The following is a 55985-nucleotide window of genomic DNA, read 5'->3' as shown; positions in this document are numbered from 1 at the left end:
GTGCGGGCCCGCGGGCAGCACGTGCTCGGCACCGCCGGCCTGGACGGTCATCGCCGTCAGATCATGCGTGATCACGTCGTGCAGCTCCAGCGCCATCCTCGTGCGCGCGGCCCCGCGTCCCAGCTCGGTGCGGGCCGTCGCGGCGCGGCCCGCCAGCTCGGCCAGCTCCGCCCGCCGGGCCCGCGCCCACCACCCCCAGGCCCAGCAGAGCAGGAAGGGCAGCGAGTACAGCGCGGCGATGCTCACCCGGTCCCAGGCCGAGAACCGGTCGAGCTCGCCGTCGGCGACTCCCCGCCACACGGCCAGCGGTCCGACGGACAGCGCGCTCGCCAACGTGGCCAGGGCCAGCCGAGGAGAGCCGGAGCAGGCGCCCCAGCGGGCCAGTACGAGATAGCCGACGATCAGGATGCCCGCCTGGGCCCCTCCCAGCAGTTGCCCGCCGCCCAGCGCGACCGCGACCAGGACGGCGGTGTCCGGATGGGCGCGACGCAGCAGCATCAGGCCCGCGAACAGCACCCCGACGGCCAGGCGGCCGACGTGCTGCCAACCGACCGGCCCCGGCAGCGTGGCCGCCGACCACCCGCCCAGCACGAGCAGGCACAGCGCCCAGCTGCCGTCGTCGACGGCGGGGCGGCCGAGGAACCACGCGTGAAGTCGGTGCATGCTGCCAACGTAGACAGCCGGTGACTGACACGGAGTCAGCCGCCGAGACGATCCGCCCTCCTCCCCGGGAGGTACCCGGCGGCCGGGGACGTCGAGTGGCCGGCGCACGTCGGCCGATCGGACGAAGTGCCGGAGCCGTTCGGGCGGTGGCCGCCGTGCGGGGGCGTGCGTCACCGGCCCCGGCCGGGTAGCAGTGGGGCCGTCCGGATTCCCCGCAATGCACAGCGCCCGCCCGCCCGGAGGCCACCCATGCGCATCCGCACCACCCTGGGAGCGCTCGCCGGCGCGCTCGTGCTGCTCACCTCGGCTCCGGCTGCCCACGCCGCCGCCGCCGCCGCCGGCAGCATCGGCTACGTCGACCGCGAGGGCCACCCGCAGACCATCAAGCACCCGAAGCCCGGCTGCATCAACCTCCCCACGTACGCGCAGGAGGTCACCAACGACACCGACGAGTCGATCACGCTCTTCCACGACACGGACTGTCAGGGCCTCGACGGCTTCGAGACGGAGGTCAAGCCGGAAGAGACCGGGACCGGGGACTTCTGGTACAGCATCTACGTCAGGTAGTGGGGGCGCTTCAGGCGGGGAACTCGTCGGCGCGGATCCCGGCTACGAAGGACTGCCAGGCGGCGGAGGTGAAGACGAGCGCCGGACCGTCCGGGTCCTTGGAGTCACGCACCGGGACGAGGCCGGGGAACCCGGGGGCCACCTCGATGCAGTCGCCGCCGTTGCTGCCGCTGTAGCTGCTCTTGCGCCAAGCCGCCGCGCTGAGATCGTCGTGGTTCGTCATACGCGTTGCACCTCTCCATCTCGCCGGTGATCAAGGCAGCAGATTCGCGGACCGAGAGCACGTCCGCCCGTAGCACATCATAGGCTCGCGCGTGTTGAGCGATCACTGACGGATCGTTGTTGAAGTGACCTCGCTCCAGACTCTCGGAGTAGATCCACTGCTCGCCGTCGGGCAGCGTGACCAGGGTCAGGGAGGTGTCAGGCATCGTCGGAGCATCCAAGTCGAAGGGCGCAACCTGGAGAATGACGTTGGAGCGCTCGGCAACCTCCAGTAGGTAAGCCAACTGCTCCCGCATCACGGACAGTCCGCCCACCGGACGGCGGATCGCGCTCTCGTCCAGCACCACCACCAGGAGCGGCCCGTCCGCAGCAAGGAAGCGACTCTGCCGACTCAGTCGTGCTGCCACCAGCTCTTCGATGTCCGTACTCTCCGAAACCCTACGTCCGAAGAGTGCACGAGCGTAGTTCTCGGTCTGCAAGAGGCCGGGGATCATCTGGACCTGGAACTTCCGCAGCGCCACTGCCCTGGACTCCATCGCGGCGAACCGCTTGAACCAGTCGGGATGTTCGACCTCCGCGTACCAGTCGACCTTCTCCCACATCCGGAACAGCCGTCCGGCCGCGTTCAGCACCTCGTCGCAGCGCCGTACGAAGTCGTCCTGCGGCACCCGTGAGCCGTTCTCGACGTGCGTGACCAGCGTCCGATCGCAGTGCAGCTGCTTCGCCAGCTGCGCCTGGGAGAGGCCCACGAGTTCGCGTTCGTGCCGGAGCTCCGAGCCGAACAGTTCGGCCGAACTCGCCGTCGAACCACCCTTCCCGGACTTGCGACGCCCCATCTCCCCAACCCCCAAGTGACATTAGGCCGACGACACTCGCCGATCACTCGTCACGCTAGTCCCACCCACCGATGATTGGTGGCAGAACGAAGTTGCATGCTCGCTTTCCGTGAGCACGATGGGCCTCGCGCGCCCCCTCTTCGGTCTCACGCATCCATTCGAACGTTTGGCCCGGAGGTGGCCTCCCCCATGCCCGAAACACTCGACAGACCACCCGCCGTAGCCAGCGAAGAGGCTTGCTGGCTTCCGCGTCACCGCAGGTCGGCGAGCTCGGCCCGGCACCTGCTGCGCGCCTTCCTCGCGGGCCGCCGGGGCGGCCAACGATTCAGCGAGATCGGCGAGTTGCTGCTGAGCGAGCTGGTGACCAACGCGATCGAGCACGCCCGGGTACCGGCCGGCCGGCTGATCGAGGTCCGCTTCGAGCTTCGGGAGGACCACCTCCGGATCGAGGTGCACGATGCGAGCGGCGAGCAGCCGACCGTTCGCCCCGGGGCGGCGGGGGACGACGAGTCGGGGCGCGGGCTGCTGCTGGTAAGGGAGTTGTCGACCGCATGGGGCTGCTGCCCGCGCCCGGGCGGGATCGGGAAGTACGTGTGGGCGCTGCTCGCGGCCGCCGACCCGGAGGTGGCGGCGTGACGGGCGGCGCCACCAGCGGCGCCCCGACGCCGGACCCACTGCCGCGTCGGCCGCGCCCACACCCGCGTCCGGCCGAGCGGTGGCCGAGGATCGCCTTCGAGCTGGGACGCGACCGACTGGCCGAGGCGTGGTGGCTGAGCGACCTGGCGTACGGCAGCGGCGTACCGCTCGCGGAGCTGAAACCGGACGAACTGCTGGCCGCCGCCGAACGTGCCGTCCGGGACGGCGCCGAACTGGTCGCCCTCCTGGAGGCCCTCGACCACGCCCTTCCGGACCCCCGCCCGCAGACCCTCGCCGAGGTGCTGGCACCCGTCCGCGCCTACCTGCTCTGGGCATTGGACGCCGACGTCACCTTCGAGGGCGCGTCGGTGTTCGCCGGTGAGATCGGCCGGGCCGGCCGGGCCCCGGTCCGCGTCCGGGTCGAGCTCCAGGCCGGTGAACCGGACCTCGGCCGGTTCTGAACCCTCACCGTCCTCCTGGCAACTATCCTGATAGTACGGGCAGTTGATGGAGGGGTAGCGATGCAGGCGTACTCGTGGGCCACCCATGCATGCCAGGACTGCGGGCACCTCCGGCATCAGCATCAGAACTACCGGCGGCACTGCGCGAACGGCTGCCCGTGCGCGCGGTTCTGGCCGGAGAAGGAGTCGGTGGCGCTCGGACCGGAGCCCTGCGCGCTGTGCGGCCACGTGCGCCACCTCCACCGAGACGAGGGATGCCCGGACTGCCGGTGCGGCGAGAAGGAGGAGGATCGACCCCCCTGGGAGCGCCCGGAAGCCAGGGGGGACTGGTTCTGATGGCAGCCGTGCCGATCTTGGCCATCGGGGCCGTCGTGATGGTGATCCTGCTGACCCTCGTCTACCTCCGCAGCGCTCCGGCCGAGGCGTGCCGGGAGTGCCGGCACCGGCCCGCCGCCCACAGGGACGGGGTCGGGCGGTGCAAGGGCGACGACTTCGACCGCCGTGCACCGAAGCCCAACGGACGGACGTGCAGCTGCCTTTGGTACCGCTAGGGCCGGCCACCGGGCCGGGACGCACCGCCGTGCACCTGCACCACCTCGCTGCCCGCTGCCGACCCCCGCGGGTGGCGATTCCGCGCCACTGCTTCAAGCGGTTGATGCATCGTTCGGCCGTGTTGCGCTGCTTGTAGGCCGCGCAGTGGCCTGGATCTCGTGTCAGAGCACGCGGTTGCGGTGTGTTCGGCCAGGTCCTCTTCTCGGGCGGGCGTCGGCAGAGGCGGCCACTGGGGCGTCGGTTGCCATCTGGCGGCTACTGCATCAGCTCGATGTGGGGATGCTCCGGCGCCGCCGGGCAGAAGTAGATCTGCTGTTTGTGGCCGCTGCCGATCTGGATCGCGGTCGGTTGCATCAGGTCGCGGTAGCGGGGGTCAGTCGAGGACGCGGCGGCTTGGTCTTCGTACGGGATCCAGCTGCGGTTGCTGCTGTCCCATTCGAACGTGTCGATGCTCAGCAGCGGGTCCATCGGGGTGTCGCACGCGGGGCAGGGCCGGGGAGCGGGGTCGGTGTAGCCCCACATGGGCCAGCCGCCGACCTTCCAGCCGGGGGCGACGGACAGGTGGCTCCCATAGAACGAATCCGGGTAGGGGGCGTAGGAGCTGTCCACACCGGCGTCGGCTGCCTGCCAAATGCTCCAATCCCCGATCTGCTCTCGCAGTTCCCTACTCAACTCCATGGGGCTGGGGTACTCGGTGACCTGCTCCGGCGCGAGCACGCACGGCTCCGGCACGTATTCCTCGACCACCAGGGGCGGCTCCGGGGGTGAGGTGAGGATCTCGGTGACAGCGGCCGCGGACCGCCAGACCAGCACGGTCCTGGGCATGTACTTCTCCGGAGGGTGGTCGAAGGGACACCACAGCACCTGGAGCAGATCCGCCCCGGCCTGCGCGGGCGGGCGCAACAGGGGGATGTCACGCACGTAGAGCTGGGCCAGGGGCAGCAGGGCGACCGGGCCCTCAAGCCACGTGCTGTCGTGCCACGTTTCGTCGGAGTTGAGCCGGTCCAAGACCGCTTGCTCCTCAGGCGTGTACTGGGGAACATGGGGATCGCCGTCCGGGTGCATCGCCTCGCTCGCCCGGATGCGCTGCCGCAGGCGCAGCTCAGCCAGCGCGTGGTCCCCACCCTCGTGCGGGGCGTCGCAGTGCGGCCACGGGTCGTCGGCGGGCCACAGCAGTGGCCCGCCGATCGAACTGTCGTGCGCCGAAGGAGCTCCACGGCGGGGATGCAACCGGGTCGCCGTGCGTGCCAGCGGGGCCAGTTGGGGGAAGACCGCGGTGACGTCGAGCGGTCGCGGCGGGGTACGGACGACATTCATAGCGACGATGCTGCCAGCGCCCTCTGACACTGGGAGTACCGATCCACGACAGCTGACACCAAGCAGCTCACTGGGTGGACCAGAGAAGATGCCTGCGGTATGGAGCCCGGCCAGATGCGGCATGGTTCGATCCGCGCCCTCTACGCGTCGGTGATCTAAACGAAACGGCCTAGTCCTGGGCCTTCGGCTGGGTGAAGCGGATGCGGTTCCCGAAGGGGTCGCGCAGGCCGCAGTCGGTCCCGTACGGACGCTCGGTCGGCTCCTCGGTGAACTCGACGCCCTTGGCCAGCAGCGTCTCGTACGTCTTGCGGCAGTCGTCCGTGTTGAAGATGAGCCAGCCGCCCATCGCGCCCTTGGTGACCAGCTCGCGGACCTGCTCCGCCGTCTCCTCGGACATCGCGGGCGCGCCCGGCTTCTCCAGCAGGATCTGGCGCTCCGGGTGGCCGGGGATGCTGACGGTCAGCCAGCGCATGAAGCCCAGCTCGACGTCGGCGCTGACCTCCAGGCCGAGCTTGCCGACGTAGAAGTCGAGGGCCTCGTCCTGGTCGAGGACGTAGATCTGTGATTGCGTGATGGCGTTGAACATGTGCACCACGCTAGTCGCGGGGCCGGCCGGATACTTCTCCGAAACTGCTCTGTCTGCCGGCGATGCAGCTGGTGAAGGCTGGTGCGCGCGGGGCGGCGGCCGGTCAGGCGCTCGGGCGGGTCCACGCCATCGTGAAGCAGGTCGGTACGCGCGCCGCCACCGCTTCCTTGCGGTACGCGCGCGGCGACCGGCCGACGATCTCGCTGAACGTCCGGCTGAAGGTACCCGGGCTGCCGAAGCCGACCTCGAAACAGATGTCCGTCACGCTGCGGTCGGTCTCCCGCAGCAGGAACATCGCGCGCTCGACCCGGCGTCGTTGCAGGTAGCGGTGCGGGGTCTCGCCGAACGTGGCCCGGAAGGTGCGTATGAAGTGCGCCGGGGACACCAGGGCGATCCGGGCCAGCGCCGGAACGTCCAGCGGCTGCGCGTAGGCGCGGTCCATCGCGTCCCGGGCGCGCAGCATGCGGCGGTTCGTCTCTTCCACGGCGCGGCTCACGGCGCCATCACACCACGGTGCGGTGGGCCTGACCAGTCGCGTCCGAGTCGGCGCCCGCATCCGCGTCCGCGTCCGGGGAGTAGTCGTACTCGTCGACGTCCAGGAACGCGCCGGTGGCGGCGAGGAACGCCGGCACGTCACGGTTCAGGTGCCGGCCGAGCACCACGCGGCGGAGTGTCCTGCCTCGGGCGTGCGCCGCGACGCCGCCGCACTGGTGCGTGAGACGTCGGCCCGGCTCCTGCGGCCGGCATCGACCCGGGCTCGTCGCACCCCGGCCCGCCGGCCTTCTGCTCCGGGGACGGCGGGGTGGGTCAGCCGGTGAGGTGGCGGGTGAGGGCTGTGACGGTGACGGCGATGGCCACCACCAGGAGGAAGGGGGCGCGGCGCCAGACGGCCAGGCCGGCTGCCGCCATGCCGGCGGCGCGGGCGTCGAGGGTGAGGCCGCCGACGTCGCCGAAGGTCTGGAGGGCGGTGAGCGCGGCGAGCAGGGCCACCGGGATGAGGGCCGCGTACCGGCGGACGGTGGGGCGTTCGAGCAGGTGGGCGGGGATGCTCAGGCCGAGCAGCTTGAGCAGGTAGCAGCCGAGGGCGGTGGCGGCGACGGCGATCCAGGTGGTCGTCCAGGTGCTCATGCCGCACCGCCCCTGCGGCCGGTGGCGGCCAGCACGATCGGCACGGCGGCGATCGAGAGCAGCACCGGCACGCCGGTCGGCAGCACCGTCGTGGCGGCCAGGGCCAGTACCGCGCCGAGCAGTGCGACCCGCAGTTCGGTCGCGCCCTCGCGCAGCCGGGGTGCCAGCAGCGCGAGGAAGACGGCGGGGCCGGCCGCGTCGAGCCCGTACACGTTCGGGTCGCCGAGGGCGTCGGCGCCGAGGGCACCGGCCAGGGTGCAGATGTTCCAGGTGGCGAAGAGGGTGAGGCCGGTGACCGTGAAGCCCAGCCGGGCGCCGCGGCGGTCGGCGCGGACCAGGGCGACGGCGGCGGTCTCGTCGATCATCAGATGCGCGGCGAACGGCCGCTCAAGCCGGGAGAAGCCCAGCCGCGCGCCGAGCCGCAGGCCGTAGAAGGCGTTGCGGGCGCCGAGGAAGAGCGCCCCGATCACGGCCGCCGGCAGGGCGGCCCCGGCCGCCAACGAGGCGACCAGGGCGAACTGCGAGGCCCCGGTGAACACCAGCAGGCTGAGCGCGCAGGTCTGCCAGGTGGTGAGGTGCGCGGCCGTCCCGGCGACCCCGCAGGCGAGCCCGGACACCCCGACGGTGAGCCCGATGCCCAGTGAGTCACGGACGATGGCTCTGGTTGGCTCGGCGGGGGCGGCCGGAGCCTCGGGTTCTACGCTCATCCAGGCATCCTGCGTGCGTCCGCCCGGGGTGTCCAGCGCGGGTGGGGTGTCTGCCCGCGCGCGGCGCCGGCGGCGCAGGGCGAAGGCCAGGCGCCGCGGTGACCTGCGGCTACGCCGGGCCGCCGGCTACACCGGGCCGTCGGCGCCGCCCTCCCGGCCGCGGAAAGTGCGGCGGTACTCGCGGGGCGCGACGCCCACCCGCCGTACGAAGGCCGGGCGCAGCGAGACCGCCGAGCCGAAGCCGCAGCGGACGGCGATCTCGTCGACCGGCAGGTCGCTCTCCTCCAGCAGCCGCTGGGCGGCCAGCACCCGCTGTTCGAGCAGCCAGCGCAGCGGGGTGGTGCCGGTGGCGTCGACGAACCGGCGGGCGAAGGAGCGCTCGGACATCAGGGCCAGGCCGGCCATCCGGCGGACCGTCCAGGCGGTGTCGAGGGCGCCGAGCACCTCGGCGCGGACCCGGGCGAGCGGGTCCGCCCGGCCGCTCTCCTCGGGGACGGGGGACGGTATGAACTGGGCCTGGCCGCCGGAACGGAACGGCGCGGTGACCATGGCGCGGGCGATCGCGGCGGCGGCCTGCTGGCCGTGTGCGGCTCGCACCAGGTGCAGGCAGAGGTCGATCCCGGCGGCCACCCCGGCGGAGGTCCAGACCGAGCCGTCGCCGGTGAACAGCACCTCGGGCCGGACGTCCACGGCCGGGTGGCGCTCGGCGAGCCTGGACGCGAGCCACCAGTGGGTGGTGGCGGTGCGGCCGTCCAGCAGTCCGGCTTCGGCGAGCACGAACGCCCCGGCGCAGAGCGAGGCGAGCGGGATGCCCCGGCGGTGGACGGCGCGCAGCGCGTCCAGCACGGCGGGGGCGGTGGGGGCCACCGGGTCCTCGATGCCGGGCACGATCACCAGCTCGCAGTCGAGCAGGGCGTCCAGGCCGTGGTCGGGGCGGCGCTCCAGGCCGCCGCTGAGCCGCACCGGGCCGCCGTCGGGGCCGCCGGGGCCGCAGACCCGCAGGTCGTAGGTGGGCAGGCCGGGACGGGAGGCCCGGTTGGACCACACCTCACCGATCACGGCGTAGTCGAAGGCGCGGACGCCGTCGAAGATCAGGCAACCGACTTCACGCATGGCAGGAATGTATCGATCGGTGGCACCGGCGCCCCTCACGGGTCCGGCAGGGCGCGCAGCACGATGGACACATGACGAACACCAGTGCCTTCGACGCCCCGCTCACCCTCGCCCCCGACGCCGTCCTGATCGTGATCGACGTCCAACAGGGCTTCGAGGACCACGAGTTCTGGGGCACGCGCGACAACCCGGACGCCGAGAAGCGGATGACCGCCGTGATCGACGCCTGGCAGAGCACCGGCCGGCCGATCGTGACGGTGCAGCACGCCTCGACGGGCGGGCCGCTGGCGCCGGGCACGCCCGGGTACGAGCTCAAGCCGGAGGTGGCCGGGGTCCGGGCCGACCTGCACATCACCAAGACCGTCAACTCCGCCTTCTACGGCACCCCGGACCTGCACGAGTGGCTTCAGCAGCGGGGCGCCGAGCAGTTGGTCGTGATCGGGATCATGACCAACGTCTGCAACGAGACCACGGCGCGGATGGGCGGCAACCTCGGGTACGACGTGGTCTTCCCGATCGACGCCATGCACACCTTCGGCATGGCCGGCCCGGACGGGGAGACCATCCCGGCCGCCGAGCTGGCGCGTGCCACGGCGGCGACGCTGCACCACATGCGGTTCGCGAAGGTGGTCACCACCGAGGCCGTCCTGGCGGCGGCGGGCAACTGACGGACGACCGGCAACGGCCCCTCGCGCGGGCGGCGTCCCACGAGCGCCGCCCGCAGCCGCGTCCCTCGCAGCCCCGTGCGCCGCAGCCCCGCGCACCCCAGCTCCGTGCGCCGCAGCCCCGCGGACCCGGGGTCGGCCGGCCCGGTCGATTCGCCGGGCCGCGTATCGAACTGGTGAACATTTGGACAGCTGGGCGCTATGCCCGGGTTTGGCCGTTGAGGGCGACCCACGCACCTCACTACGCTCGCCCGGCCCCACCCGCCCTGTCGCGGGAGGGTCCCAACCACACAGGGGAGCACGCCGGATGGCGATCCGTAAGTCCACCATGCAGGAGCAGGTCGCCCAGGCGATCGCTGCCATCGAGCCGACCGACCGGCCGATAGTCACCTTCCACACCATCACCGGGCCGAGCCCTTGGCTGATGAACGCACTCGGCCTGATCGGCCAGCTCTTCGTGAAGTACTACTTCGTCACGCTCACCGAGCGGGTCGTCGTCGTGCACCGCGCCTCGCGGATGAGCAACCGCCCGCAGGAGCTGCTCTACGTGGTGCCGCTGGAGCAGGCCCGCGTGGTGGTCTCGGACATCAAGCGCAACCCGCTGTGGAGCTCGCTGCGCTTCCACTTCCCCAACGAGGAGAAGCCCACCCGCCTGAACGTCGCCCGCTACTGGCGCTCGGAGCTGGACGTCTTCGTGCCGGCTCTGACCGGGCAGCGGATCGCGGGCTGAAGCCGGCCGCCCGCCCCTGGACGGCGCCCCCATGTGGGGGCGCCGTCCGGTCGCTCCTGCGGCCCGTGTGCCGCGCGGCTACGGCTGCGGCTGTGCACCCGGGCGCTCCGGCGGACGGTCGGCATCTGCGTCAGCCCGACCGGCCGGCCCCCGAACTCACAGCCCGTGGCTGCGGGCCCAGTCGGCAAGGTGGCGTGCGCAGTCGTCGACGGACGCACGCCAGGTACGGTCCGCGCCCGCGCCGGCCTCGTCGCTGACGTGCTTCACCAGCCGCACGGGCACCCCGGCGCGCTGGGCTACCGTCGCCACCGCGTAGCCCTCCATGTCGACCAGGTCGGCGGTCAGCGCGAGCCGCTCGCGGGCCTCCGGGTCGGAGACGAACAGGTCGCCGGTGGCCAGCACGGGTCCGGCGACGTCGCTGACGCTGATCGGGGCGCCGTACGTACGGCCGGTGAGGGCATACAGCCCGGGGGTGTCGATGTCGTGCTGGAGCACCTCGGCGACCTGGTGGGTGCCCGCCCAGCCGGGGCGCAGCGCACCGGCCGTACCCAGGTTGACGATCTCGCTGGGCCGCTCGGCCCGGGCCAGGACGGTGGCGACCGCCGAGGCCGCGTTGATCTTCCCTATGCCGGTGAGCAGCACCGGCAGGCCGTCGCCGAGGTACACGGCCTCCTCCTTGACGGCGACGACGAGGAGCGGACGGTCGGCTGAGATCGTTCCAAGCAGGCGCATGGCGTCCATCGTACGGAGCGGGGGCGGCCCGTCGGGCGGGATCCCGGCCCGGGGCCACCCGGGGGAACCGCATAGGGTGCATCCCGCGTCGCCCTGATCGCGGCCCGCCCTCCACGGGCGAGCCGGCCCCGTGGGTGAAAGCTCAAGATCGGCGCAAGTGCGGTGTGGCTGTCCGAGTGGCGGGCCATACTGCTGAGGCGGGCCGGGCCCCGAGCACGGGGCGGTCACTGGGGAAGGTGGGGCGGGTGGCTACACCAGAACGCACGGAGGAGCAGGGCCCAAGACCGGGCACCACGGCCGCACCGGCCGTGACAGCACCGGCCACGCCATCGAACGCGACGTCGAACGCACCGGCAAAGGCCGCACCGGCCGCCGCACCACCGGCGGGGGCGTCGAGGCTCAGCCCGGCAGCCGTCCGCGCGCGACTGCGCCGCGCGGCCGCCCACGCCCCCGGCCGGCTCAGACTGGCCGGCGCCCTGCTGGCCGCGCTGACCCTGGCGTTCGGAGTCCTGACGGCCTGGCAGACCCACTCGCGGGCACAGGCCGCGGACCGGGTGGTCTCCTACAGTGAGCCGCTCAGCCAGGCCGCCGCCGACATCCACCGCTCGCTCGCCGACGCGGACACCACCGCGGCCACCGGCTTCCTGCTGGCGGGCAGCGAGCCCAAGCCGGTACGCCAGCGCTACGAGGACGACATCGCCACCGCGTCCCGGCTGATCGCCGAGGCCGCCGCGCGGACCACCGCCTCCTCCCCCGCCCAGCAGTGGCTCTCCGCCCTCAACCAGCAACTGCCCGTCTACGCGGGCCTGGTGGAGAGCGCCCGGGCCAACAACCGGCAGGGCTACCCGCTCGGCGGCGCCTACCTGCGGTACGCCTCCGAGCAGATGCGCGGCACCCTGCTGCCGGCCGCCGAGAAGCTCGCCGCCGCGGAGAACCAGCAGCTGGAGCGGGACTACGCGGACGCCCGCGCGGTGCCGTGGGCGTCCTGGGCCCTGGGGCTGCTGGCGCTGGCGGCGCTGGTGCTGGTGCAGCAGGTGCTCTACCGCCGCACCAACCGGGTCTTCAACCTCGGCCTGCTCGGCGCCACCGCCTCGATGCTGGCCGCGCTGCTCTGGCTGGGCGCCGGCGGCCTGGTCGTGGACGGCCGGCTGGCCGACGGCGAACGCCTCGGCTCGACGCCGCTGCGCGCGCTGAACACCGCCCGGGTCGACGTGCTGACCGCCCGGCTGGCGGAGAACCTGCACTTCGTCGCCCGCGGTTCGAGTACCAAGTACGCGGAGCTCTGGGGGAAGACCACCGAGGGGCTGGCGGGCCGGCCCGGCCCGGACGGCAGCCGCGACGCCCGCGCCGGCACGCTCGCCCAGGCGGAGCAGCTCGCGCCCCGGGACGCCGCGGACGCCGTACGCCGGGCCCGCGAGCAGTTCACCGTCTGGGACGAACGGCACAACGGCGCCGTGAAGGCCGAGAGCGTGGACGGCAACTACCAGGCCGCCGTGGACGCCACCATCACCACCGGGGAAGCCGACATCCCCAAGACCTCGGACGCCGCGTTCGCCGCCGCCGACCGGGATCTGGCCCAGGCCGCGACGGTGGAACAGGCGAGCTTCCTGGCCTCCGCCCGGGGCACCGGCGGGCTGCTGAACACGATGTCCGTCGGCGCGGGCGTGCTCGCGCTGCTGGCGGCCGTCTGCGCACTGCGCGGCCTCGGCCGCCGACTGGCCGAGTACCGGTAGAGGGGGCGGGGAGATGACGATGCGCAGAACACCGCGGCTGAGCCCGATCACCAGGGGCGCCCTGGCGGCGGCCACCCTGCTGGCCGTCGGGTTCGCGGCGGCCGGCCAGGACGGCACCGGGGGCTCCGCCCCGTACGGCTACGGCCCCGCGCCGGCGCAGCTTCGGCCGGCCGGTGCCGCCGTCCGGCTCGACCAGGCGGCCGACGACTGCGACGTGACCAGGAGCGTGCCGGCCAGCAGCGAGGACGGCCCCGCCGTCAAAGCGATCAAGGACCGGAAGACCCTGGTCATCGGCGTCGACCAGAACAGCTACCGCTGGGGCGCGCGCAACCCCTCGACCGGCGAGATCGAGGGCTTCGACATCGACCTCGCCAGGGCGATCGGCACCGCCATCATGGGCTCCCCCGACAAGGTCACCCTCAAGACCGTGCCGACGGCCGAGCGGATCAGGTTCATCCAGGAGGGCAAGGTCGACCTGATCGTCCGCACCATGACGATCACCTGCGACCGGCTCAAGGACGTCGCCTTCTCCAAGCCGTACTTCAGGACCGGCCAGCGCGTCCTGGTGCCCAAGTCCCTGGGTGCCCGGACCATCGACGAGGCGCTGAAGGGCCGGACGGCCTGCGCGGCGAGCAAGTCCTCGGCCGAGGAGGAGCTGCGTCAGAACCCGCGCGGCTCCACCCTCGTCACGGTGGAGAACCAGCTGGACTGCCTGGTCCTGATGCAGCTCGGCAAGGTCGACGCGACGATGACCGACGACGGCCTGGCGGCCGGCCAGGCCGCCCAGGACCAGACCGTCACCGTGCTGGACCAACCGCTGCGCCCGGCCGTCATGGGCGTCGCGGCGAAGAAGGAGAACACCGACCTGGTCGCCCGGGTCAACCAGGTGCTGAACGGCTACCTCGCCGACGGCTGGGAGCAGAGCTTCGACAGGTGGCTCAAGCCGACCATGCACGAGGACTCCGCCAGGTTCCGGCCGTGACCGCCGGTAGCACCGGCGGCAGGGGCCGCACCGGCAGCACGGGCAGCCCCGGCAGCACGGACGGAGCCGTGACGCCCGGCCGGTGACCCCGGAGCAGTACCTCCTGGCAGTACCCCCGAGCCGCACCCCGCGGCCGTGACCCGCGTGACCCGAAGTGGAGAGGAAGGACCAGGCGTTGGCAGGATCTGCTGGCCCGGCGATGAGCCGGGAGGAGGTGGACCGCGTTCTGGCACGTCTCGGCGCGGAGCGCGACGCCGTCGAGACGGCGCTGCTCGCGCTCCAGGACCACCCCGGCCGCCGGCTGCTGGAAGGCGCCGCGCTGACCGGGCGCACCGAGGAGCGCTGGTCCGTCGCCGGGCAGGGGCTGCCGCTGCTCTGGTCGCTCTTCGACCGCTACTCCGAGGCGCTCGCCTCGGCCCGGGCGGTGCGCGCCCGACGGGCCAAGCCCGGCGCGGCCGAACTGGCCGAGCTGAACGAACTGCTCAGCGGCCCCGCCGTGACCGTCCCCGGCGGCAGCCTGCCGGACGGGCCGCAGCTGCTCGGCGCGCCGGCCAGGCTGGTGGAACAGGTCAGCCTGGCCGAGCTGATGGACCGGATGAACGCCTGGTACGCCACCGTGCTGGAGGTGGTCAACGCCGCCGACGCCGTGTGGTCCGCCCTGCCCGCCAGGATCGACCTGCTGCTCGCCGAGCTGCGCCGGGTGCAGACGCTCGGCGCCTCACTCGGGGTGCGCCCCGGTACACACCCGCTCGGTGACGACCTGATCGTGCTGGAGCACGAGCTGACGGAGCTTCGCGCCGAGGTGCTGAGCGACCCGCTGGCGCTCTGGCGGCCCAGCCGGGTGCCCGCGCAGCGCGGCACGGTGCCAGAGGGGAGCGCGATGGCCGCGCCGTCCGGCGTGGTGGACACCACGCGCTTCGACCGGGCCGGGCGCGCGCTGGACGGCATCCGACTGGAGCTGGAGGGCCTGCTGCGGCTGCGCGACGACGCCGAGGAGCGCCTCCAGGGCGTGGGCGACCTGCTGCAACGGGCCGACGCCACCCTCGCCGAGGCCCGCCGGGCCCGCGGCGAGGTGCTGGCGAAGATAGCCGCCACCGAGGTGCCGGCCGTGCCCGGCCCCGCCTCGGCGCTGCGCGAGCGGGTGGTGCTGGCGCTGGAGTTGCGCCAGAGCGGCCAGTGGCACCGTCTCGCGCCACTGCTGGACGCCCTGGAGGACGCCGCCGCCAAGGAGTTGGGGCGGGCCAGGCAGGCACTCACCGAGGTGACCCAGCCGCTGGCCGTACGGGCCGAGCTGCGCGGACGGCTGGACGCGTACCGGGCGATGGCCGCCCGGCTGCGGGTCGCCGAGGACCCGGAGGTCATCGAGCGCTACGAGAAGGCCCGCTGGCTGCTCTGGAGCGCGCCGTGCGACCTTCGGGCGGCGGCGGGCGCGGTGGCCCGCTTCCAGCACGCCCTGCGGCCCGTCGACGGCGGTGCGGGGCGGGGCCGACGACCGGCGGAAGAGGGGCCGGCGGGCGAACGACCCGCGGGCGAGGGGCCGGCGGGCGGCGGCCCGGCCGGCCAGGGACAGATCGGCGACGGACAGATCGGCGACGGACAGCACCACGGACAGGGGGCCTGAGTTCGATGAGCGAGGCGTGTGCGCGGCCGGACTGCACCGGCACCGGGGTCATCGACCCCGACGGGTACTGCACCGAGTGCGGGCTGGCCCCGGCGGCGGCCCCGGGGAGCCCGGCGGCCGCACCGGCGGCACCGGCAGCGCCTGCCGCTTCTGGCGCTTCTGGCGCCTCTGCCGGCGGCGGGCCCGGCTCGCCCTGCGGCCAACCCGACTGCCCGGGGACGATCGACCCGGACGGCTACTGCGACGAGTGCGGCCTGAGCTCGCCCGCCGCCGGCGGTGACACCGGGCGCACCGCGCCCTACCTGCCCTCCGCCCGTGTCTCCCCGGACTCGGCCCGTTCCTCCCGTACCGGCTCGGTCCGCTCGATGTCCGGCCGCTCCCGGTCGCACCGCTCGACCCGGACCGGCAGCGGCCGTTCGGTGTCCGTACGCAGCAGCCGCAGCGGGGCCAGCGCGGGCACCCGCCACCGGCTGGGCGCGGGCCTGGTGACCGTCCCGACGGTGCCCAAGGCCGACCCGGCGAAGGCCGTGCTGGCCAACCCCGAGGTGCCCGAGCGCAAGCGGTTCTGCAGCAGGTGCGACACCCCCGTGGGCCGGGAGAAGAACGGCCGCCCGGGCCGCCCGGACGGCTTCTGCACCAAGTGCGGTACGCCGTACTCCTTCACCCCCAAGCTGCGCCTGGGCGACCTGGTCGGCGGGCAGTACGAGGTGCTGGGCTGCCTGGCGCACGGCGGGCTCGGCTGGATCTACCTGGCGGTGGACCGGCGGGTCAGCGACCGCTGGGTGGTGCTCAAGGGCCTGCTGGACACCGGGGACGAGGACGCGCTCGCGGTGGCCATCGCCGAGCGGCGCTTCCTCGCCGAGGTGGACCACCCGAACATCGTGCGCATCATCAACTTCGTCGAGCACCCGGATCTGCGCACCGGCTCGGCCGACGGCTACATCGTGATGGAGTACGTCGGCGGCAAGTCGCTCAAGGACATCGCCAACGACCGCCGCACCCCGGACGGCCGGCGTGAGCCGCTGCCGGTGGAGCAGGCGATCGCGTACGCGCTGGAGGCGCTGCCCGCGCTCGGCTACCTGCACAGCCGGGGCCTGGTGTACTGCGACTTCAAGATCGACAACGTGATCCAGAGCGAGGACTCGCTCAAGATCATCGACATGGGCGCCGTCCGCCGCTTCGACGACGACGGGCCGATCTACGGCACCATCGGCTACCAGGCCCCGGAGATCGCCACCGACGGCCCGTCCCCGGCCTCCGACCTCTACACCGTGGCCCGCACGCTCGCCGTGCTGACCTTCGACTTCCAGGGCTACAACAGCACCTACCGCGAGGAGCTGCCGGGCCCGGAGACCGTCCCCGTCTTCGCCGAGTACGAGTCGTACTACCGCTTCCTGGTGCGCGCCACCGACCCGGATCCGGCCCGGCGGTTCTCCTCCGCCGAGGAGATGGCGGATCAGCTGACCGGCGTGCTGCGCGAGATCCTCGCCCTGCGCGACTCCCGGCCCAGGCCCGCACTGTCCACCCTGTTCGGCCCGGAACTGCGGGTGGTGGACACCGAGCTGGTCGACGACGAGGTGAGCGGCACCCGGTCGAACGGCGGCCAGGCGAACGGCGGCGAGGCCGTTGGCGGCGGGCGCGGAGTGCGGGTCAGCGCGCTGGACCCGGCCGCCGCCGCGCTCGCCCTGCCGGTGCCCCGGGTCGACCCCGCCGACCCCAACGCGGGCTTCCTCGCGGCCCTGGTCGCCACCGCGCCCGACGAGGCGCTGGCCGCCCTCGCCACCGCACCCGCCGCCTCGGTCGAGCGGCAGCTGCGCGAGCTGCGGGCCCACCTCGAACTCGGCGACCTGACGGCGGCCCAGGAGGCGCTGACCGCCCTGGAGAGCGACCACCCGGGCGACTGGCGGGTGGTCTGGTACCGCGGCCTCGCCGCCCTGACCGCCGCGGCAGGCGAAGGCGACAAGCAGGCCCAGGAGCAGCTCCAGGCCGCCGCCGAGGCCTTCGACGCGCTCTACGACGCCTTCCCCGGCGAGAGCGCCCCGAAGCTGGCGCTGGCGCTCTGCGCCGAACTGCTCGGCAACGACGAGGACGCCGCCGAGTTCTATCGACTGGTCTGGACCACCGACCACGCATACGTCAGCGCGGCGTTCGGGCTGGCCAGGGTACGACTGGCCGGCGGCGACCGCACCGGCGCCGTCCGGTCACTGGAGTCCGTGCCGGCCACCTCCAGCCACTTCACCGCCGCCCGGATCGGCGCCGTCCGCGCCCGGCTGCGCGAACGCCCGGCCACCGACCCGATGGGCCCCGACCTCGGCGCCAGCTCCGAACAGCTCACCCGGCTCGGCCTGGACGACCGGCGGCGCGAGGAACTGTCCGTCGAGGTGCTGGGCGCCGCCCTCGACTGGGTGGTCGCCGGAGCGGTCGGCGCCACCGGATCCCCCCGCGAGCTCACCCTGCTGGGACAACCCGCCGCCGAGCGGGAACTGCGCTTCGCCCTGGAACACTCCTACCGGGTACTCGCCCGGTTGGCCGACCGGGCCGAGACCAGGATCGAGATGGTGGAGCGGGCCAACCGCACCCGCCCCAGAACATGGGTGTAGCCAATGCCGCAGCAGACCGTATGCCCGAGCTGTGCCGAGCCGCTGGACCCGGAGGACGTCTTCTGCGGGTCCTGCGGCGCGAGCCGGCACGAACCGCCCGCCGCCATGGGCACGATGCCGGCCGGCTGGGTCGCCGACCGGCCGGCCGCTGCGGGCCCACCGGCCGCTCCCCGGGGCCCGGTCCGCTCCCCCGGGCTCGCCTGCGTGCGCTGCGGGGCCGAGCAGATCACCGGCGACGGCTACTGCGAGGCCTGCGGCCAGGCCCAGCCGCGGCCCCGGGACCACATGGAGAAGGCGCTCGCGGGCGTCGCCGGCGTCAGTGACCGGGGCGTGCGCCACCACCGCAACGAGGACTCCTTCACCGTCGCCGCCACCTCGCTGCCCGGCGGCCGGCCCGCCGTGGTCGCCGTGGTCTGCGACGGCGTCTCCTCCTCCGACCGGCCCGACGAGGCGTCCGAGACCGCCGTCGACAGCGCCTCCGAGGCACTGCTGACCGCGCTGGAGCAGGGCCAGGACCCGACCCTGGCGATGCGCGGCGCGATCGCCGAGGCCGCCCGCGCCGTCGCCGCGCTGGCCGCTGACGGGCACTCACCCGCCCGCCCCGACGTCAACGCGCCCGCCTGCACGTACGTCAGCGCGATAGCCACCGCCGGCCGGGTGACCATCGGCTGGGTCGGCGACACCCGGGCGTACTGGATCCCGGACGACCGGGACTGCGCCGAGCCGTTCCGGCTCACCCAGGACGACTCCTGGGCCGCGCGGATGGTCGAGGCCGGGCTGATGGAGGAGGCCGAGGCGTACGCCGACCCCCGGGCGCACGCGATCACCGGCTGGCTCGGCGCGGACGCCGAGGAGGTGATCCCGCACACCCTGGACTTCACCCCGCACGTCCCCGGCGTGCTGCTGATCTGCACCGACGGCCTGTGGAACTACGCCGAAGCCGCCACCGACCTGGCGTACCGGGTCCGCACGGACGCCCGGACCGAGCCGCTGGCGGCCGCCCAGGAGCTGGTGCGCTTCGCCGTCGCGGCCGGCGGCCACGACAACATCACCGTCGCGGTGCTGCCGATCGTGCCGGCCACCGACCTGGCCGGCACGGCCGAACCCGCTGCGACGCAGCGGGCCGAGGCGGTGACGCCGCACGACGACACCCTGCCCGACCTGCCGGTGATCGGCTCACCCCGCGCACCGCTGCCGCCCGCGACTCCCGTACCTTCCGCCCCGGCTGTACCGGCTGTACCGGCTGCGGCACCGGCCGCGACGCAGCGGGCCGAGGCGGTGGCGCCGCACGACGACACCCTGCCCGACCTGCCGGTGATCGGCTCACCCGGCGCACCGCTGCCGCCCGCACCACCACAGCCCCCGACCGTACCTGCGCCGCCGGACCACCCGCCGGCGCCGGCGCCGGCCCCGCGCGGCTGAGTCCCGAGTACCGCCCCACAGCCCCAACCGCACCGCCCGACCGTTCCCACCATCCTGACCATCCGACAGGAGCCCTCGGCCATGGCAAGTCTGGCGAAGTCGAATCTGCCCCGGTTCGACGTGGACATCTTCCAGAACGAGTACCTCGCGGACGGAGCCCGCGAGGTCAACGCGATCGTCACCGTCACCTCGACCGGCGGCGGCACCTCGGGCGGCCGCCCGCTGCCGGGCGGAAGCCCGCAGGACGACCAGGGGGTGGAGTCCTCGGCCGTGGTGATCATGGTCGACTGCTCCGGCTCGATGGACTACCCCGCCAGCAAGATGCGCGGCGCGCGGGAGGCCACCGCCGTGGCCATCGACGCCGTCCGCGACGGCGTCGCCTTCGCCGTGGTGGCCGGCACCCACGAGGCCAAGGACATCTACCCGGGCGACGGCACCCTCGCGGTCGCCGGGGACGCCACCCGGCAGGCCGCCAAGGAGGCGCTGCGCCGCCTCCAGGCCAACGGCGGCACCGCCATGGGCACCTGGCTGGCCAAGGCCGACCGGCTCTTCCTCAGCCGGCGGGACGCCACCATCCGGCACGCCATCCTGCTCACCGACGGCAAGAACGAGCACGAGTCGGCCGCCGATCTGGACAAGGCGATCGAGCAGGTCACCGGCCACTTCACCGCCGACTGCCGGGGGGTGGGCACCGACTGGCAGGTGGAGGAGCTGCGCAAGATCTCCTCCGCACTGCTCGGCAGCGTGGACATCGTCGCGGAGCCGTCGGGCCTGGCCGAGGACTTCCGCGCCATGATGGAGAACGCGATGGGCAAGCAGGTCGCCGACGTCGCGCTGCGGGTCTGGACGCCCGCCAACGCGGTGGTGAGGTTCGTCAAGCAGGTCGCCCCGACCGTCGAGGACCTCACCGGCCGCCGCGCCGAGGCCGGCCCCCGCGCAGGGGACTACCCCACCGGCTCCTGGGGCGACGAGAGCCGCGACTACCACGTCTGCGTCGAGGTCCCGGCCGCCGCCGTGGGCAACGAGATGCTCGCCGCGCGGATCAGCCTGATCCTGCCGCAGCCCGGGGGGACGGCGGAGGTGCTCTCGCAGGGTCTGGTGAAGGCCGTCTGGACGGACGACCTGGCCTCCTCCACCCGGATCAGCCCGCAGGTGGCCCACTACACCGGGCAGGCCGAGCTGGCCTCCTCCATCCAGGAGGGCCTGGAGGCGCACCGCGCCGGGGACCTCGACCGAGCGACGGCCAAGCTCGGCGCGGCCGTCCGGATCGCCCACGCCACCGGCAACGACGGCACGTTCAAGTTGCTGCAGAAGGTGGTCGACGTGGTGGATCCCAAGGAGGGTACGGTTCGGTTCCGTAAGAACGTGAGCGAGGCCGACTCGATGACCCTTGAGACCCGGTCGACCAAAACCGTACGTGTGAAGAAGTGACCGGGCGGCTGCCCGGCCGGACGCTGCCCCTGCCGGGCTGAATTGAGGGGGGACCTTATGCCGATCTGCCCTAGGGGCCACGAGTCGCAGGCCGAGGACTGGTGCGACTTCTGCGGCTTCCCGATGAAACCGCCGACCGGGCCGGTGGCCCCCGGACCGCTGGGCGCCGGGGTCGTGCCGGGCCCGGTGCCGCCCGCGCCCGCGCCCGCCGGGCCGCCGCCGGGCGCATCCGGGGCGCCGCGCTACCCCGACGTCACCGAGGGCCTGGTGCTCTGCCCGATCTGCCGGAGCCCGCAGACCGGGCGGTACTGCGAGGAGTGCGGGTACGACTACGACCTCTCGGCACCCTCGAACCAGCACCACCAGCACCAGGCGCACCAGCACCAGGCCCAGCACCAGGCGCCGGCCGCACCGGGACCGCTCGCCCCGCCGCCGCCCCTGCCGCCGCTGAACTTCCCGTCCGCGTACGGCGGCAGCGAGCCCGCGCCCGCGCAACAGGGTGCACCGGGCGGCTACGGCTACCCGCCGCCCGCACCCGGCGGGTACCAGCAGCCGGCCCAGCACGAGCAGCCGGCCGCGCCACAGCGACCAGCACCCCACCAGCCCGCGCCCCACCAGCCCGCGCAGCACCAGGAGCCGCAGGCGGCCCAGGAGCCGGGCCCGTACCAGCAGACCGAGCAGCCGTACCAGCCGACCGGCCCGGTGTACGCCCAGCCCGGCCCGGCCGCGCGCGGGGAGGAGTTCCGCACCTCCTTCAACCTGGCCCCGCCGGTCGTCCAGCAGCAGGCCGAGCAGCCGCCGGCCCAGCCGGTGCGCACCACCTGGATCGCGGTGGTCTCGGCCGACCGGGACTACTTCACCGACATGATGGCGCGCAGCGGCCCCGAGGCCGCCGGGCTCTTCTTCCCGCCGTACTGCCCCGAGCGGCGGATCCCGCTGACCGGGCGCGGGCAGCTGCGGATCGGCCGGCGCAGCCAGCACCGGGGCACGGTGCCGGAGATCGACCTGTCCGTGCCGCCGGAGGACCCGGGCGCCTCGCACCAGCACGCCCTGCTGGCCGAACAGTCGGACGGCAGCTGGGTGCTGGTCGACCAGGACTCCACCAACGGCACCACGGTCAACGGCGGCGCCGAGCCGGTCGCCCCGCACACCGCCGTGCCGCTGAACGACGGCGACCGGGTGCACATCGGCGCCTGGACGACCATCACCCTGCACCGCGCCTGAGCCGGCGTCACGGCCACCGGCGCCGTGGCGGGGCCGCGGCACCGGGCCGCCGGGAACACGTCGAGGTCGGCGTGTTCCCGGCGGCCCACCGCCGTCGGTAAAGAGCTCTCCAAAGTTCGCACACCGGATCTGTACCAAGATCACCCAAGCCCGTAGGGTCAGGGCCCATGACTGCAGCTATCACCGCCGACGGCATACGTCAGCGGTACGGGGACGTCCAGGCCGTCGACGGGGTGTCACTCACCGTCGAGACTGGCGAGTTCTACGGAATCCTGGGGCCCAACGGGGCCGGCAAGACCACCACTCTGGAGATCCTGGAGGGTATCCGCAAGCCCGACGAGGGGCGCGTCGCGCTGCTGGGGCTGGCACCCTGGCCGCGCAACCCGAAGCTGCTGCCGCGGATCGGCGTGCAGTTCCAGGGCTCCGCGTTCTTCAACAAGCAGACGGCGCGCGAGACCATCCGCACCTTCGCCTCGTTCTACGGCGTCGGCCCCCGGCGCGCCGACCTGATGCTGGAGCGGGTCGGTCTGACCGAGTCCGCCTCGGTGATGACCGACAAGATGTCCGGCGGCCAGGCCCAGCGGCTCTCCATCGCCTGCGCGCTGGCCCACGACCCGGAGCTCGTCTTCCTCGACGAGCCGACCACCGGCCTGGACCCGCAGGCCCGCCGCAACCTCTGGGACCTGTTGCGGGACATCAACGCCGAGGGCCGCACGGTCGTCCTGACCACCCACTACCTCGACGAGGCCGAGGTGCTCTGCGACCGCGTCTCGGTGATGGACCACGGCAAGGTGCTGAAGACCGGCGCCCCCGCCGCGCTGGTCCGCGAGATCGACGACACCGTACGGGTCACCGTCGAGTCGGGCCTGGTGACCGTCGAGTCGGTCCGGGAGCTGCTCGCGCAGGCCGGCGCCGAGACGGCCTCGATCGAGGACGACGGCGTCTCGCTCGCCATCGCGACCCGCCTGCCGGGCCCGGTGCTCTCCGTGCTCGCCGAGCAGAACGCCCTGCGCGGCCTCGAAGTCCGCGGCGCCACCCTGGAGGACGTCTTCCTCCAGCTGACCGGACGGGAGTACCGCGCATGAGCGCCGAGCGTACGGAAACCGCCGCCGCCGAGCAGGGCGCCGCCGACCAGCGGGCCGTCCCCGCGCAGCGCGCCGGCCGGCCGGCCGGCGGCCCGGCCACCGAGGGCGGCAAGGAGCGGGCCAGCGCGTTCGTCAGCCTCTCCCGGGTGATGATCGTGGCCTTCCTCCGGGACAAGGCCGCCGTCTTCTTCGTGCTCCTCTTCCCGCTGATGTTCCTGCTGCTCTTCGGCACCCTGCTCAAGGGCGCCAGCAGCCCGCACGCCAAGGTCGCCCAGGTCGGCCCGGTGCGGATGCTGGACGCCGTCCAGGGCGAGGCGCGCAGCCAGCTGGAGCAGGTCCTCACCATCAGCCGGACGGACGACGAGGCCGCCGCGCGGCAGAAGGTGAAGAAGGGCGAGCTGGACGCGCTGATCGAGGAGGGCGCGGGCGGCAAGCTGGTGCTGCGCTTCAGCGCCGCCGACCAGGTCCGGGCCGGCAGCGTACAGGGCATCCTCAACTCGGTGGTGCAGCAGGCCAACCAGGCCGCCACCGGGCAGCCGCCCGCCTTCACCCTGGACGCGAGCCGGGTCGAGGACGACTCGCTGAAGCCGATCCAGTTCCTCACCCCCGGCCTGCTCGGCTGGGCGATCGCCACCGGCGCGGTGTTCGGGGCCTCCCTGACGCTGGTCTCCTGGCGCAAGAAGCAGGTGCTGCGGCGGCTTCGGCTGGCTCCGGTGAGCGCGGGCGCGATCGTCGCCTCGCGGGTCGCGGTGAGCGTGCTGACCGCACTCGTCCAGACCGCGGTCTTCCTCGTGGTGGCGACCACGCCGTACTTCGGGCTCAAGCTCACCGGCGACTGGTGGCTGATCCTGCCGCTGGTGGTCTGCGCGACGATCGCCTTCATGTCGATCGGCCTGCTGGCCGGCTCGCTGGCCAAGACCGAGGAGGCGTCCAACGGCATCTCGCAGATCATCGTGCTGCCGATGTCGTTCCTGTCCGGGTCGTTCTTCCCGATGGACGGCGCCCCCGACTGGCTGAGGACGCTCTCCAACGTCTTCCCGCTCAAGCACCTGGTGACCTCCGCCCAGTCGGTGCTCACCCGGGGCGGCGGCGTGATGGACGCGCTGCCCACGATGGGCGGCCTGCTGCTCTTCGCCGCCGTGCTGACCGCCATCTCCTGGAAGTTCTTCCGCTGGGAGGACGCGTAACCGAAGCCCGGGGGCGACCCCGGCGGCCGCGGGGGTCGTACGCCGGAGGTCCCGGTGTACGGCCCCTGCGGTGTCTGCGACCATGGTCGGGTGAACGAGATCCGGCGTGGCACGCTCAGCGAGGAGACCTTCTTCGAGGCGATCGGCGGCGAGCCGACCTTCCGGCGGCTGGTGCACCGCTTCTATCAGGGCGTCGCCGGGGACGAGCTGCTGCGGCCGATGTACCCGGAGGAGGACCTCGGCCCGGCCGAGGAGCGCCTCGCCCTGTTCCTGATGCAGTACTGGGGCGGCCCGCGCACCTACAGCGAGCAGCGCGGACACCCGCGGCTGCGGATGCGGCACGTGCCGTTCAAGGTCGACCGCGCCGCGCACGACGCCTGGCTGAAGCACATGCGGGTGGCCGTGGAGGAGCTGAAGCTGCCGGCCGAGGCCGAACAGCAGCTCTGGGACTACCTCACGTACGCCGCGGCCTCGATGATCAACGCCGCCGGCTGAGGTCAGGGGCGGGCCTCCCCCGGCCCAGCTCGCCCCGGCGAGCGCGGGGCGGCCTCGCCGTCGGACAGCACCGGCAGGGCGGGCCTGCGGCCCGTCCTGCCGGCGTGGGCCGCCGTGACCGGCTGGCAGGCGGCGCCGCGCCGTCGGCGCTCCGAGGCCGCGACGAACCTGGGGGAGGACGCCTGAACGCCGGGCCACCGAACCCTCGGCGACCGGCTGGTACGGGTCTGGCCGGAATGCGGGCGGGCCGGGGCCGAACCGGCCGGCCGTCAGCCCAGCAGCGGGCTGAGACCCAGCCCGGCGCCGGGCGCGGCCTGGGCGCGGACCGCGATCGAGCCCGCCGGGGCAGTCAGCCGCAGCCAGCCACCGGCCCGGTGCACGGTCAGCGGAACGGCGGGCTTCAGGAAGCCGATCACGTACGAGGCGTGGGCCGCCCGCAGCGGCAGGTCGGGCACGGCGCTCAGTGGGCGGGACCAGATCTCGTCCGCCAGCGCGTCCAGCACCGGGCGGGTGCGGTGGTGCTCCGGGACGGCCTCGCTGCGCTCCTTGAACTCCCGTACCGCAGCCATCAGTTCGGGGAAGACCTCGAAGGCCGGCGGTTCGGCCAGCAGGCGCCAGCCGGTGCGCGGCGGCAGCAGACCGGCCCAGGCGGGGCCGGTGACGGGGTCTGCGAGGGTGACGGTGTTGGCCTTCTCGTCGATGCCGTCCAGCAGCCGGCCGGCCGAGACCGTGACGTCCACCGGTTCGCCCGGCCCGGCCAGGCGCGCGGTGCGGACGGCGAGCGCACCGGACCCGCCGAGCGGCAGCCGTCCGAAGACCGCGAGCACGCCCTGCCCCTCGACGCCCCGCCCCTCGACGCCCTCCCCTTCACCGGCCGGCCCCGCGCCCCGCGCCACGGCCTGCAGCCGGACGGCCGCCGCGCGGTCGAAGCGCAGCAGACGCACCAGGAAGGCGGCGAGATCGGCGGCTTCCCCGGCGTCGGCGAGGGGGAGAGGGGTGCTGGTCAAGGGGTGGCTCACTCCGGGTCGGTGGTGCGGCACGTACGCCGGGCGGGCCCTGGCACGCCGTGGCGGTCGGGTCAGGCGACGGCGGCGGCGACGGCCGCGGGCTCCTGCTCGTCCATGAACCGGCTGAGGAACCGGCGCTCCACCTCACTGATCCGGCGCGGCCGGCCCTGCGCCAGGTCGTAGGGGACGACCACGGTGGAGGCACGGACGTAGACCGTCTCGGTGCCGTCCTCAGCGGTGTCCTTGACCTCGTAGCCGACGGTCAGCGACGCGGCGCCGATCCTGGTCACCCAGGTCTCGACCGTCACCGGCGTGGGCCGGTGGACGAGCGGCAGCTTGTAGTCGATCTCGTGGCGGGCCACCACCGAGCCACCCGCGAACTCCCCGGCGCCGGCCTCGGCGGCCTGGGTGAACATGAAGTCGATCCGGGCCTCCTCCAGGTAGCGCAGGAAGACCACGTTGTTGACATGCCCGAAGGCGTCCATGTCGGACCACCGCAGGGGGCAGGCGTAGATGTGGCGTGCCACGAACGTTCTCCTCAAACTTGGTCACCCGCCGGACGATGCGGCGGGCGGCGGCCCGGCCGGCCTCCCCTCGCGGGGCAGCCTGCCGGGCCGGTGTTGCGGCCGTGGGGGGGGGGGGGGGGGGCCGCGCCCCCCCGCCCCCCCCCCCCCCCGGGCCGCGCGGGGGGGGGGGGGCCGGGCGGGCGGGGGGGGGGGGCGCCCCCCCCCCCCCCACGGCCGCCGTCAGCCCCGGGTCAGCTTCTTGTAGGTGGCCCGGTGCGGGCGGGCGGCGTCGGCGCCCAGCCGCTCGATCTTGTTCTTCTCGTACGAGTCGAAGTTGCCCTCGAACCAGAACCACTTGCTCTCGCCCTCGTAGGCGAGGATGTGGGTGGCCACCCGGTCCAGGAACCAGCGGTCGTGGGAGATGACCACGGCGCAGCCGGGGAACTCCAGCAGGGCGTTCTCCAGCGAGGAGAGCGTCTCGACGTCGAGGTCGTTGGTCGGCTCGTCGAGGAGCAGCAGGTTGCCGCCCTGCTTGAGGGTGAGAGCCAGGTTCAGACGGTTACGCTCACCGCCGGAGAGGATACCGGCCGGCTTCTGCTGGTCCGGGCCCTTGAAGCCGAACGCCGAGACGTACGCGCGGGAGGGCATCTCGACGTTGCCGACGTTGATCCAGTCCAGCTCGTCGGAGACGACGGCCCAGAGGGTCTTCTTCGGGTCGATGTTGGCGCGGCCCTGGTCGACGTAGCTGACCTTGACCGTCTCGCCGACCTTGACGCTGCCGTCGTCCGGGGTCTCCTCGCCGAGCAGCATCTTGAACAGCGTGGTCTTGCCGGCCCCGTTGGGGCCGATCACGCCGACGATGCCGTTGCGCGGCAGGGTGAAGCTCAGGTCGTCGATCAGGACCTTCTCACCGAAGGCCTTGGAGAGGTTGTTGACCTCGACGACGATGTTGCCCAGGCGCGGGCCCGGCGGGATCTGGATCTCCTCGAAGTCCAGCTTCCGCATCTTGTCGGCCTCGGCCGCCATCTCCTCGTACCGGGCGAGGCGGGCCTTGGACTTGGCCTGACGGCCCTTGGCGTTGGAGCGGACCCACTCAAGCTCTTCCTTGAGGCGCTTGGCGCGCTTCTGGTCCTTCTGGCCCTCGACCTTGAGACGGGACTGCTTGGTCTCCAGGTACTTGGAGTAGTTGCCCTCGTAGCCGTGCGCGCGGCCGCGGTCGAGCTCCAGGATCCAGCCGGCCACGTTGTCCAGGAAGTACCGGTCGTGGGTGACCGCCACGACGGTGCCGGCGTACTTGGCCAGGTGCTGCTCCAGCCAGTTCACCGACTCGGCGTCGAGGTGGTTGGTGGGCTCGTCGAGGAGCAGCAGGTCGGGCGCCTCCAGCAGCAGCTTGCAGAGCGCCACGCGGCGGCGCTCACCACCGGAGAGCTTGGTGACGGCCCAGTCGCCGGGCGGGCAGCCCAGGGCGTCCATGGCCTGCTCCAGCTGCGCCTCCAGGTCCCAGGCGTTGGCGTGGTCCAGCTCCTCCTGGAGCTTGCCCATCTCGTCGAGCAGCGCGTCGGAGTAGTCCGTCGCCATCAGCTCGGCGATCTCGTTGAACCGGTCGAGCTTGCCCTTGATCTCCTTGACACCGTCCTCGACGTTCTCCAGGACGGTCTTGGTCTCGTCGAGCGGGGGCTCCTGGAGGAGCATGCCGACGGTGTAGCCGGGCGACAGGTAGGCCTCGCCGTTGGAGGGGTGCTCCAGTCCGGCCATCATCTTGAGCACCGTGGACTTACCGGCGCCGTTGGGGCCCACGACGCCGATCTTCGCCCCGGGGAGGAAGTTGAGCGTCACGTCGTCAAGGATGACCTTGTCGCCGTGGGCCTTGCGCAGCTTGCGCATGGTGTAGATGAATTCCGCCACGTGAGATCGCTCCGGCGTCGTCGGGAGTATTCGGCTTGCAGCCTTCCATTGTGCCGCACCGGGCACGGAGTACCGAACGCCCGTGGTAGTCGCCCCGCTGCACCGGGCAAGGGGCCGCCCAGCCGTACGGACCGGATGCGTCCGATCCGGGGCGCAAGGGCACGGGCGGGAACGAGCGACGGCCCGGCCCCCGCGTGATGCGGGGGCCGGGCCGTCGCCGTTGCTCACCGGTGCCGGCGCTCAGGCCGGACCGGTGGGCTCAGCCTGCTGTCAGGCCGCGTTGCCGTGGCGGCCACGGCGGCGCAGGACGAAGACCGCGGCGCCACCGGCGACCACGAGGGCGCCCGCGATACCGGCGATCACCGGGGTGGAGTCGTTACCACCGGTGGCGGCCAGGCCGCCGCCCGTGGTGGTGCCACCGGTCGTCACCGCGGCGGGGGTGGTGGAGGCACCGGCCGACGGGGTGGCGGACCCGGTCACGCTGGGCGTGGCGGTCGGCGTGGCCGGCTTGCTCGGGGTGGAGCTACCGGTGGCGGTCGGGGTCGGCACCGGGGTGCTGCCGCTGGTCACCTTGCAGTCCAGGACGCCCTGGAACTCCTTGGTGAAGCCGTTCGGGCCGGTCACCGTGATCTTGTAGGAGGCATCCTCGGCGACCGGGACGACGACCTTCTCGGTCTTGCCGGGCTGTACGGTGACCGACTTGCCCGGCGTCACCGTGACGGCGGCCGCCTCGTCGCCGCCGTTGCTGACGGAGACCTCGACACCGTTGTCGGCGCAGTCGACCTTGGAGGCCGCCGAGACGATCGGGCCCTTGGCCTGGACCCAGGTGGCCTTGGCGGTGTCGGTGACGCTGAGCTTGGTGGAGCCGGCCAGGATCATCGTCTGGCTGTGCTCCTTGGCCGTGTAGCCCTTGCTCAGGAAGACGCGGCCGCTCGGGACGACCGTCTCGACCGAGGCGGTCAGCGTGGCCGAGCCGTCCGCGGTGCCGGCCGGGACGTCCAGGAAGAGCTGGGTGTCCTTGGCGACCGGGCCCTTGAGGCCGGTGACCGGCTTGCCGTCCTTGTCGAGCAGCGCGACCTTGCCGCCGGCGGTGTCACCGGAGAGCGCGAGCTTGACCTCGGCGGCGCTGCTGTTGACGGTGAACGGGCCGAGCTTGGCGCCGCTCTTGCCGGCCACCGAGTCCGGCGTCAGGCTCAGCGAGGGCTTCGGCTCGGCTGCGATGCCCTTGTTCTTCTCGCTGACCAGGTACTTGCGGAGCTGGTCGGCCTGCGAGTCGGCCGGGGTCGCGATCTTGTGGTCCGAGTAGAACCAGATCGCGGCCTGAGTGCCGGCCGCGGCGTCGGCGGGGGTGAGCTCACCCGTCACACCGGCGTCGGTGGCCAGCTTCTTGAGGTCCTTGACCTGCGGGTAGGAGTTCTCCAGGATCCAGCGGATCTTGGAGGCGTCCTCGGCCTTGTCCTTGGCGCCGAGCGAGCTCGACTTCCAGTCGGCCTCCTGGTACTCGACACCCTTCGAGGTGTCGACACCGTGGTCGATGTCGATGCAGTACGTCTGAATCTCGCCGTCGGCGGTCTTGAGCGTGAACAGACCGCCCTGGACCGAGTGACCGCCCTTGATGGCGATCTCTTCGCTCAGCATGTTCGGCTGAAGCTTCGCGGTGACACCCGCGCCCGGGCCGTCGGCCGCGGTCGCGGTGCCGGCCACGAGCAGGCCCCCGCCGAGCACGAGGCTCGACGCGAGCATGACAGTAGCTATGCGGGGAAGAGTCCGCCCCTGCCTCTGGAACATCAGTGATCCCTCCGGGCCGGGCCGTGCCGATGGCAGCCCGCCTTGCAATGCCGCGCACCCTGTTAGCGCTGCTGCACTTGTGTGAACCAGACGCATCTTATTGAGCCATCCGGGCACGCAAACCAACGTACTGAATCCGGACGATACCGTATCTGTATCGTTATCAATCGGACGATCATGGGGCACTGCTGACGGACCACCAGAAAGTCAGCCTCATTCAGCAGCGGGCCGGGGATTGCCCGCACGAAGGTCAGGGAGTATCCGGATCCCGTCGGTTGCGGGCAGCCCGCGACACCTGCCGGTCACCCCGTGGCCACCGCCGCTTCGGTCGCCAACTGCCCGATCGGCGGCCCCGACCGACCCTCCTCCCCCTCCGGAGGGAGCCCCGCGGCGCCACCCGGAGGCTGCCCCCGCATCGCGCCCGGGCCGGCTCCGGCCCCCTCCCCCGACTCGGCGGGAGCGGCCGTCGCCCGCCTCGCCGCCACCGCCGCCACGATCCAGTCGGGTACGGACGACTCCGTCTGACCCTGCGTCTCACGACCCGAACCCCCCGGCGGCGATTCGGCCTTGCTCCGCACCGCCCACCGGAACGCCGAGGTGCCCCGATTCAGATCGTGTCCGACCGACCGGGCGTCAATCTCGACCCCGCACCTGCGCCCGCCGCTCTCGTCCCACTCCCTGATCCGCAGTCGGCCGCTCACCACCACCGGGTCACCCTTACTCAGCGAACTCACCAGGTTCGTCGCCAGCCAGCGCCAGGCCACCACCGTGACCCAGTGGGTGTCGCCGTCCACCCAGTCACCGACGCCGCGGTCGTAACGCCGCTCGGTGGCGGCCAGCCGGAAGTTCGCCACCGGGACGCCACCCGTCGTCTGCGCATAGCTCACCACCGACGCGACATTGCCCACGATCGTCACCAGGGTCTCGTTCAAAGAACACCCTCCGTTCGCTCTGGTGCACCGTACGGAATCAACCGCCGGAAGATGAGAGTGCCCTTCGCAGAAAATGCGCACCAGCTACATGTGAAATCCTGTGGATAACCACGACCTGTGGAAAACGGGTGTCCCTCACAGGGGTGAATTCGCTGCCGCGGGGTGACGGTACAGCGTCATCCCATCGCGGCCATGACAAGAATCGGCCTCGCTCCAGCGGCCTTCCCCGCCCCGAACGGGTGGCCCCGCAGGGCATCCGCCCACGTCATCCGACCGAAGTAACCCAAATGCGACCCCCACCCACGGCGGCGGTGACCCATTCTCCGTGCCGAATCCATAACGGGTGGGGCGACAGCCCCGTAACGACTGCACAACGTCCGGCGCCAGAGTCCGCCAGACCGCTGCACACACGGTCTCCACCTGCGATTATCGGACCGCTCCACCGAAGCCGACACACACCCCCGACGGTGTTGTCGCACCCGGTGGAGGACGCGGACACCCTTATCCTGTCCCCGACAGGTCTAGGGGCCCACCAACCCCACCCGCACCCCCCACAACGGGGCCAGGTACCGGGCGCGAAGCGCGCCCGCCACCCGACCCCGGCGACGGTCACGCCCGCCCCGCGCCGGCAGCCCGTCACGCCCCCATAGCTCAGCGGATAGAGCACCCGCCTTCTAAGCGGTAGGTCGCAGGTTCGAATCCTGCTGGGGGCACCACCGCGCGCAAGCCCGGCCCCGGGCGGGCGGGCGGGAGCAGCGGCGCCACGGTGGCACGGCGGAGGCCCGGCGGGACACTCCCGCCGGGCCTCCGCCACTGCGGCCACTCCGGACGTTCCGCGCCCTCGGGCCACTCAGGCCGCGAGTGCCGCCTCGTCCTTCCGGCCGCCGCCCGGCCGCTCCCCCGCGCTCCCGCCGGGCCCCGCCGGGCCCGCCGGCCCCACTGCCGCCGGCCGCAGCCACAGTCGCAGTCGCAGGGCGAGCAGCAGCGCGAGCACCATCAGCCCGGCCGCCGACAGGAAGACCACGTCCGCCGCGGCCACGAAGGACCGCACCGCACGGGCGTGGGCCTCACCGGCGAGGCGGCCCACCGAGCAGAGCGTGGTTGCCACCCCCGACCCCCTCCCCGCCCGCGGAGCATTTTTGTACCAAGTCAATTCTTTAGCTCATCCAATCTTTGAGCCTGGTACAGTTGCAATCATGGCCACGACCACACCGCCGCCCGGCGGCAGCACCCGTGAACCGGACGGGCTTAGCCTGCGCGAGCGCAAGAAGCTCCGGACCGGCGCCAAGCTCTGGAGCACCGCGATCGCCCTCTTCCAGGAACGCGGCTTCGACCAGGTGTCGGTCGCCGAGATCGCGGCCGCCGCCGAGGTGTCCAAGATGACCGTCTTCAACTACTTCCCCGCCAAGGAAGACCTGGTCATGCGGCCGATGGAGGACCACGTCGACGAGACCGCCAGGGTGGTGCGCGAGCGTCCAGCCGGCTGCTCCCCACTCGCGGCGGTCCGCGCGCACTTCCTCGCCGCGCTGGCGGCGCACGACCCGGCCACCGGGCTCTGCGACCAGGAGCCGGTGCTCGGCGTGCTGAAGCTGATCCGTGACACCCCGTCACTCGCGCTGCGGGCCCAGGCGATCTCCATGCGCAGCGAGGAACTGCTCGGCGCCGAACTCGCCGCCCAGCGCCCCGATCACGACCCGCTCACCGCAGAGGTGGCGGCGGCGCAGATCATGGGCGCCCGGCGCGCACTGATTCTGGAGAACCAGCGCCGGGTCCTCGCCGGTGAGAGCGCCGCGAGCGCCGAGCCCCGCGCCACGGCCGAGGCGGCGCGCGCCTTCGCCCTGGTCGAGGAGGGCCTGGCCGGTTACTGCGGCGGCTGAGCGCCCTGCGAGAGTGGGCGCACCACACACCTGCCGGAGGTCAAGAATGTCGAAGCCGCTGCTCCTCCAGGGCCGTTCCGCCGTCCCCACCGACACCGAGGGCCTTCAGGCGTACGTCGGGCCGGACGGGGTCGCGGTGCTGGTGCTCAACCGCCCGCACCGGCGCAACGCCATCACGCTCGCGATGTGGCGCGGCCTGCCCGAGGCGCTGACCGGGATCGCCGAGCAGCCGGGCGTACGGGCACTGCTGGTGACCGGCGCCGAGGGGGCGTTCAGTGCGGGCGCCGACATAGCCGAACTCTCCGAGACGTACGGCGATCCGGACCGCGCGGACGCGTACCACGCCGACAACGTGGCCGCCGAGGAGGCGCTGGCCGCCTTCCCGCATCCCACCGTCGCGGTGGTGCACGGCTCCTGCGTCGGCGGCGGCTGCCAGCTGGCGGTCGCCTGCGACCTGCGCTTCGCGGCGGTCGACGCCCGGCTGGGGATCACCCCGGCCAAGCTCGGCGTGGTCTACCCGGCGGTGCCGACGCTGCGGCTGGCCCGGCTGGTCGGCCCGGGGCGGGCCAAGCTGCTGCTGTTCTCCGGCGAGCTGGTGGACGCCAAGCGGGCCGCCGCGCTCGGCCTGGTGGACGAGGTGCTCCCCGGCGTCGAACTCGACGCCCGCGCCCTGGACTTCGCCCGGCTGCTGACCAGGCGCTCGCCGCAGACCATCGGCGCCGTCAAGGCCGCCCTGGCCGTCGAACCGCAGGACGCGGCGGCCGCCCTCGCCCCGTGGGAGCGGCGCTCGCGCGAGGCCCCCGACGTACGCGAGGGCCTCGCCGCCTTCCTGGAGCGGCGCGAGCCGCGCTTCCAGGCCTGATCCGGCGGGCCCCCGGCGGGCCCGGGCCCCGACCGCGACGTCCTAACGGATCGGCAGGCCCGAGATGCTCCGGGCGATCACCAGGCGCTGGATCTCGCTCGTCCCCTCGAAGATGGAGTAGATCGCGCTGTCGCGGTGCATCCGCTCCACCGGGTACTCCCGGGTGAAGCCGTTGCCGCCGAGGATCTGCATGGCCTGCGCCGTCACCCACTTCGCCGTCTCGCCGGCGTACAGCTTGGACATCGAGCCTTCGGCCGAGGTGAAGGGCTGGTTGGTGGCGGCCATCCAGGAGGCCCGCCAGACCAGCAGCCGGGAGGCGTCGATCCGGGTCTTCATGTCGGCCAGCTGGAAGGCCACGCCCTGGTTGTCGATGATCGGGCGGCCGAACTGCACCCGGGTCCCGGCGTAGTCGAGCGCGACCTCGTACGCGGCCCGGGCGATCCCGACGGCCTGGGCGCCGACCGCCGGCCGGGAGGCCTCGAAGGTCGCCATCGCCGCGTTCTTGCCGGCGCCGGAAGCGGAACCGGCCCCCGCACCCGACCCGCCACGCGCCGTCCCGGCCGCCCGCTCCCGGGCCCGGGCGAGCCGCTCGTCGAGCTTCTCCTTTCCGCCCAGCAGGCAGTGCCCCGGCACCCGTACGCCGTCCAGCACCACCTCGGCGGTGTGCGAGGCCCGGATGCCGTGCTTCTTGAACTTCTGGCCCTGCGAGAGGCCCGGGGTGTCCGGCGGGACGACGAAGGAGGCCTGTCCGCGCGAACCGAGCGCCGAGTCCACCGTCGCGACCACGACGTGCACCGCGGCGATGCCGCCGTTGGTCGCCCAGGTCTTGGTGCCGGTCAGCACCCACTCGTCCTTGGCCTCGTCGTAGACCGCGCGGGTGCGCAGCGCCGAGACGTCCGAGCCGGCGTCCGGTTCGGAGGAGCAGAACGCGGCCACCTTGACGTCGTCGGGGGTGCCGAACATCTGCGGTGCCCAGGTGCCGATCTGCTCGTCCGTGCCGTTGGCCAGCACCGCGACGGCCGCCAGCGTGGTGCCAACGATGGCCAGGCCGATGCCGGCGTCGCCCCAGAACAGCTCCTCCATCGCGATCGGGATGCCGACGCCGGAGGGGTCGAAGTACTGCTGGGCGTAGAAGTCCAGCGAGTAGATGCCCAGTTTGGCGGCCTCCTGGATGACCGGCCAGGGGGTCTCCTCCCGCTCGTCCCACTCGGCGGCGGCCGGGCGCATCACGTCCGCGGCGAAGCCGTGCAGCCAGTCGCGTACGGCGAGCTGGTCCGCGCCAGGATCGAGCGAGAAGGTGCTCATGGTGCCTCCGGTCGAAGGGTGTCGAACAGGTGTTACCGCCGGTAACATCGCTCGGAGTCTGCTACTGATACGTAAGAAATGTCAACGCCCCCACAGGAGCTGCCCCATGCCGCCCGCCGACCCCGCCAGCCCCGGCGAGCCCCGCAGGGAGCAGCTGCTCAACGCCGCCGACCGAGTGGTCCAACGCGAGGGCCCCGGCGCCAGCATGAACGCCATCGCCGCCGAGGCCGGCATCACCAAGCCCATCCTGTACCGGCACTTCGGTGACCGGAACGGGCTGATCCGCGCCCTGACCGAGCGCCACACCAGCGGTCTGCTGGCCGCCGTACGGGCCGCACTCAACGAGCCGCTGGAGCGGCGGGACCGGGTCGAGCACGTCCTGGACACCTACCTGGCCGGCATCGAGGCCCGCCCGCAGGTGTACCGGCTGCTCACCCACCCCGAGGCGGGTGACCCGGTCGGGGCGGGCAACGCCCTGGCGCCCGCCCTCAAGCAGATCGCCGAGGAGATCACCAGGGCCGTCCAGAGCCAGGTCGACCTCGGCGCGGACGGGCCGCTGCTCTCCGAGACCTGGGGCCGGGGCATCACCGGCATGGTGCTGGCCGCGGGCGACTGGTGGCTGGAGACCAAACCCTGCTCCCGCACCCGGATGGTGCAGGCGCTCGCCGACCTGCTCTGGGGCCGGCTGGCGGCCGCCGCCGAGCTGCCCAGCGCGCTGCCCCCGGCACCGGCACCGCCCGACTGAACTCTTGTGCGGTGCATGCCGGTCGGGCATCATCGGCCCTCCCCCGACCGGCACCACCGGCCCTGCGAGGAATCCCGATGCGCCCGAGCCGCCCCGTCGCCGCCCTCTGCCTCGCCACCTCCCTGCTGGCCGGATCACTGCTCGCAGGTGCTCCGGCCCACGCCGCCCGGCCCGCGCCGCACCGGGCGGCCTTCCCGACCGCCACCACGACCACCGCCGACGGCCGGGTGCTGCTCACCGACGACCACGGCCGTACGCTCCACCTGCGCGGCTTCAACCTGGACAAGTACGCCGAGGCGACCGAGGCCGACGTGCGCTCGATCGCCGACCGCGGCTTCACCCTGATCCGGGTGGCCGTCTCCTGGACCCGACTGGAGCCCGAGCGGGGCCGCTACGACCAGGGCGAGCTGCGCCGGCTGCACCGCGTCATGGACTGGGCCGACAGGTACGGCCTGCTCGCCCTGATCGACTTCCACCAGGACGTCTACGGGCCGAAGTTCGGCGGCGGGGACCGCGGCATCCCGCTCTGGGCCACCCGCGACGAGGGCCTGCCCTTCCACCCCGACCCCGACGACTGGTTCGCCGGCTACTTCCAGCCGGCCGTCCAGACCGCCTTCCGGCACCTCTACGACGACGGCGACCTGCGCCGGTGGCAGAGCGAGTTCTACACCCGGATCGCGCTCGAACTGCGGGGCCACCGCTCGCTGCTGGGCTACGACCTGTTCAACGAGCCGTTCGGGCCGATCGACGGCGACCCGGCCGACCCGGCCGTGCTGATCGCCTCCTCAGCCGCCCTCGAACGCGGACGCCTGGCCGACATGTACCGCCGCCTGATCCGGGCCGTACGCCAGGTGGACACCCGCTCCTGGCTGTTCGTCGAGCCCACGGTACTGGTGGGCCTGGGCGTGCCGACCGCCCTGCCCGCCTTCGCCGACCCCCGGGCCGGGGCGGCCCGCCTGGGGTACGCCCCGCACTTCTACGACACCGCCGTCGAATCCGGCGCCGACTGGGACCCGGCCGGCGGCTTCGTGGAGAAGTACACCGCGGCGATCACCGGCTACCGCCTGCCGCTGCTGGTCGGCGAGTGGGGTCCGCCCGACTCCCGCCGGCCGGGCAACACCGAGCTGGTACGCCGGCAGGTCGCGGCGATGAACGGCTTCGCCTCCGGCTGGACGATGTGGTACTGGTGCAAGGGCACCGGCGGGTACTGCGCGCTCGGCCCGGACGGCCGGCCCGCCCCCGGTGACGAACCGGCCTTCGGCCCCTACCCGCGGGCCCTCGCCGGCCTGCCCGGGACCGTCGAGCAGGGCGCCGCCGCCGGCCGCTACACCCTCACCTTCACCACCGACGGCAGCGCCCGGGCGACCGAACTGGTGCTGCCCGCCGCCGCCTACCCGGCCGGCGCCCGCGTCACCGTCAGCCCGGCGGCGACGGTGGAGGTCGACCAGCCGCGGGGCGAGCGGGCGGGCACGGCGAGCCTGCGCCTGCCGCACACCCCGCCCGGCACCCTGATCACGGTGACGGTGACCGCGCGTTAGACCGCCCGCCACCCACCCGCTCGCCGGCCACCGCCCGCCGCCCCGGCAACAGCATGCAGGCGGCAGGCGGCAGGCGGCAGGCGGCAGGCGGCGCGGACGCTACGCCAGCCCGCGGCGGGCCAGCAGCGGCCCGGTCTGCGGGTCGCGGCCGATCACCGCACGGAAGCACTCCAGCGCGTCCCGGCTGCCGCCGCGCGAGAGCAGTTCGGCGCGGAACACCTCGCCGCTCTCGCGCACCGTGCGGCCGTTGCCGCGGAACCAGTCCACCGTCTCGGCGTCCAGCACCTCGGACCAGATGTACGCGTAGTACCCGGCGCTGTAGTCGTTGGAGAAGATGTGGTTGAAGTACGTGGTCCGGTAGCGCGGCGGGATCGCGGCGACCGCGAGGCCGGCCCCGGCCAGCGCCCGTGCCTCGAACTCCCGCGCGTCCGCGACCTCGGTACCCGCCGGAAGGGTGTGCCAGGCCCAGTCCAGAAGCGCCGCCGCCAGGTACTCCACCGTACGGAAGCCCTGCCCGAACTCCTCGGCCGCAGCCATCCGGGCCACCAGCTCGGCCGGCAGCGGCTCACCGGTCACGTGGTGGCGGGCGTAGTTGGCCAGCACCGCCGGCCAGGTCATCCACATCTCGTTGACCTGGGAGGGGAACTCCACGAAGTCCCGCGGCACCTCGGTGCCGGCGAAGAACGGGTAGCGCACGTCGGAGAAGAGCCCGTGCAGGGCGTGGCCGAACTCGTGGAACAGCGTGCGCACCTCGTCCCAGGTGAGCAGCACCGGCTCGCCGGGCGCCGGGCGGGCGATGTTGAGGTTGTTCATCACCACCGGGCGCCGGTCCAGCAGCCGCGACTGGCCCACCATCTCGTCCATCCAGGCACCGCCGCGCTTGGACGCGCGGGCGTGGAAGTCGCCCATGAACAGGCCCAGCGGGCGGCCGTCCTCCTCGAACACCTCGAAGATCCGGACGTCCGGGTGGTAGCCCACCAGGTCGGGGCGCTCGGTGAAGGTCAGCCCGTAGGCGAGGCCCGCGGCGAAGAACACGCCGTCGCGCAGCACCCGCTCCAGCTCGAAGTAGGGGCGCAGCACGGCCGCGTCCACCTCGTAGGAGGTCTGGCGGACCTTCTCGGAGTAGTACGCCCAGTCGTGCGCGGCGATCTCCTCGACGCCGTCGGCGGCCGCCATCTTGGCGAGCTCGGCGGCCTCCCGCCCGGCCTTGGCCACGGCGGGCGCCACCAACCTGGACAGCAGGGCGTCGACGGCCTCCACGGTGCCGGCCGTCTCGTCGGCCACCACGTACGCCGCGTGGCTCGGGTGGCCGAGCAGCGCCGCCCGTTCGGCCCGCCGCGCGGCCAGCCGGATCGCCACCGGGCCGTTGCTCTCCACCGCCCGGCCGAGCGAGGCCTCCAGCAGCCGCCGGCGCACCTCACGGTCGGTGAGCGAGGAGAGCTCGGACTGGTTGGAGAAGTTCTTCAGGCTCAGGACGTACTTGCCGTCCAGGCCGAGCGCCCTGCCGTTCTCGGCGGCCGCCGCCACGGCGTCCGCCGAGAGCCCGTCGAGCTGCTGCGCGGAGTCCAGTACCAGTGCTCGGGCCTTGCCGTCGGCGGCGACGTTCTGGTGGAAGGCCGTTGCCGCGGAGGCCAGTTCGGCGTTCAGCTCGCGCAGCCGCTGCTGCTCGGCCGCCCCGAGCAGCGCGCCGGCCCGCACGAACAGGGTGTGCCGGCGCTCCAGCAGCCGCAGTGACTCCGGGTCCAGACCGAGCGACGCACGCTGCTCGTACAGCGCCTCGACCCTCGCGAACAGCGCGGGGTCCAGGTGGACGGCGTCGGCGTGGGCCGCCAGCCTCGGGCTCAGCTCGGCCTCCAGGGCGTCCAGCCCCGGGGTGGTGTCGGAGGAGCTCTGGTTGACGAACACGGCGGACACCCGGCGCAGCAGGGCGCCGGAACGCTCCAGCGCGACCAGGGTGTTGTCGAAGGTCGGGGGCTCCGGGTCGGCGGTGATGGCCGCGATCTCGGCGAGTTGCTCGGCCATGCCGCGCTCGAAGGCCGGCAGGTAGTGCTCTTCCCGGATCTCGGCGAAGGGTGGCAGTTCGTAGACCAGGGTGCTGGGTTCGAAGAAGGGATTCACGGTCATCCGCCGACCCTACGCGGTGCGACGTGCACTGCCTACGGTCAGTCAGCGCCGGGCCAGTTCCAGCCGAGCTGGAGGAAGAGGCCGAGCCGGTCGGAGACGGCACGGATCTCGCTGATCCGGCCGTTCGCGACGGTGAAGACGAAGATCGCCTCGTTCTCGAAGCCGCGGCCGGTGGGCGCGGGCATCCGGGGGTGGGCGCCGGAGTTGACGCCCCACTGGGTGATCCGGGCGACCACCCGGTCACCCTCGGCCAGCAGCTCGTCGATCCGCGCGTGGTAGGGCCGCAGGGCCGCCAGCTGGGCGGCGATCGCCTCGAAGGCCGCGCCCGGCTCGTCGGGCTCGCCGTGGATGATCTTGTTGTGGTCGATCACGTCGGCCGCGAGGTACCGCCCGAGGTCGGCGAGGCGCTCCTCGTTGACGGCCGCGAAGAAGCCCGCCACCAACTGCTTGTTCGCCGCCGGGCCGCCCGCGATGGTCTCCGCCATGGTGATCTCCCCATCTCTCTTACACCGTAAGGTCCGCAACGGGGAGTACTCTTCTCTTACGCCGTAAGAATGTCAAGGGGTCACCATGAAGCCATCCGCACGAGCCGGGCTCAGCCGCCAGAAGGTGCTGACCACCGCCCTGGAGCTGACCGACCGCGACGGCATCGAGAAGCTCTCCATGCGCCGCCTGGGAGCCGAACTCGGCGTCGAGGCCATGACGCTGTACCACTACCTCCCCAACAAGGCCGCCCTGCTCGACGGCCTGGTGGAACTGGTCGTCTCCGCCGTCCGCCCCGACCTCGACGGCGCGGCCGCCCACTGGCCCAAGGCGCTGCGCGGCTTCGCCACCGCCCTGCGCGCCGAACTCCTGCGGCACCCGGGTGTGATCCCGCTGGTCGCCACCCGCCCGGCGCAGTCCCCCGACGCGCTGCGGGTGGTCGAGGCCACCGCCGCCGCCCTCGGCCGGGCCGGCATCCCCCCGCTGGAGGCCCTGCGGATCATCAACTCCGTCTCCACCTTCGTCATCGGCCACTGCCTGGCCGAGGCGGCCACCACCCCCGGCCATCCCGAGGACACCCCGGCGCCCGACCTGAGCCCCTACCCCGTCCTCACCGCCGCCCTCCGGGCCGGCCTCGGGACGCCCGCCGACCACCAGGCCCGCTTCACCCTCGCCCTGGACGCCCTGCTCCTGGGCCTCGCCGCCGCGCACCCCGGATGAGAAGTCGGCCCGGCCGACTTCTCGCGCGCACGCACCGCGTTGTCAGTCCCCACCGCTAACGTCGGCCCCGGCCCGGAGCCCGCCCCGGACACCGGGCCACCGGACCCCGCCCCCGAACGCCCGAGCCGACGGCCCGGAGACCCGACCCACGGCACCAGTCCACGACACCGGCCCGGAGCCCGCCCGAGAGACCGGCCGTAGCGCCCCCGCACCGCCGACCCCGCCCCCGAGAGGAGGCCCCCGTGCCGCCCGCCGCACCCCGCTTCGCCCTCGTGCCCGACCCGCACGGCCCCGGCGGCCGCCTCCAGCCGCTGGACGACACCGGCGCCACCCTCGGCCCGCCTGTGCACACCCCCGACCTCGCCGCCGCCGTCGCCGAGCAGGAGGCGGCCGGCGCGCCGCGCTGGGTCTGGGCCGCCGCCGACAGCGCCTACACCCCGCTGCTGCCGCTGCGCCTGGCCCGCTGCCACGACCTGCGGCTGGTCGAGGCCCTGCTGCTCGCCCACGAGAGCCGCTTCGGCGCCCCGCGCTCCCTCGGCGCCGCCTGGGCCCGCCTGAACCAGCTCCCCGTCCCGCCCGATCTAGGCGAGCCGGGCACCCCCGCCGAGCAGGACAGCCTGTTCGCCCCCGACCGCCTCCAGCTGCCGCCGGGCACCGACACCCTGCGGGCCGTCGTCGCCGTCCACGCCGAGCAGCAGCGGCGCGTCCAGGCCATCGCCGACCCCGCCGCCCGCGCGCGCTTTCGCCTGCTCGTGGCCGCCGAGTCCGCCGGGGCCCTGGTCGCCGCCGAGATGGCGTACGACGGCCTGCCCTGGCGCGCCGATGTGCACGACGCCCTGCTCACCGAGCTGCTCGGCCCCCGCCCGCACATCCCCGGCACCCAGCCGGCACGCCTCGCCGAGCTCTCCGCCGAGCTCCAGCAGGCCCTCGGCGGGCGCCCGTTCAACCCCGACTCGCACAGCCAGGTGCTGCGCGCCTTCGCCGACCAGGGCGTCCAGCTCGGCTCCACCCGCTCCTGGGAGCTGCGCGGCGTCGACCACCCCGCCGCCGCCCTGATGATCCGTTACAAGGAGCTCTCCCGCATCCACGCCGCCCACGGCTGGGCCTGGCAGGACGCCTGGGCCCGCGGCGGCCGGTTCCGCCCCGAGTACGTGGTCGGCGGCGTGGTCTCCGGCCGCTGGGCCAGCCGCGGCGGCGGCGCCCTCCAGATCCCCCGGATCCTGCGCGGCGCCGTGGTCGCCGACCCCGGCTGGCTGCTGGTCGTCGCGGACGCCGCCCAGCTCGAACCGCGCGTCCTCGCCGCCCTCTCCCGGGACGCCGGCCTGGCCCGCACGGCCGCCGCGGGAGACCTCTACGAGGCCCTCGCCGCCACCGCCTTCCAGGGCGACCGCGACAAGGCCAAGCTCGGGCTGCTCGGCGCGATGTACGGCCAGACCAGCGGCGACATCGGCCCGCTGCTGGCCACCCTGCGCCGCCGCTACCCGGCCGCCATGGGGTACGTCGAGTCAGCCGCCCGTACCGGCGAGGACGGCGGCGTGGTCCACTCCCGGCTCGGCCGGGCCTGCCCACCACCCTCGGACGCCTGGCTGGACCTCACCGAGGCCCCGGACAGCGCGGGCGAGGCCGGCGGCCGCTCGGCCCGCGCCCGCGGCCGCTTCACCCGCAACTTCGTCATCCAGGCCAGCGCCGCCGACTGGGCCCTGGCGCTGCTCGCGGCCCTGCGCCGACGCCTGAACGCGCTCCCGGCCGGCTCCCCCGCCGACCGCCCGCACCTGGTCTTCTTCCAGCACGACGAGGTGGTCGTGCACACCCCCGCCAACCTGGCCGACCAGGTGGCCGCCGCGGTCGCCGAGGCGGCGGAGGAGGCGCGCCTGCTGGTCTTCGGGGACACCCCGGTCCGCTTCCCGCTCAGCACCGCCGTCGTCGACTGCTACGCCGACGCCAAGTAGCGGCCGGGGCTCAGAACTTCCGGAAGCCCCGGGCGTCCTGCGCGGCCGTGGCGACCTCCGCCAGCGCGGCGCCCGCGGAGGCGGTGACCACGGCCGCGACCGCGCCCTCCACGAACGGCGCGTCCACCAGCAGCACGTCGGCGCGCGGGTGGTCCTCCAGCGCCGTGACGGCGGTGAGCACCGCGCTGCCGAGGTCCGGCAGCACCACCACGCCCGCGCCGTGGTCCGCCTCGGCGACGGCCCGCAGGATCAGCTCGTAGCTGGTGCCGAGGCCGCCGTCCTCGGTACCGGCCGCGAGCACCACCGGCACCGCGCCGGAGCCGAGTTCGTGCAGCAGCTCGCGCAGTCCGGCGGCCATGGCCGCGCTGTGCGAGACGAGGACGATGCCCACCGGATCGGTCATGCCCCGACCCTAGCCGGGCGCCACCCCGCCTGTCCCGGACACCACGGCGGCCGCCCCGCGCAGGGGCCGCCGCCCTCCCGGGCGCCCGCCGCCGCCGAGCACGGCCCCACCGCGTCAGCGCCGCGCGCCAGTTCGGCCGGGTGCGCCGCAATGCGTGCCGACCGACCCCGGCAGGCGTAGCGTCGGCGGCAGCAGCGTCTGCCGAGGGAGCCCGCTTTGAAGAAGCTGATCAACACCCCGGAGAGCGTCCTGGAGGACGCGCTGGCCGGAGTCGCCGCCGCGCACCCGGAGTTGGCGGTGGACGTCGCCAACCGGGTGATCACCCGGGCCGTCCGTCCGCAGCGCCCCAAGGTCGCGCTGGTCTCCGGCGGCGGCTCCGGTCACGAGCCACTGCACGCCGGCTTCGTCGGCCCCGGGATGCTCGACGCGGCCTGCCCGGGCGAGGTGTTCACCTCCCCCGTGCCCGACCAGATGCTCGCCGCCGCCAAGGCCGTGGACACCGGCGCGGGCGTGGTGTTCATCGTGAAGAACTACACCGGTGACGTGATGAACTTCCAGCTCGCCGCCGAGCTGCTGGCCGAGGAGGGCGTCGAGGTCCGCACGGTGCTGGTCAACGACGACGTCGCGGTGGAGGACTCGACCTGGACGGCGGGCCGGCGGGGCACCGGCGCGAGCGTCCTGGTGGAGAAGACCGCCGGCGCACTGGCCGAACGCGGCGCCGCGCTGGCGGAGGTCGCCGCCCTCGGCGAGCGGGTCAACGCGGCCTCCCGCTCCTTCGCCATCGCCCTCACCGCCGCGACCGTACCGGCCGCCGGCAAGCCCGGCTTCGACCTGCCGGAGGACGAGATCGAGGTCGGCGTCGGCATCCACGGCGAGCCGGGCCGGCGCCGCGAGAAGCTGCGCCCGGCGCGGGAACTGGCCACCGAGGTGCTCGACACCGTCCTCGCCGACCACGACCTGGCCGCCGGCGACCAGGTGATCGCCCTGGTGAACGGCCTGGGCGGCACGCCGCTGCTGGAGCTGTACATCGTCTTCGGCGAGGTGAGCGCCCGGCTCGCCGAACACGGCATCACCATCGCCCGCTGCCTGGTCGGGAACTACGTCACCAGCCTGGACATGGCGGGCTTCTCCCTCACCCTGACCAAGGCGGACGCCGAACTGCTGGACCTGTGGGACGCCCCGGTGGCGACCCCGGCCCTGCGCCGGTCCTGAGGGGACGCGCGATGGACCCCACCATGGACCCCGCCCTGGCCGAGGCCTGGCTCCGGGCGCTGGCCGCGGCCGTCGAGCAGCACCAGCAGCAGCTCACCGACCTGGACTCGGCGATCGGAGACGGCGACCACGGCAGCAACCTACGGCGCGGCTTCACCGCCGTCCTCGCGGCGCTGGACACCCTGGCGCCGGACACCGTCGGCGCGGTGCTGACCAAGGCCGGCACCACCCTGATCTCCAAGGTCGGCGGCGCGTCGGGCCCGCTGTACGGGAGCGCGTTCCGCGCGATGGGGGCCGCCCTGCCCGAGGCGACCGCGGAGCCGGCGGACCTGGCCAGGGCGCTGGCGGCGGGCCTGGCGGCCGTCCAGAAGCTCGGCGGGGCGCAACCCGGCGACAAGACCATCGTCGACGCCTACACTCCGGCGCTGCGCGCGTTCGAGCAGGCGGTGGAGGAGGGCTCGGATCTTGCCGGTGCCGCGGCGATCGCGGCGATCGGAGCGGAGCGGGGCATGCGTGCCACCCGCCCGATGGAGGCACGCAAGGGCCGGGCCTCCTACCTCGGCCCACGCAGCATCGGCCACCAGGACCCCGGGGCGACCTCCACCGCGCTGCTCTTCAGGGCGCTCTCCGACGTCACGGGCCCCTGACCTCATCCGGTACGGGCCGGCTCGCGATACCCCCGACCCGTACCGGCCCCGGTCCCGACCCGGCCCCTTGCCCGCAGTCGCCCCCCGGCACACGAGCCTCAGTCCAGCTCCCCTGCCACCCGGCCCCGGTCCAGGTCCAGGTCCAGGTCCCGGTCCCGGTCCGTCCGACTGAGCAGGAGCAGCAGCGCATCGTCCCCCAGCTCCCCGCCGGTGTGCTCCAGCAGGTCCGCGTACACCCGCCCGACCGCCGCCTCCAGCTCGGCCGGCGAGCGGGCCGCGCCGTGCACCAGCGGGCCGACCCGCTCCGCGAGCGGGTAGAACTCGCCCGAGGTGTGGTGCCTGGCCTCGATCACGCCGTCCGAGCAGAGCACCAGCACGTCGTCCGCGCCGAAGGGCAGGTCCCAGCTGGTCGGCTCGCCCGGCACCAGCCGGCCCAGGCCCAGCGGCACCCACGGGTCGGGCGCCTCCAGCACCTGCACCGTGCCGTCCCTGGTCACCTGCACCGGCGGGACGTGGCCGTACTGGAGCAGTTCGACGGCCCCGGGCCGGCGGAACTCGGCGAACACCGCGGTGGCGAACTCACCGTCCGGGGCGTGGCGTTCCACGCTGGCCTCGACCCGGGCGGCCACCGCGCGCAGCCCGCCCTCGTCGTACGCGGCCTCCCGGAACGCGCCGAGCACCACGGCGGCGGTCTGCACGGCGCCCAGCCCCTTGCCCCGGACGTCCCCGACCACCACGCGGGTACCGTGCGGGGTCTCCAGCGCCGAGTAGAGGTCCCCGCCGATCCTGGCCGCGTCGGCGGCCGAGGCGTAGCGCACCGCGAGCCGCAGCGGCCCGACGGTCGGGCCCGGCAGGCGCAGCAGCGCGCGCTGGGCGGCCTCCGCGACGGAGCTGACGGCCGCGAAGGCGGCCGCCCGGCGCATCCTGAGCTTGGCCACCCAGGCGCTGAACAGCATCAGCAGGAGGTAGCTGACCATCGCGCCGTACAGGAAGCGCTCGTCGTCGAGGGTGTCGACCTGGTCGTAGTGGCTGAGCCCGAGGACCGCGAGCAGCCCCAGGGTGCAGACCGCGATCAGTTCCAGCGGGCGCAGGGTGAGCGCGGCGATCGAGGGGACGACCGTCATCAGCGGCGCGAGGTAGCGGTCCCGGCCGGAGAGGAAGTCCGCCAGGGACACCAGCAGGATGCAGGTCAGAGCCGGGGACGCGCGCCGCAGGAAGGAGATGTCCTGGAGGTCGGTGGCCAGCAGCGCCCTTCGCCGCCGGGCGGGCGGGAGCACCGGCGCCACCGGCGCCACGGTCGACTGGGCGCGGCGGATCCGGAACACACACCGAACATATCGGACGAACCACCGCTCCGCGCTGCGCCCGCGCGCCGTCCCACCCCGCCCCGCCCGGCCGGCCGCCGCACCGGGACACGCCGGATTCGCCCGGTTCGCGGCGGCGATTCGGGCCCGGCGTGTCCATGCGCATACTCTCTGCAATCAAGTCGCTCACGCGATGCGACCCACGACACAGGGTCCAGCACCCCGGGAAATACCCCGTGGGGGTATCGTGTTGTGAACAGACAGAGCACGGGCGAGGCCCGTGGCAGCAACCTCCCGGAGGTCCGGATGTCCAGCACCACCACGTACACCGTCAGCGGCATGAGCTGCGGCCACTGCGAGAAGTCGGTCAGCAGCGAGGTCTCCTCGATCCCGGGCGTCACCGACGTGGCCGCAGACGCCAAGGCCGGCACCGTGACGATCTCCTCCCAGTCGCCGCTGGACGACGCCGCGGTGCGCGCCGCCGTGGACGAGGCCGGCTACGAGCTGGTCGGCCGCTCGGCCTGACCTCGCCGCCGGGCGGGGCCGCGCGGTGCGCCCGCAGCCCTGCCCGGCGCACCCGGCCCGCTGGCCGTCCCACCCCGGCACCCAGCCCAGCCCTAGCAGCAGCCCCCCGCACCAGCCCCGCCGCACGCGCTCAGCAAGGAGCAGATGAGCATGAGCACCAGCACCCCGGGCACCACCACCCCGCGCCCCGGCACCACCGGGATACACACCGGCGGCGCCACCGCCGCCCCTGAGCGCGTCGAGCTCATCATCGGCGGGATGACCTGCGCATCCTGCGCCGCCCGCATCGAGAAGAAGCTCAACCGGATGGACGGCGTCGAGGCCACGGTGAACTTCGCCACCGAGAAGGCCCGCGTCGACTTCGGGCCCGGCGTGAGCATCGCCGACCTGATCGCCACCGTCGAGCAGACCGGCTACACCGCCGAGCCGCCCGCCCCGCCCGCCACCACCCCGGGCGCCACCGATGCCGCCGACGACGCCGCCGCGCCGGCCCCCGACCCGCTGCGCCGGCGGCTGCTGGTCAGCGCCGTGCTCGCCCTCCCGGTGGTCCTGCTCTCGATGGTGCCCGCCCTGCAGTTCGACAACTGGCAGTGGCTCGCCTTCGCGCTCACCGGCCCCGTCGTCGTCCACGGCGGCCTGCCCTTCCACCGCGCCGCCTGGACCAACCTGCGGCACGGCGCCGCCACCATGGACACCCTGGTCTCGCTCGGCACCCTGGCCGCCTTCGGCTGGTCCGTCTGGGCCCTGTTCCTCGGCCACGCGGGCATGCCCGGCATGCGGCACGGCTTCACGCTGGCCGTCGGCGGGGGCGACGCCGCCTCCACCCTCTACCTGGAGACGGCCGCCGCCGTCACCGTGCTGATCCTGCTCGGCCGCTGGCTGGAGGCCCGCTCCAAGCGCCGCGCCGGCGCCGCGCTGCACGCCCTGCTGGACCTCGGCGCCAAGGACGTCGCGGTGCTCCAGGGCGAGCGCGAGGTACGGCTGCCGGTCGCCGCGCTGACGACCGGGATGCGCTTCGTGGTCCGCCCCGGCGAGAAGATCGCCACCGACGGCGTGGTCGTCGAGGGCGCCTCGGCCGTGGACGCCTCGATGCTCACCGGCGAGTCCACCCCGGTCGAGGTCACCGTCGGCGACCAGGTCACCGGCGCGAGCGTCAACGCGGGCGGGCGCCTGGTGGTCGAGGCCACGCGGGTCGGCGCCGACACCCAGCTGGCCCGGATGGCCCGGCTGGTCGAGCAGGCGCAGAACGGCAAGGCCGCCGCCCAGCGGCTGGCCGACCGGATCTCCGCCGTCTTCGTGCCCGTCGTCATCCTGATCGCCCTCGCCACCCTGGTGGGCTGGCTGCTGGCGACCAGCGACCCCACCGAGGCTTTCACCGCTGCCGTGGCCGTCCTGATCATCGCCTGCCCCTGCGCCCTGGGCCTGGCCACCCCCACCGCCCTGATGGTCGGCACCGGACGCGGCGCCCAGCTCGGCATCCTGATCAAGGGCCCCGAGGTACTGGAGACCACCCGCCGGGTCGACACCATCGTGCTCGACAAGACCGGCACGGTGACCACCGGCCGGATGGCCCTCACCGCGGTGCACACCGCCGACGGCGTCACCGAGGCGCAGGCACTGCGGCTGGCCGGCGCCCTGGAATACGCCTCCGAGCACCCCGTCGCGGCGGCGATCGCCGCGGCCGCCGCCGAGCGCACCGGCGAGCTGCCGCCCGTCGGGGAGTTCACGAACCTGCCCGGCCTCGGTGTCCAGGGCGTGGTCGAGGGCCACGCGGTGCTCGCCGGCCGGGAGGCACTGCTCGCCGACCGCGCCCAGCACCTCCCGCCCGCGCTGGCCGCCGCCAAGGCCGCCGCCGAGGCCGCCGGGCGCACCGCGGTGGCGGTCGGCTGGGACGGCGAGGCCCGGGCCGTCCTGGAGGTCGCCGACACGGTGAAGCCGACCAGCGCCCAGGCCGTCGCCGAACTGCGCGCGCTCGGCCTGCGGCCCGTCCTGCTCACCGGCGACAACCGCACCGTCGCCGAGTCGGTCGCCGCCGAGGTGGGCATCGACGCCGCGGACGTGATCGCCGAGGTGCTCCCCGAGGACAAGGTGGCCACCATCCGGCAACTGCAGTCCGAGGGCCGCTCGGTGGCCATGGTCGGCGACGGCGTCAACGACGCGGCCGCGCTCGCCCAGGCCGACCTGGGCCTGGCCATGGGCACCGGCACCGACGCCGCGATCGAGGCCGGCGACCTGACCCTGGTCCGCGGCGACCTGCGGGCGAGCGCCGACGCGATCCGGCTCGCCCGCCGGACGCTGGCCACCATCAAGGGCAACCTGTTCTGGGCCTTCGCCTACAACGTCGCGGCCGTCCCGCTGGCGGCGGCCGGCCTGCTCAACCCGGTGGTGGCCGGGGCCGCGATGGCCTTCAGCTCGGTCTTCGTGGTGAGCAACAGCCTCCGGCTGCGCCGCTTCCAGGCCTCCTGAACCCGTACGGCACTGCGCCTGACCCCGTTCGCACCGCGGGCCCGTACCGCGACCGGTACGGGCCCCCTGCCACACGTGCCACAACTGCCACGGCTGCCACGCGTGCCAAAACGGCCGTGCTCCGCACGCGGCAGCAGCGTCTCAGCGCCCGAGCAGCTCCCCGCCGTTGCAGTGCAGGATCTCGCCGGTGATGAACCCGGCCTCCGGCGAGGCCAGGAAGTAGACGGCCGCGGCGACCTCCCCCGTCTCGCCGATCCGGCCGAGCAGCGTCCGGGCCGCCCGGCGGGACACCTCGGCCTCGTCCAGGCGCGGGCCGAAGAACTCCGTGCCGGCCACCGTGCCCGGGGCGACGATGTTGGCGGTGATGCCGGAGGGGCCGAGCTGGGCGGCGAGGAAGTGGTTCCAGGCGTGCAGGGAGGCCTTGGCCGCCCCGAACGAGCCGGCCCCGCGCAGCGCGGCGATCGAACTGACCGTCACCACCCGGCCCGAGCCCTGGGTCAGCCGGTCCCGGATGGACTCGGTCAGCATCACCACGGTCAGCACATTGCGCTCGAAGTCACCCCGCCAGCGGGCCAGCAGGGCGTGCGGTCCGGCGCCGATCACCATCTCGCGGCTGCCCGCGTTGTTGACCAGGACGTCGATCCGGGCGGGCAGCCGGGTCAGCGCGGCCTCGACGGCGTCCGGGTCGGCCAGGTCGCAGACCAGGGGGGTGACGTTCGGGCCGAGATCCTCGGCCGCCTGTTCCAGCACCGCTCGGCGGCGGCCGACGATCATGACCTGTTCGCCCGCCTCGGCGAACCGCCGGGCGACCTCGTACCCGATACCGGTGCCGCCACCGGTGACGACGACGTTCCTGGCCATCTGCGCACTCCCTCCCCAGTTCCGCCACCACGCTGCCGATGTGCGGGCGGTCCGTACCGGAATGCCACGATTCCTATCACGCTGGGTTGCCACGACTGTGGGGAGGGTGACGTCGGGGCCGGTGAATGATGTGGTATGAACCGGCATCCGGGCACGCACGGAGCGTGGCGAGAGACAACTCACACCCCTCTGGCGTAACTTTGCGCGCGCCGATACGTCTTAGCTTTGTAGTGCGGCAGTATTCCGGTGAGCGGTGATGTGTGGAACGGTTCACGTCATCGCGCGGTCACCACTGCCGCCGACGGGGCTCCGGCGGGCCCCGGGACGATCGTCGACTGATCGGCGGTCTTCGCGCACGACGCCGGGGTGTGGCGGGTCAGGGACGCTTTGAGCGGCCGTTCCCGACTGCGGCCGCCCCCCGGACGTCGTGCGTCGTGCGTGGTGGGATCGACCTCGACGCGGCAGGACCGCGCATGCGAAGGGCCCGGCTGCACCAGCAGCCGGGCCCTTTCGTGCACGGGGCAGCGGTCGGGTCGGCGGACCGCCGGCCGACCGTCAGCGCCCGGTCAGCGCTCGCCGAGGGCGACGTAGTCCCGGATCGCGGTGCCGGTGTAGATCTGCCGCGGCCGGCCGATGCGGCTGGTCGGGTCGTTGATCATCTCGTGCCAGTGGGCGATCCAGCCCGGCAGCCGGCCGAGCGCGAACAGCACGGTGAACATGCTGGTCGGGAAGCCCATGGCGCGGTAGATGAGGCCGGTGTAGAAGTCCACGTTCGGGTACAGCTTGCGCGAGATGAAGAAGTCGTCGCTGAGCGCGTGCTCCTCCAGCTTGAGCGCGATGTCCAGCAGCTCGTCGGACTTGCCGAGCTGGGCCAGGACATCGTGCGCCAGACCCTTGACCAGCGCGGCACGCGGGTCGAAGGCCTTGTACACGCGGTGCCCGAAGCCCATGAGCTTCACGCCGTCCTCGCGGTTCTTCACCTTGCGGATGAAGGCGTCGACGTCGCCGCCGTCCTTCTGGATGCTCTCCAGCATCTCCAGCACGGCCTGGTTGGCGCCGCCGTGCAGCGGGCCCCAGAGCGCCGAGATGCCGGCCGAGATCGAGGCGAACTGGTTGGCGTGGCTGGAACCGACCAGGCGCACGGTGGAGGTCGAGCAGTTCTGCTCGTGGTCCGCGTGCAGGATCAGCAGCTTGTCGAGGGCGTTGACGACGACCGGGTTGATCTCGTAGTCCTCGGCGGGGACGGCGAAGGTCATCCGCAGGAAGTTCTCGACGTAGCTCAGGTCGTTGCGCGGGTACACGAACGGCTGGCCGACGGACTTCTTGTAGGCGTAGGCCGCGATGGTCGGCAGCTTCGCCAGCAGGCGGACGGTCGACAGGTGGCGCTGACCGGCGTCGAACGGGTTGTGGCTGTCCTGGTAGAAGGTCGACAGCGCGCCGACCACCGAGGAGAGCATCGCCATCGGGTGCGCGTCCCGCGGGAAGCCCTGGTAGAAGCGCTTGACGTCCTCGTGCAGCAGGGTGTGCTGCGTGATCTCGTCGTTGAACGTCTTCAGCTGGTCGCCGTTCGGCAGCTCGCCGTTGATCAGGAGGTACGCGGTCTCGATGAAGCTGCCCTGCTCGGCCAGCTGCTCGATCGGGTAACCCCGGTAGCGCAGGATGCCGTTGTCGCCGTCCACGAAGGTGATCGCGGACTTGTAGGCGGCGGTGTTGCCGAAGCCGTTGTCCAGGGTGACCAGGCCGGTCTGCGGAAGCAGCTTCGAGATATCGAAGCCGGCGTTGCCCGCAGTGCTCTCGACGACGGGGTACTCGTACTCGCCGTCCTGGTACCGCAGTACTACCGAGTTGTCGCTCACGTCTTCCTCACCGACGAAATGAATCCTCTTCCAAGGTGCCCTGACTGTCTCTACCATCCCCCATCTGGCGGACAGTCGCGCACCCGGGGTGGCCCGAAAGGGCCCGCCCCTACAAAACCCAACGCCGCAGCCGGTACGAACCGGACAAGATCGGCACGAGTCTAGGCTCTGCCCTAAATCTCTTCACGTCAAGACAACCCTAAGGGCAAGGAATCCCTTGGAGGATCATCCAACGGCCAGCCGGTGGTCCAGTCCGGAGTGCCTGCGACCTGCACTGACGGTCCGAACGGCCTGTCCGATCGCCTTGCGTGACCCCACCAGCACTACCAGTCGCTTCGCCCTGGTCACCGCCGTGTAGAGCAGGTTCCGCTGGAGCATCGTCCAGGCCGACGTGGTGACCGGAATCACCACCACCGGGTACTCGCTGCCCTGCGAGCGATGGATCGTCACCGCGTACGCGTGCGCCAGCTCGTCCAGCTCGTCGAAGTCGTACGGCACCTCCTCGTCCTCGTCCGTGAGCACCGTCAGCCGCTGCTCCTCCACACTGAGCGAGGACACCACCCCGACCGTGCCGTTGAAGACGCCGTTCTGCCCCTTCTCGTAGTTGTTCCTGATCTGGGTGACCTTGTCCCCCACCCGGAACGTCCGCCCGCCGAACCGCCGCTCGGGCAGCCCCTCCCGCCCCGGCGTGACAGCCGCCTGGAGCAGGGTGTTGAGATTGCCCGCACCCGCCGGACCGCGGTGCATCGGCGCCAGCACCTGCACGTCCCGGCGCGGATCCAGCCCGAACTTCTGCGGAATCCGCCGCGCCACCACATCCACCGTCAGCCCCGCCGCCCGCTCCGCGTCGTCCTCCACGAAGAGGAAGAAGTCCGCCAGCCCCTCCGTCAGCGGCGGCAGACCCTCGTTGATCCGGTGCGCGTTGGTCACCACACCCGACTGCTGCGCCTGCCGGAAGATCCTCGTCAGCCGCACCGACGGGATCGGGCCACCCGCGGCCAGCATGTCCCGCAGCACCTCGCCGGCCCCCACCGACGGCAGCTGGTCCACATCCCCCACGAACAGCAGGTGCGCCCCCGGCGCCACCGCCTTGACCAGCTTGTTCGCCAGGATCAGATCCAGCATCGAGGCCTCGTCGACCACCACCAGATCCGCGTCCAGCGGCCGGTCCCGGTCGTACGCCGCCTCCCCGCCCGGCCGCAGCTCCAGCAGCCGGTGCACCGTCGACGCCTCCACCCCCGTCAGCTCCGCCAGCCGCTTGGCCGCCCGCCCGGTCGGCGCCGCCAGCACCACCTTCGCCTTCTTCGCCAGCGCCAGCGTGACGATCGACTTCACCGTGAAGGACTTCCCGCAGCCCGGACCGCCCGTCAGCACCGCGACCTTCTCGGTCAGCGCGAGACGCACCGACTGCTCCTGCTCCGGCGCCAGATCCGCCCCCGTCCGCTTCGCGAGCCATGCCAGCGCCGCAGCCCAGTCCACCCCCGCGAAACCGGGCATCCGGTCGGACTCGGCCCGCAGCAGCCGCAGCAGCTGGTTCGCCAGCGAGATCTCCGCCCGGTGGAACGGCACCAGGTAGACCGCGGTGATCGGCTCGCCCGCCACACCGGGTACCGACTCCCGCACCACCCCCTCCTCCGCAACCAACTCCGCCAGGCAGTCGATCACCAGCCCCACATCCACCTGGAGCAGCTTCACCCCGTCCGCGATCAGCCGCTCCTCCGGCAGGAAGCAGTGCCCCTGATCACTGCTCTGCGACAGCGCGTACTGCAGACCGGCCTTCACCCGCTGCGGGCTGTCGTGCGGGATGCCGACCGCCTGCGCGATCTTGTCCGCCGTGAGGAAGCCGATCCCCCACACGTCCGAAGCCAGCCGGTACGGCTCGTTCTTCACCACCCCGATCGACGCGTCCCCGTACTTCTTGAAGATCCGCACCGCCAGCGAGGTCGACACCCCCACACCCTGCAGGAAGACCATCACCTCCTTGATGGCCTTCTGCTCCTCCCAGGCCGCCGCGATCATCTTCGTCCGCTTCGGGCCCAGCCCCGGCACCTCGATCAGCCGGCCGGGCTCGTTCTCGATCACCTCCAGGGTGTCCACCCCGAAGGCCTCCACGATCCGCTCCGCGAACCGCGGCCCGATCCCCTTGATCAGCCCCGAACCCAGATACCGCTGGATGCCCTGCACCGTGGCGGGCAGCACCGTCGTGTAGTTCTCCACCACGAACTGCCTGCCGTACTGCGGATGCGAACCCCATCGCCCGTGCAGCCGCAGCGACTCCCCCGGCTGCGCACCCAGCAGCGCACCCACCACCGTCAGCAGGTCGTTCCCGCCCCGCCCGGTGTCGACGCGCGCGACGGTGTACCCCGTCTCCTCGTTCGCGTAGGTGATCCGCTCCAGCACCCCCTCGACCTGGGCGAGCTGGCGTGGCACCTGCGCCTGCTGTTGCGTGGCCACGAAACCCCCTTGCCGATCCGGGTGACCATCCGCTACGCACCGTACCGCCCGGCGCCGACAACCCGGACACGGACCGGGGCAATCCCCCGCACCCCGCTCACGCTGCGACCGCCGGGTCCAGGTGGAAGGCTGGGAAACGGCACGGGGGACCGCTCGGGGACCGACCCGGGGCAGCGGGGGGCCACACCGTCACGCCCGTCCCGCGACGGGCCCCGCCCAAGGAGCACCGCCACCATGCTGACCACCCAGTACGTCCCCGGCTCGCCCAACTGGCTCGACCTGGGCAGCCCCGACACCACGGCCTCCGAGAACTTCTACACCGGGCTCTTCGGCTGGACCTTCGCCTCGGCCGGGCCCGAGGCCGGCGGTTACGGCTTCTTCCAGCAGGACGGCAGGACGGTGGCCGCCCTCGGCCCACTCACCGAGGACGGCGCCGAACCCGCCTGGACGATCTACTTCACCAGCACCGACGCCGACCGGACCACCGCCCTGGTCGAGGGCGGCGGCGGCAAGGTCCGCGTCGCCCCCTTCGACATCTTCACCAACGGCAGGATGGCCGGCTTCACCGACCCGACGGGTGCGGAGTTCGCCATCTGGCAGCCCGGCGACACCCGGGGCCTGGACGCCGTGACCGCCCCCGGCACGCTGTGCTGGACGGAGTGCTACAGCACCGACGCCGAGGCCGCGAAGGCCTTCTACCGCGCGGTCTTCGGCTGGCAGGAGCAGGACGTACCGTTCGACGCCGGCACGTACACCGTGGTCACCCCCGCGGGCGGCGGCACCGGCGACGGCCAGGGCGGCATCATGCAGCTCGGCCCCGAGCAGACCGCCGCCGGCACCACCTCGCACTGGCTGCCCTACTTCGAGGTCCCCGACACGGACGCGACCGTCGCCAAGGCCGAGAAGCTCGGGGCCACCGTCCGCCTGCCCGCGATGGACATGCACGGCGTCGGCCGCTTCGCCCAGCTCGTCGACCCGCACGGCGCGGTCTTCGCTGTCATCACCAGTGCAGCCCCCGGAGAGTGAGCGACCGTCACGCCGCAGGCCCGCCGGGAGGCCCTCCCGGCCCCGGGGGCCGGGGCCGGTACGGAGGGAAGCGGGCACGGGCCGACGGGGCGCCACACCGGGCCTGACGTGCCCTCACCCAGGCACTGCGGCCCGCCCCCGGCCGGCGATCCGGCCCGGCTCCCCGCCTAGTCTGAGGTCATGACCGACCTGAGCATTCGCCCCGCCACCGCCGACGACCTGCCCGCGATCGTCGCCATGCTCGCCGACGACCCGCTGGGGGCCACCCGGGAGAGCCCGAACGACCTCACCCCGTACCGCACCGCGCTCGCCAGGATCGTCGCGGACCCGCACCAGCACCTGGTGGTCGCGGTCCGCGCCGGTCGCACCATCGGCACCCTGCAACTGACTCTCATCCCCGGGCTCTCCCGCAAGGGATCCACCCGCACCATCATCGAGGGCGTCCGGATCCACTCCGACGAACGCGGCACAGGCCTGGGCACCGACCTGCTCCAGTGGGCGATCGACACCTCACGGGACCTCGGGGCCGACCTCGTACAGCTCACCTCGGACGCCACGCGGACGGACGCGCACCGCTTCTACGAGCGGCTGGGCTTCGTGGCCTCCCACCTCGGCTTCAAGCTCGCACTCTGAGGCCGGCGGGCCCGGGAGGGCGCCCCGAAGGGCATTCCGGAGTTCCCCTTTGCCGGAGATCCTCCCGGAAACGCAGAGAACCCCCACCCGGAATCGGGTGGGGGTTCTCTGTGAATGATTGTTCGGCGGCGTCCTACTCTCCCACAGGGTCCCCCCTGCAGT

Annotated in this window: 53 protein-coding genes, 1 tRNA gene and 1 pseudogene (1 of these 55 running past the window's edge); 29 read left to right on the top strand and 26 right to left on the bottom strand. The window is 73.2% G+C overall.

Annotation, left to right across the window (positions count from 1 at the left end; all coding sequences use genetic code 11):
• A protein-coding gene (locus tag ACIBH3_RS11090; protein WP_396311645.1) for a histidine kinase crosses the window boundary here: on the bottom strand, positions 1 to 663 show its 5' portion. 90 nt of this gene lie to the left of the window's left edge; only the first 663 of its 753 coding nucleotides appear in the window; the start codon lies at positions 661 to 663; its stop codon lies off the left edge, out of view.
• 249 nt (positions 664 to 912) lie between these two features.
• On the opposite strand from ACIBH3_RS11090, the gene ACIBH3_RS11085 reads away from it, so the two are divergent.
• Positions 913 to 1230 (top strand): hypothetical protein, encoded by a 318-nt coding sequence (locus ACIBH3_RS11085; RefSeq protein WP_396311644.1) that lies wholly within the window; start codon positions 913 to 915, stop codon positions 1228 to 1230.
• Between the two features lie 10 nt (positions 1231 to 1240).
• Here the strand turns inward: ACIBH3_RS11085 and ACIBH3_RS11080 are convergent, their stop codons facing one another.
• Positions 1241 to 1372 carry a DUF397 domain-containing protein gene (locus tag ACIBH3_RS11080; RefSeq protein WP_396311643.1) on the bottom strand — a complete coding sequence of 44 codons (132 nt, stop codon included), beginning with the start codon at positions 1370 to 1372 and terminating at the stop codon, positions 1241 to 1243.
• Positions 1335 to 2288, bottom strand: a complete 954-nt coding sequence (locus ACIBH3_RS11075; protein WP_396311642.1) for a Scr1 family TA system antitoxin-like transcriptional regulator — start codon at positions 2286 to 2288, stop codon at positions 1335 to 1337. Before ACIBH3_RS11075 ends, ACIBH3_RS11080 begins: the two co-directional genes overlap by 38 nt.
• Before the next feature lie 189 nt (positions 2289 to 2477).
• Here ACIBH3_RS11075 and ACIBH3_RS11070 point away from each other — a divergent pair, with 189 nt between their 5' ends.
• The 3 genes from ACIBH3_RS11070 (at position 2478) to ACIBH3_RS11060 (ending at position 3936) form a co-directional block, all read left to right on the top strand.
• Positions 2478 to 2924, top strand: a complete 447-nt coding sequence (locus tag ACIBH3_RS11070) for an ATP-binding protein (RefSeq protein WP_396311641.1) — start codon at positions 2478 to 2480, stop codon at positions 2922 to 2924.
• Positions 2921 to 3385 (top strand): hypothetical protein, encoded by a 465-nt coding sequence (locus ACIBH3_RS11065; RefSeq protein ID WP_396311640.1) that lies wholly within the window; start codon positions 2921 to 2923, stop codon positions 3383 to 3385. The genes ACIBH3_RS11070 and ACIBH3_RS11065 overlap by 4 nt, the downstream gene beginning before the upstream one ends.
• A gap of 344 nt (positions 3386 to 3729) precedes the next feature.
• Entirely contained in the window at positions 3730 to 3936 is a 207-nt protein-coding gene (locus tag ACIBH3_RS11060) for a hypothetical protein (protein WP_396311639.1), read from the top strand.
• A gap of 67 nt (positions 3937 to 4003) precedes the next feature.
• Here the strand turns inward: ACIBH3_RS11060 and ACIBH3_RS11055 are convergent.
• From ACIBH3_RS11055 to ACIBH3_RS11020, 8 genes and pseudogenes are all read right to left on the bottom strand, one after another.
• Positions 4004 to 4183: pseudogene (locus tag ACIBH3_RS11055) on the bottom strand (IS5/IS1182 family transposase); the annotation flags it as partial.
• A gap of 9 nt (positions 4184 to 4192) precedes the next feature.
• Positions 4193 to 5254 (bottom strand): hypothetical protein, encoded by a 1062-nt coding sequence (locus ACIBH3_RS11050; RefSeq protein WP_396311638.1) that lies wholly within the window; start codon positions 5252 to 5254, stop codon positions 4193 to 4195.
• 169 nt (positions 5255 to 5423) lie between these two features.
• The gene (locus tag ACIBH3_RS11045; protein ID WP_396311637.1) at positions 5424 to 5840 is read right to left on the bottom strand and encodes a VOC family protein; all 417 of its coding nucleotides are present in this window, start codon (positions 5838 to 5840) and stop codon (positions 5424 to 5426) included.
• 103 nt (positions 5841 to 5943) lie between these two features.
• Positions 5944 to 6336, bottom strand: a complete 393-nt coding sequence (locus tag ACIBH3_RS11040) for a helix-turn-helix domain-containing protein (RefSeq protein ID WP_396311636.1) — start codon at positions 6334 to 6336, stop codon at positions 5944 to 5946.
• A 7-nt stretch (positions 6337 to 6343) separates the two neighbouring features.
• A complete protein-coding gene (locus tag ACIBH3_RS11035; RefSeq protein ID WP_396311635.1) occupies positions 6344 to 6502 on the bottom strand; it encodes a hypothetical protein in 159 nt (52 codons plus the stop codon).
• Between the two features lie 145 nt (positions 6503 to 6647).
• Positions 6648 to 6968, bottom strand: coding sequence for an AzlD domain-containing protein (locus ACIBH3_RS11030; protein WP_396311634.1), 321 nt, complete (start codon positions 6966 to 6968; stop codon positions 6648 to 6650).
• A complete protein-coding gene (locus ACIBH3_RS11025) occupies positions 6965 to 7675 on the bottom strand; it encodes an AzlC family ABC transporter permease (protein WP_396311633.1) in 711 nt (236 codons plus the stop codon). The genes ACIBH3_RS11030 and ACIBH3_RS11025 overlap by 4 nt, the downstream gene beginning before the upstream one ends.
• A gap of 126 nt (positions 7676 to 7801) precedes the next feature.
• Entirely contained in the window at positions 7802 to 8788 is a 987-nt protein-coding gene (locus ACIBH3_RS11020) for a GlxA family transcriptional regulator (RefSeq protein WP_396311632.1), read from the bottom strand.
• A gap of 71 nt (positions 8789 to 8859) precedes the next feature.
• Here ACIBH3_RS11020 and ACIBH3_RS11015 point away from each other — a divergent pair, with 71 nt between their 5' ends.
• Positions 8860 to 9456 (top strand): cysteine hydrolase family protein, encoded by a 597-nt coding sequence (locus tag ACIBH3_RS11015; RefSeq protein WP_396311631.1) that lies wholly within the window; start codon positions 8860 to 8862, stop codon positions 9454 to 9456.
• A gap of 304 nt (positions 9457 to 9760) precedes the next feature.
• The gene (locus tag ACIBH3_RS11010) at positions 9761 to 10183 is read left to right on the top strand and encodes a hypothetical protein (protein ID WP_396311630.1); all 423 of its coding nucleotides are present in this window, start codon (positions 9761 to 9763) and stop codon (positions 10181 to 10183) included.
• A 156-nt stretch (positions 10184 to 10339) separates the two neighbouring features.
• On the opposite strand, the gene ACIBH3_RS11005 is transcribed toward ACIBH3_RS11010, so the two are convergent.
• Complete coding sequence (locus tag ACIBH3_RS11005) at positions 10340 to 10915, bottom strand: nucleosidase (RefSeq protein ID WP_396311629.1); 576 nt, start codon at positions 10913 to 10915, stop codon at positions 10340 to 10342.
• Between the two features lie 245 nt (positions 10916 to 11160).
• Here ACIBH3_RS11005 and ACIBH3_RS11000 point away from each other — a divergent pair, with 245 nt between their 5' ends.
• The 10 genes from ACIBH3_RS11000 (at position 11161) to ACIBH3_RS10955 (ending at position 24695) form a co-directional block, all read left to right on the top strand.
• Entirely contained in the window at positions 11161 to 12648 is a 1488-nt protein-coding gene (locus tag ACIBH3_RS11000) for a hypothetical protein (RefSeq protein ID WP_396311628.1), read from the top strand.
• 19 nt (positions 12649 to 12667) lie between these two features.
• Positions 12668 to 13630, top strand: a complete 963-nt coding sequence (locus ACIBH3_RS10995; protein ID WP_396311627.1) for a glutamate ABC transporter substrate-binding protein — start codon at positions 12668 to 12670, stop codon at positions 13628 to 13630.
• Between the two features lie 199 nt (positions 13631 to 13829).
• Positions 13830 to 15251, top strand: coding sequence for a hypothetical protein (locus ACIBH3_RS10990; protein ID WP_396311840.1), 1422 nt, complete (start codon positions 13830 to 13832; stop codon positions 15249 to 15251).
• 5 nt (positions 15252 to 15256) lie between these two features.
• A complete protein-coding gene (locus ACIBH3_RS10985) occupies positions 15257 to 17851 on the top strand; it encodes a tetratricopeptide repeat protein (RefSeq protein WP_396311626.1) in 2595 nt (864 codons plus the stop codon).
• A gap of 3 nt (positions 17852 to 17854) precedes the next feature.
• Positions 17855 to 19273, top strand: a complete 1419-nt coding sequence (locus tag ACIBH3_RS10980) for a PP2C family serine/threonine-protein phosphatase (protein WP_396311625.1) — start codon at positions 17855 to 17857, stop codon at positions 19271 to 19273.
• 81 nt (positions 19274 to 19354) lie between these two features.
• A complete protein-coding gene (locus ACIBH3_RS10975; RefSeq protein WP_396311624.1) occupies positions 19355 to 20704 on the top strand; it encodes a VWA domain-containing protein in 1350 nt (449 codons plus the stop codon).
• Positions 20705 to 20761: 57 nt separating this feature from the next.
• The gene (locus ACIBH3_RS10970) at positions 20762 to 21928 is read left to right on the top strand and encodes an FHA domain-containing protein (protein ID WP_396311623.1); all 1167 of its coding nucleotides are present in this window, start codon (positions 20762 to 20764) and stop codon (positions 21926 to 21928) included.
• Between the two features lie 167 nt (positions 21929 to 22095).
• Complete coding sequence (locus ACIBH3_RS10965) at positions 22096 to 23013, top strand: ATP-binding cassette domain-containing protein (protein WP_396311622.1); 918 nt, start codon at positions 22096 to 22098, stop codon at positions 23011 to 23013.
• Complete coding sequence (locus tag ACIBH3_RS10960) at positions 23010 to 24200, top strand: ABC transporter permease (protein WP_396311621.1); 1191 nt, start codon at positions 23010 to 23012, stop codon at positions 24198 to 24200. The genes ACIBH3_RS10965 and ACIBH3_RS10960 overlap by 4 nt, the downstream gene beginning before the upstream one ends.
• Positions 24201 to 24290: 90 nt before the next feature.
• A complete protein-coding gene (locus ACIBH3_RS10955) occupies positions 24291 to 24695 on the top strand; it encodes a globin (protein ID WP_396311620.1) in 405 nt (134 codons plus the stop codon).
• 269 nt (positions 24696 to 24964) lie between these two features.
• On the opposite strand, the gene ACIBH3_RS10950 is transcribed toward ACIBH3_RS10955, so the two are convergent.
• From ACIBH3_RS10950 to ACIBH3_RS10930, 5 genes are all read right to left on the bottom strand, one after another.
• Entirely contained in the window at positions 24965 to 25702 is a 738-nt protein-coding gene (locus ACIBH3_RS10950; RefSeq protein WP_396311619.1) for a hypothetical protein, read from the bottom strand.
• 71 nt (positions 25703 to 25773) lie between these two features.
• A complete protein-coding gene (locus ACIBH3_RS10945; protein ID WP_396311618.1) occupies positions 25774 to 26229 on the bottom strand; it encodes an acyl-CoA thioesterase in 456 nt (151 codons plus the stop codon).
• 219 nt (positions 26230 to 26448) lie between these two features.
• Positions 26449 to 28113, bottom strand: a complete 1665-nt coding sequence (gene ettA / locus ACIBH3_RS10940; protein WP_396311617.1) for an energy-dependent translational throttle protein EttA — start codon at positions 28111 to 28113, stop codon at positions 26449 to 26451.
• 270 nt (positions 28114 to 28383) lie between these two features.
• Entirely contained in the window at positions 28384 to 29856 is a 1473-nt protein-coding gene (locus tag ACIBH3_RS10935) for a Cys-Gln thioester bond-forming surface protein (RefSeq protein ID WP_396311616.1), read from the bottom strand.
• A gap of 347 nt (positions 29857 to 30203) precedes the next feature.
• Positions 30204 to 30833 (bottom strand): single-stranded DNA-binding protein, encoded by a 630-nt coding sequence (locus ACIBH3_RS10930; protein ID WP_396311615.1) that lies wholly within the window; start codon positions 30831 to 30833, stop codon positions 30204 to 30206.
• A 640-nt stretch (positions 30834 to 31473) separates the two neighbouring features.
• Between ACIBH3_RS10930 and ACIBH3_RS10925 the strand changes: the two genes are divergently transcribed.
• A tRNA-Arg gene (locus tag ACIBH3_RS10925) sits at positions 31474 to 31549 on the top strand.
• A gap of 134 nt (positions 31550 to 31683) precedes the next feature.
• Here the strand turns inward: ACIBH3_RS10925 and ACIBH3_RS10920 are convergent.
• A complete protein-coding gene (locus ACIBH3_RS10920) occupies positions 31684 to 31941 on the bottom strand; it encodes a hypothetical protein (protein WP_396311614.1) in 258 nt (85 codons plus the stop codon).
• Between the two features lie 88 nt (positions 31942 to 32029).
• On the opposite strand from ACIBH3_RS10920, the gene ACIBH3_RS10915 reads away from it, so the two are divergent.
• Both ACIBH3_RS10915 and ACIBH3_RS10910 read left to right on the top strand, forming a co-directional pair.
• Positions 32030 to 32710 (top strand): TetR/AcrR family transcriptional regulator, encoded by a 681-nt coding sequence (locus tag ACIBH3_RS10915; RefSeq protein ID WP_396311613.1) that lies wholly within the window; start codon positions 32030 to 32032, stop codon positions 32708 to 32710.
• A 46-nt stretch (positions 32711 to 32756) separates the two neighbouring features.
• On the top strand, positions 32757 to 33572 hold the full coding sequence (locus ACIBH3_RS10910; RefSeq protein ID WP_396311612.1) for an enoyl-CoA hydratase/isomerase family protein: 816 nt from the start codon (positions 32757 to 32759) through the stop codon (positions 33570 to 33572).
• A gap of 42 nt (positions 33573 to 33614) precedes the next feature.
• On the opposite strand, the gene ACIBH3_RS10905 is transcribed toward ACIBH3_RS10910, so the two are convergent.
• Complete coding sequence (locus ACIBH3_RS10905) at positions 33615 to 34877, bottom strand: acyl-CoA dehydrogenase family protein (RefSeq protein WP_396311611.1); 1263 nt, start codon at positions 34875 to 34877, stop codon at positions 33615 to 33617.
• A gap of 106 nt (positions 34878 to 34983) precedes the next feature.
• Here ACIBH3_RS10905 and ACIBH3_RS10900 point away from each other — a divergent pair, with 106 nt between their 5' ends.
• Together ACIBH3_RS10900 and ACIBH3_RS10895 are read left to right on the top strand one after the other, a co-directional pair.
• Positions 34984 to 35622, top strand: a complete 639-nt coding sequence (locus ACIBH3_RS10900; protein ID WP_396311610.1) for a TetR family transcriptional regulator — start codon at positions 34984 to 34986, stop codon at positions 35620 to 35622.
• Positions 35623 to 35699: 77 nt separating this feature from the next.
• The gene (locus ACIBH3_RS10895) at positions 35700 to 37160 is read left to right on the top strand and encodes a cellulase family glycosylhydrolase (protein ID WP_396311609.1); all 1461 of its coding nucleotides are present in this window, start codon (positions 35700 to 35702) and stop codon (positions 37158 to 37160) included.
• Positions 37161 to 37259: 99 nt separating this feature from the next.
• On the opposite strand, the gene ACIBH3_RS10890 is transcribed toward ACIBH3_RS10895, so the two are convergent.
• Positions 37260 to 39284, bottom strand: a complete 2025-nt coding sequence (locus ACIBH3_RS10890; protein ID WP_396311608.1) for a M3 family metallopeptidase — start codon at positions 39282 to 39284, stop codon at positions 37260 to 37262.
• Between the two features lie 38 nt (positions 39285 to 39322).
• The gene (locus tag ACIBH3_RS10885; RefSeq protein WP_396311607.1) at positions 39323 to 39769 is read right to left on the bottom strand and encodes an ester cyclase; all 447 of its coding nucleotides are present in this window, start codon (positions 39767 to 39769) and stop codon (positions 39323 to 39325) included.
• A gap of 85 nt (positions 39770 to 39854) precedes the next feature.
• Between ACIBH3_RS10885 and ACIBH3_RS10880 the strand changes: the two genes are divergently transcribed.
• Positions 39855 to 40487: a TetR/AcrR family transcriptional regulator C-terminal domain-containing protein gene (locus ACIBH3_RS10880; protein WP_396311606.1), complete on the top strand. Its 633-nt coding sequence runs from the start codon at positions 39855 to 39857 to the stop codon at positions 40485 to 40487.
• 242 nt (positions 40488 to 40729) lie between these two features.
• Positions 40730 to 42436, top strand: a complete 1707-nt coding sequence (locus ACIBH3_RS10875; RefSeq protein ID WP_396311605.1) for a bifunctional 3'-5' exonuclease/DNA polymerase — start codon at positions 40730 to 40732, stop codon at positions 42434 to 42436.
• Positions 42437 to 42446: 10 nt separating this feature from the next.
• On the opposite strand, the gene dhaM is transcribed toward ACIBH3_RS10875, so the two are convergent.
• The gene (dhaM, locus tag ACIBH3_RS10870; RefSeq protein ID WP_396311604.1) at positions 42447 to 42839 is read right to left on the bottom strand and encodes a dihydroxyacetone kinase phosphoryl donor subunit DhaM; all 393 of its coding nucleotides are present in this window, start codon (positions 42837 to 42839) and stop codon (positions 42447 to 42449) included.
• Between the two features lie 216 nt (positions 42840 to 43055).
• On the opposite strand from dhaM, the gene dhaK reads away from it, so the two are divergent.
• Positions 43056 to 44051 (top strand): dihydroxyacetone kinase subunit DhaK, encoded by a 996-nt coding sequence (dhaK, locus tag ACIBH3_RS10865; protein ID WP_396311603.1) that lies wholly within the window; start codon positions 43056 to 43058, stop codon positions 44049 to 44051.
• Between the two features lie 11 nt (positions 44052 to 44062).
• Entirely contained in the window at positions 44063 to 44698 is a 636-nt protein-coding gene (gene dhaL, locus ACIBH3_RS10860; protein WP_396311602.1) for a dihydroxyacetone kinase subunit DhaL, read from the top strand.
• Between the two features lie 98 nt (positions 44699 to 44796).
• On the opposite strand, the gene ACIBH3_RS10855 is transcribed toward dhaL, so the two are convergent.
• Entirely contained in the window at positions 44797 to 46023 is a 1227-nt protein-coding gene (locus tag ACIBH3_RS10855) for a PP2C family protein-serine/threonine phosphatase (protein ID WP_396311601.1), read from the bottom strand.
• 285 nt (positions 46024 to 46308) lie between these two features.
• On the opposite strand from ACIBH3_RS10855, the gene ACIBH3_RS10850 reads away from it, so the two are divergent.
• A complete protein-coding gene (locus ACIBH3_RS10850) occupies positions 46309 to 46527 on the top strand; it encodes a heavy-metal-associated domain-containing protein (RefSeq protein WP_396311600.1) in 219 nt (72 codons plus the stop codon).
• Between the two features lie 150 nt (positions 46528 to 46677).
• On the top strand, positions 46678 to 48993 hold the full coding sequence (locus ACIBH3_RS10845; protein ID WP_396311599.1) for a heavy metal translocating P-type ATPase: 2316 nt from the start codon (positions 46678 to 46680) through the stop codon (positions 48991 to 48993).
• 141 nt (positions 48994 to 49134) lie between these two features.
• Here the strand turns inward: ACIBH3_RS10845 and ACIBH3_RS10840 are convergent, their stop codons facing one another.
• The 3 genes from ACIBH3_RS10840 to ACIBH3_RS10830 form a co-directional block, all read right to left on the bottom strand.
• Positions 49135 to 49854 carry an SDR family NAD(P)-dependent oxidoreductase gene (locus ACIBH3_RS10840; protein ID WP_396311598.1) on the bottom strand — a complete coding sequence of 240 codons (720 nt, stop codon included), beginning with the start codon at positions 49852 to 49854 and terminating at the stop codon, positions 49135 to 49137.
• A gap of 566 nt (positions 49855 to 50420) precedes the next feature.
• The gene (locus ACIBH3_RS10835) at positions 50421 to 51710 is read right to left on the bottom strand and encodes a citrate synthase (protein ID WP_396311597.1); all 1290 of its coding nucleotides are present in this window, start codon (positions 51708 to 51710) and stop codon (positions 50421 to 50423) included.
• Between the two features lie 225 nt (positions 51711 to 51935).
• Complete coding sequence (locus tag ACIBH3_RS10830; protein WP_396311596.1) at positions 51936 to 54164, bottom strand: ATP-dependent RecD-like DNA helicase; 2229 nt, start codon at positions 54162 to 54164, stop codon at positions 51936 to 51938.
• 234 nt (positions 54165 to 54398) lie between these two features.
• On the opposite strand from ACIBH3_RS10830, the gene ACIBH3_RS10825 reads away from it, so the two are divergent.
• Positions 54399 to 55190, top strand: coding sequence for a VOC family protein (locus ACIBH3_RS10825; protein WP_396311595.1), 792 nt, complete (start codon positions 54399 to 54401; stop codon positions 55188 to 55190).
• Between the two features lie 180 nt (positions 55191 to 55370).
• A complete protein-coding gene (locus ACIBH3_RS10820) occupies positions 55371 to 55823 on the top strand; it encodes a GNAT family N-acetyltransferase (protein WP_396311594.1) in 453 nt (150 codons plus the stop codon).
• Positions 55824 to 55985 lie beyond the last annotated feature (162 nt).

Source organism: Kitasatospora sp. NPDC050543 (genome assembly GCF_044457565.1).
Classification (GTDB): Bacteria; Actinomycetota; Actinomycetes; order Streptomycetales; family Streptomycetaceae; genus Kitasatospora.
The sequence above is the reverse complement of the archived record's forward strand: the minus strand, read 5'-3'. Positions and strand labels throughout refer to the sequence as shown.

Coding starts and splice junctions, on each gene's coding strand:
- ACIBH3_RS10985 (WP_396311626.1), top strand. CDS start 15,257: ATGAGCGAGGCGTGTGCGCGGCCGGACTGCACCGGCACCGGGGTCATC.
- ACIBH3_RS10900 (WP_396311610.1), top strand. CDS start 34,984: ATGCCGCCCGCCGACCCCGCCAGCCCCGGCGAGCCCCGCAGGGAGCAG.
- ACIBH3_RS10975 (WP_396311624.1), top strand. CDS start 19,355: ATGGCAAGTCTGGCGAAGTCGAATCTGCCCCGGTTCGACGTGGACATC.
- ACIBH3_RS11075 (WP_396311642.1), bottom strand. CDS start 2,288: ATGGGGCGTCGCAAGTCCGGGAAGGGTGGTTCGACGGCGAGTTCGGCC.
- ACIBH3_RS10825 (WP_396311595.1), top strand. CDS start 54,399: ATGCTGACCACCCAGTACGTCCCCGGCTCGCCCAACTGGCTCGACCTG.
- ACIBH3_RS10990 (WP_396311840.1), top strand. CDS start 13,830: ATGAGCCGGGAGGAGGTGGACCGCGTTCTGGCACGTCTCGGCGCGGAG.
- ACIBH3_RS10980 (WP_396311625.1), top strand. CDS start 17,855: ATGCCGCAGCAGACCGTATGCCCGAGCTGTGCCGAGCCGCTGGACCCG.
- ACIBH3_RS10905 (WP_396311611.1), bottom strand. CDS start 34,877: ATGAGCACCTTCTCGCTCGATCCTGGCGCGGACCAGCTCGCCGTACGC.
- ACIBH3_RS11070 (WP_396311641.1), top strand. CDS start 2,478: ATGCCCGAAACACTCGACAGACCACCCGCCGTAGCCAGCGAAGAGGCT.
- ACIBH3_RS11050 (WP_396311638.1), bottom strand. CDS start 5,254: ATGAATGTCGTCCGTACCCCGCCGCGACCGCTCGACGTCACCGCGGTC.
- ACIBH3_RS10850 (WP_396311600.1), top strand. CDS start 46,309: ATGTCCAGCACCACCACGTACACCGTCAGCGGCATGAGCTGCGGCCAC.
- ACIBH3_RS11025 (WP_396311633.1), bottom strand. CDS start 7,675: ATGAGCGTAGAACCCGAGGCTCCGGCCGCCCCCGCCGAGCCAACCAGA.
- ACIBH3_RS10890 (WP_396311608.1), bottom strand. CDS start 39,284: ATGACCGTGAATCCCTTCTTCGAACCCAGCACCCTGGTCTACGAACTG.
- ACIBH3_RS11010 (WP_396311630.1), top strand. CDS start 9,761: ATGGCGATCCGTAAGTCCACCATGCAGGAGCAGGTCGCCCAGGCGATC.
- ACIBH3_RS11005 (WP_396311629.1), bottom strand. CDS start 10,915: ATGCGCCTGCTTGGAACGATCTCAGCCGACCGTCCGCTCCTCGTCGTC.
- ACIBH3_RS11030 (WP_396311634.1), bottom strand. CDS start 6,968: ATGAGCACCTGGACGACCACCTGGATCGCCGTCGCCGCCACCGCCCTC.
- ACIBH3_RS10820 (WP_396311594.1), top strand. CDS start 55,371: ATGACCGACCTGAGCATTCGCCCCGCCACCGCCGACGACCTGCCCGCG.
- ACIBH3_RS11085 (WP_396311644.1), top strand. CDS start 913: ATGCGCATCCGCACCACCCTGGGAGCGCTCGCCGGCGCGCTCGTGCTG.
- ACIBH3_RS10995 (WP_396311627.1), top strand. CDS start 12,668: ATGCGCAGAACACCGCGGCTGAGCCCGATCACCAGGGGCGCCCTGGCG.
- ACIBH3_RS11015 (WP_396311631.1), top strand. CDS start 8,860: ATGACGAACACCAGTGCCTTCGACGCCCCGCTCACCCTCGCCCCCGAC.
- ACIBH3_RS10970 (WP_396311623.1), top strand. CDS start 20,762: ATGCCGATCTGCCCTAGGGGCCACGAGTCGCAGGCCGAGGACTGGTGC.
- ACIBH3_RS10915 (WP_396311613.1), top strand. CDS start 32,030: ATGGCCACGACCACACCGCCGCCCGGCGGCAGCACCCGTGAACCGGAC.
- ACIBH3_RS10840 (WP_396311598.1), bottom strand. CDS start 49,854: ATGGCCAGGAACGTCGTCGTCACCGGTGGCGGCACCGGTATCGGGTAC.
- ACIBH3_RS10895 (WP_396311609.1), top strand. CDS start 35,700: ATGCGCCCGAGCCGCCCCGTCGCCGCCCTCTGCCTCGCCACCTCCCTG.
- dhaL (WP_396311602.1), top strand. CDS start 44,063: ATGGACCCCACCATGGACCCCGCCCTGGCCGAGGCCTGGCTCCGGGCG.
- ACIBH3_RS10880 (WP_396311606.1), top strand. CDS start 39,855: ATGAAGCCATCCGCACGAGCCGGGCTCAGCCGCCAGAAGGTGCTGACC.
- ACIBH3_RS10965 (WP_396311622.1), top strand. CDS start 22,096: ATGACTGCAGCTATCACCGCCGACGGCATACGTCAGCGGTACGGGGAC.
- ACIBH3_RS10935 (WP_396311616.1), bottom strand. CDS start 29,856: ATGCTCGCGTCGAGCCTCGTGCTCGGCGGGGGCCTGCTCGTGGCCGGC.
- dhaM (WP_396311604.1), bottom strand. CDS start 42,839: ATGACCGATCCGGTGGGCATCGTCCTCGTCTCGCACAGCGCGGCCATG.
- ACIBH3_RS10910 (WP_396311612.1), top strand. CDS start 32,757: ATGTCGAAGCCGCTGCTCCTCCAGGGCCGTTCCGCCGTCCCCACCGAC.
- ACIBH3_RS11020 (WP_396311632.1), bottom strand. CDS start 8,788: ATGCGTGAAGTCGGTTGCCTGATCTTCGACGGCGTCCGCGCCTTCGAC.
- ACIBH3_RS10885 (WP_396311607.1), bottom strand. CDS start 39,769: ATGGCGGAGACCATCGCGGGCGGCCCGGCGGCGAACAAGCAGTTGGTG.
- ACIBH3_RS10960 (WP_396311621.1), top strand. CDS start 23,010: ATGAGCGCCGAGCGTACGGAAACCGCCGCCGCCGAGCAGGGCGCCGCC.
- ACIBH3_RS10845 (WP_396311599.1), top strand. CDS start 46,678: ATGAGCACCAGCACCCCGGGCACCACCACCCCGCGCCCCGGCACCACC.
- ACIBH3_RS11045 (WP_396311637.1), bottom strand. CDS start 5,840: ATGTTCAACGCCATCACGCAATCACAGATCTACGTCCTCGACCAGGAC.